At 70.6% G+C, this 55,474-nt stretch carries 52 protein-coding genes and 1 pseudogene; 26 read left to right on the forward strand and 27 right to left on the reverse strand.

Annotated features, from left to right (window positions below; genetic code table 11):
- Positions 1-313: 313 nt before the first annotated feature.
- Entirely contained in the window at positions 314-574 is a 261-nt protein-coding gene (locus tag ACSDR0_RS24610) for a hypothetical protein (RefSeq protein WP_435291231.1), read from the reverse strand.
- Positions 575-626: 52 nt separating this feature from the next.
- Here ACSDR0_RS24610 and ACSDR0_RS24615 point away from each other — a divergent pair, with 52 nt between their 5' ends.
- Positions 627-1,076, forward strand: coding sequence for a hypothetical protein (locus ACSDR0_RS24615; RefSeq protein WP_435291232.1), 450 nt, complete (start codon positions 627-629; stop codon positions 1,074-1,076).
- Positions 1,077-1,723: 647 nt separating this feature from the next.
- On the forward strand, positions 1,724-2,068 hold the full coding sequence (gene cutA / locus ACSDR0_RS24620; RefSeq protein WP_435291233.1) for a divalent-cation tolerance protein CutA: 345 nt from the start codon (positions 1,724-1,726) through the stop codon (positions 2,066-2,068).
- Here cutA and ACSDR0_RS24625 read toward each other — a convergent pair.
- Positions 2,034-2,513 carry a hypothetical protein gene (locus ACSDR0_RS24625; RefSeq protein WP_435291234.1) on the reverse strand — a complete coding sequence of 160 codons (480 nt, stop codon included), beginning with the start codon at positions 2,511-2,513 and terminating at the stop codon, positions 2,034-2,036. The genes cutA and ACSDR0_RS24625 overlap by 35 nt on opposite strands.
- 181 nt (positions 2,514-2,694) lie before the next feature.
- Positions 2,695-4,125 carry a hypothetical protein gene (locus ACSDR0_RS24630; RefSeq protein ID WP_435291235.1) on the reverse strand — a complete coding sequence of 477 codons (1,431 nt, stop codon included), beginning with the start codon at positions 4,123-4,125 and terminating at the stop codon, positions 2,695-2,697.
- Between the two features lie 573 nt (positions 4,126-4,698).
- Here ACSDR0_RS24630 and ACSDR0_RS24635 point away from each other — a divergent pair.
- The 6 genes from ACSDR0_RS24635 to ACSDR0_RS24660 all read left to right on the forward strand — a co-directional run bounded on the left by ACSDR0_RS24635 (position 4,699) and on the right by ACSDR0_RS24660 (position 8,244).
- Entirely contained in the window at positions 4,699-5,151 is a 453-nt protein-coding gene (locus ACSDR0_RS24635) for a hypothetical protein (protein WP_435291236.1), read from the forward strand.
- Positions 5,152-5,238: 87 nt separating this feature from the next.
- A complete protein-coding gene (locus tag ACSDR0_RS24640; RefSeq protein ID WP_435291237.1) occupies positions 5,239-6,063 on the forward strand; it encodes an aspartyl/asparaginyl beta-hydroxylase domain-containing protein in 825 nt (274 codons plus the stop codon).
- Between the two features lie 28 nt (positions 6,064-6,091).
- Positions 6,092-6,970 carry a hypothetical protein gene (locus tag ACSDR0_RS24645; RefSeq protein WP_435291238.1) on the forward strand — a complete coding sequence of 293 codons (879 nt, stop codon included), beginning with the start codon at positions 6,092-6,094 and terminating at the stop codon, positions 6,968-6,970.
- A gap of 153 nt (positions 6,971-7,123) precedes the next feature.
- The gene (locus ACSDR0_RS24650) at positions 7,124-7,414 is read left to right on the forward strand and encodes a hypothetical protein (RefSeq protein ID WP_435291239.1); all 291 of its coding nucleotides are present in this window, start codon (positions 7,124-7,126) and stop codon (positions 7,412-7,414) included.
- A 123-nt stretch (positions 7,415-7,537) separates the two neighbouring features.
- Positions 7,538-8,089: a phosphotransferase family protein gene (locus tag ACSDR0_RS24655; RefSeq protein ID WP_435291240.1), complete on the forward strand. Its 552-nt coding sequence runs from the start codon at positions 7,538-7,540 to the stop codon at positions 8,087-8,089.
- 20 nt (positions 8,090-8,109) lie between these two features.
- Complete coding sequence (locus ACSDR0_RS24660; RefSeq protein ID WP_435291241.1) at positions 8,110-8,244, forward strand: hypothetical protein; 135 nt, start codon at positions 8,110-8,112, stop codon at positions 8,242-8,244.
- 216 nt (positions 8,245-8,460) lie between these two features.
- Here the strand turns inward: ACSDR0_RS24660 and ACSDR0_RS24665 are convergent, their stop codons facing one another.
- From ACSDR0_RS24665 to ACSDR0_RS24675, 3 genes are read right to left on the reverse strand one after another with little or no spacing between them, the layout of a single operon-like run.
- Complete coding sequence (locus ACSDR0_RS24665; RefSeq protein ID WP_435291242.1) at positions 8,461-8,817, reverse strand: hypothetical protein; 357 nt, start codon at positions 8,815-8,817, stop codon at positions 8,461-8,463.
- 20 nt (positions 8,818-8,837) lie between these two features.
- Positions 8,838-8,969 carry an MFS transporter small subunit gene (locus ACSDR0_RS24670; RefSeq protein ID WP_435291243.1) on the reverse strand — a complete coding sequence of 44 codons (132 nt, stop codon included), beginning with the start codon at positions 8,967-8,969 and terminating at the stop codon, positions 8,838-8,840.
- Positions 8,966-10,369: an L-lactate MFS transporter gene (locus tag ACSDR0_RS24675; protein ID WP_435291244.1), complete on the reverse strand. Its 1,404-nt coding sequence runs from the start codon at positions 10,367-10,369 to the stop codon at positions 8,966-8,968. Before ACSDR0_RS24675 ends, ACSDR0_RS24670 begins: the two co-directional genes overlap by 4 nt.
- A 319-nt stretch (positions 10,370-10,688) precedes the next feature.
- Here ACSDR0_RS24675 and ACSDR0_RS24680 point away from each other — a divergent pair, with 319 nt between their 5' ends.
- Positions 10,689-11,084, forward strand: a complete 396-nt coding sequence (locus ACSDR0_RS24680) for a VOC family protein (protein ID WP_435291245.1) — start codon at positions 10,689-10,691, stop codon at positions 11,082-11,084.
- A 132-nt stretch (positions 11,085-11,216) separates the two neighbouring features.
- Here the strand turns inward: ACSDR0_RS24680 and ACSDR0_RS24685 are convergent, their stop codons facing one another.
- Positions 11,217-12,074: an alpha/beta fold hydrolase gene (locus ACSDR0_RS24685; protein WP_435291246.1), complete on the reverse strand. Its 858-nt coding sequence runs from the start codon at positions 12,072-12,074 to the stop codon at positions 11,217-11,219.
- 83 nt (positions 12,075-12,157) lie between these two features.
- On the opposite strand from ACSDR0_RS24685, the gene ACSDR0_RS24690 reads away from it, so the two are divergent.
- Complete coding sequence (locus ACSDR0_RS24690; protein WP_435291247.1) at positions 12,158-13,240, forward strand: sigma-70 family RNA polymerase sigma factor; 1,083 nt, start codon at positions 12,158-12,160, stop codon at positions 13,238-13,240.
- 162 nt (positions 13,241-13,402) lie between these two features.
- Here the strand turns inward: ACSDR0_RS24690 and ACSDR0_RS24695 are convergent, their stop codons facing one another.
- Both ACSDR0_RS24695 and ACSDR0_RS24700 read right to left on the reverse strand, forming a co-directional pair.
- On the reverse strand, positions 13,403-15,262 hold the full coding sequence (locus ACSDR0_RS24695) for an ABC transporter transmembrane domain-containing protein (RefSeq protein ID WP_435291248.1): 1,860 nt from the start codon (positions 15,260-15,262) through the stop codon (positions 13,403-13,405).
- On the reverse strand, positions 15,259-17,079 hold the full coding sequence (locus ACSDR0_RS24700; protein WP_435291249.1) for an ABC transporter ATP-binding protein: 1,821 nt from the start codon (positions 17,077-17,079) through the stop codon (positions 15,259-15,261). The genes ACSDR0_RS24695 and ACSDR0_RS24700 overlap by 4 nt, the downstream gene beginning before the upstream one ends.
- Positions 17,080-17,318: 239 nt before the next feature.
- On the opposite strand from ACSDR0_RS24700, the gene ACSDR0_RS24705 reads away from it, so the two are divergent.
- On the forward strand, positions 17,319-17,486 hold the full coding sequence (locus ACSDR0_RS24705; RefSeq protein ID WP_435291250.1) for a hypothetical protein: 168 nt from the start codon (positions 17,319-17,321) through the stop codon (positions 17,484-17,486).
- 130 nt (positions 17,487-17,616) lie between these two features.
- Here the strand turns inward: ACSDR0_RS24705 and ACSDR0_RS24710 are convergent, their stop codons facing one another.
- Together ACSDR0_RS24710 and ACSDR0_RS24715 are read right to left on the reverse strand one after the other, a co-directional pair.
- Positions 17,617-20,856 (reverse strand): S41 family peptidase, encoded by a 3,240-nt coding sequence (locus ACSDR0_RS24710; protein ID WP_435291251.1) that lies wholly within the window; start codon positions 20,854-20,856, stop codon positions 17,617-17,619.
- A 55-nt stretch (positions 20,857-20,911) separates the two neighbouring features.
- Complete coding sequence (locus ACSDR0_RS24715) at positions 20,912-21,124, reverse strand: hypothetical protein (protein WP_435291252.1); 213 nt, start codon at positions 21,122-21,124, stop codon at positions 20,912-20,914.
- 381 nt (positions 21,125-21,505) lie between these two features.
- Here ACSDR0_RS24715 and tuf point away from each other — a divergent pair, with 381 nt between their 5' ends.
- Complete coding sequence (tuf, locus tag ACSDR0_RS24720; RefSeq protein WP_435291253.1) at positions 21,506-22,678, forward strand: elongation factor Tu; 1,173 nt, start codon at positions 21,506-21,508, stop codon at positions 22,676-22,678.
- A 196-nt stretch (positions 22,679-22,874) separates the two neighbouring features.
- On the opposite strand, the gene ACSDR0_RS24725 is transcribed toward tuf, so the two are convergent.
- Positions 22,875-23,330: a hypothetical protein gene (locus tag ACSDR0_RS24725; RefSeq protein WP_435291254.1), complete on the reverse strand. Its 456-nt coding sequence runs from the start codon at positions 23,328-23,330 to the stop codon at positions 22,875-22,877.
- A 332-nt stretch (positions 23,331-23,662) separates the two neighbouring features.
- Here ACSDR0_RS24725 and ACSDR0_RS24730 point away from each other — a divergent pair, with 332 nt between their 5' ends.
- Positions 23,663-23,950: a DUF3040 domain-containing protein gene (locus tag ACSDR0_RS24730; RefSeq protein ID WP_435291255.1), complete on the forward strand. Its 288-nt coding sequence runs from the start codon at positions 23,663-23,665 to the stop codon at positions 23,948-23,950.
- 118 nt (positions 23,951-24,068) lie between these two features.
- On the opposite strand, the gene ACSDR0_RS24735 is transcribed toward ACSDR0_RS24730, so the two are convergent.
- From ACSDR0_RS24735 to ACSDR0_RS24745, 3 genes are all read right to left on the reverse strand, one after another.
- Positions 24,069-24,917 (reverse strand): F0F1 ATP synthase subunit A, encoded by an 849-nt coding sequence (locus tag ACSDR0_RS24735; protein ID WP_435291256.1) that lies wholly within the window; start codon positions 24,915-24,917, stop codon positions 24,069-24,071.
- A 132-nt stretch (positions 24,918-25,049) separates the two neighbouring features.
- Positions 25,050-26,684 carry a penicillin-binding transpeptidase domain-containing protein gene (locus tag ACSDR0_RS24740; RefSeq protein WP_435291257.1) on the reverse strand — a complete coding sequence of 545 codons (1,635 nt, stop codon included), beginning with the start codon at positions 26,682-26,684 and terminating at the stop codon, positions 25,050-25,052.
- Between the two features lie 71 nt (positions 26,685-26,755).
- Positions 26,756-27,406, reverse strand: a complete 651-nt coding sequence (locus ACSDR0_RS24745; RefSeq protein WP_435291258.1) for a lysophospholipid acyltransferase family protein — start codon at positions 27,404-27,406, stop codon at positions 26,756-26,758.
- Positions 27,407-28,221: 815 nt separating this feature from the next.
- Between ACSDR0_RS24745 and ACSDR0_RS24750 the strand changes: the two genes are divergently transcribed.
- The 3 genes from ACSDR0_RS24750 (at position 28,222) to ACSDR0_RS24760 (ending at position 31,946) form a co-directional block, all read left to right on the forward strand.
- Complete coding sequence (locus tag ACSDR0_RS24750) at positions 28,222-29,685, forward strand: sugar ABC transporter ATP-binding protein (protein ID WP_435291331.1); 1,464 nt, start codon at positions 28,222-28,224, stop codon at positions 29,683-29,685.
- A gap of 181 nt (positions 29,686-29,866) precedes the next feature.
- Positions 29,867-30,889, forward strand: a complete 1,023-nt coding sequence (locus ACSDR0_RS24755; RefSeq protein WP_435291259.1) for an ABC transporter permease — start codon at positions 29,867-29,869, stop codon at positions 30,887-30,889.
- Positions 30,879-31,946 (forward strand): ABC transporter permease, encoded by a 1,068-nt coding sequence (locus tag ACSDR0_RS24760; RefSeq protein WP_435291260.1) that lies wholly within the window; start codon positions 30,879-30,881, stop codon positions 31,944-31,946. Before ACSDR0_RS24755 ends, ACSDR0_RS24760 begins: the two co-directional genes overlap by 11 nt.
- Positions 31,947-31,969: 23 nt before the next feature.
- Here ACSDR0_RS24760 and ACSDR0_RS24765 read toward each other — a convergent pair whose 3' ends face one another.
- From ACSDR0_RS24765 to ACSDR0_RS24775, 3 genes are all read right to left on the reverse strand, one after another.
- A complete protein-coding gene (locus tag ACSDR0_RS24765; RefSeq protein WP_435291261.1) occupies positions 31,970-33,250 on the reverse strand; it encodes an Nramp family divalent metal transporter in 1,281 nt (426 codons plus the stop codon).
- Between the two features lie 624 nt (positions 33,251-33,874).
- Positions 33,875-34,351, reverse strand: a complete 477-nt coding sequence (locus ACSDR0_RS24770) for a hypothetical protein (RefSeq protein WP_435291262.1) — start codon at positions 34,349-34,351, stop codon at positions 33,875-33,877.
- A 224-nt stretch (positions 34,352-34,575) separates the two neighbouring features.
- Entirely contained in the window at positions 34,576-35,550 is a 975-nt protein-coding gene (locus ACSDR0_RS24775; RefSeq protein WP_435291263.1) for a tyrosine-type recombinase/integrase, read from the reverse strand.
- Between the two features lie 128 nt (positions 35,551-35,678).
- On the opposite strand from ACSDR0_RS24775, the gene ACSDR0_RS24780 reads away from it, so the two are divergent.
- Positions 35,679-36,476 carry a GNAT family N-acetyltransferase gene (locus ACSDR0_RS24780; protein ID WP_435291264.1) on the forward strand — a complete coding sequence of 266 codons (798 nt, stop codon included), beginning with the start codon at positions 35,679-35,681 and terminating at the stop codon, positions 36,474-36,476.
- Between the two features lie 220 nt (positions 36,477-36,696).
- A complete protein-coding gene (locus ACSDR0_RS24785; RefSeq protein WP_435291265.1) occupies positions 36,697-37,809 on the forward strand; it encodes a winged helix DNA-binding domain-containing protein in 1,113 nt (370 codons plus the stop codon).
- A 225-nt stretch (positions 37,810-38,034) separates the two neighbouring features.
- Here ACSDR0_RS24785 and ACSDR0_RS24790 read toward each other — a convergent pair whose 3' ends face one another.
- On the reverse strand, positions 38,035-38,601 hold the full coding sequence (locus ACSDR0_RS24790; protein ID WP_435291266.1) for a TetR/AcrR family transcriptional regulator: 567 nt from the start codon (positions 38,599-38,601) through the stop codon (positions 38,035-38,037).
- Positions 38,594-39,415: an alpha/beta fold hydrolase gene (locus ACSDR0_RS24795; protein WP_435291267.1), complete on the reverse strand. Its 822-nt coding sequence runs from the start codon at positions 39,413-39,415 to the stop codon at positions 38,594-38,596. The genes ACSDR0_RS24790 and ACSDR0_RS24795 overlap by 8 nt, the downstream gene beginning before the upstream one ends.
- A 322-nt stretch (positions 39,416-39,737) precedes the next feature.
- Between ACSDR0_RS24795 and ACSDR0_RS24800 the strand changes: the two genes are divergently transcribed.
- On the forward strand, positions 39,738-40,382 hold the full coding sequence (locus ACSDR0_RS24800) for a LysE family translocator (RefSeq protein ID WP_435291268.1): 645 nt from the start codon (positions 39,738-39,740) through the stop codon (positions 40,380-40,382).
- Positions 40,383-40,394: 12 nt separating this feature from the next.
- On the opposite strand, the gene ACSDR0_RS24805 is transcribed toward ACSDR0_RS24800, so the two are convergent.
- Genes ACSDR0_RS24805 through ACSDR0_RS24815 form a run of 3 tightly spaced genes read right to left on the reverse strand, consistent with a single transcriptional unit; the run spans position 40,395 to position 41,965 of the window.
- Positions 40,395-40,985 (reverse strand): DUF4865 family protein, encoded by a 591-nt coding sequence (locus ACSDR0_RS24805; RefSeq protein ID WP_435291269.1) that lies wholly within the window; start codon positions 40,983-40,985, stop codon positions 40,395-40,397.
- 60 nt (positions 40,986-41,045) lie between these two features.
- The gene (locus tag ACSDR0_RS24810) at positions 41,046-41,552 is read right to left on the reverse strand and encodes a GNAT family N-acetyltransferase (RefSeq protein WP_435291270.1); all 507 of its coding nucleotides are present in this window, start codon (positions 41,550-41,552) and stop codon (positions 41,046-41,048) included.
- The gene (locus tag ACSDR0_RS24815; protein ID WP_435291271.1) at positions 41,549-41,965 is read right to left on the reverse strand and encodes a VOC family protein; all 417 of its coding nucleotides are present in this window, start codon (positions 41,963-41,965) and stop codon (positions 41,549-41,551) included. Before ACSDR0_RS24815 ends, ACSDR0_RS24810 begins: the two co-directional genes overlap by 4 nt.
- Positions 41,966-42,337: 372 nt before the next feature.
- On the opposite strand from ACSDR0_RS24815, the gene ACSDR0_RS24820 reads away from it, so the two are divergent.
- From ACSDR0_RS24820 to ACSDR0_RS24830, 3 genes are all read left to right on the forward strand, one after another.
- Entirely contained in the window at positions 42,338-44,050 is a 1,713-nt protein-coding gene (locus tag ACSDR0_RS24820) for an FAD-dependent monooxygenase (protein ID WP_435291272.1), read from the forward strand.
- 51 nt (positions 44,051-44,101) lie between these two features.
- Entirely contained in the window at positions 44,102-44,992 is an 891-nt protein-coding gene (locus ACSDR0_RS24825) for a DUF2071 domain-containing protein (protein WP_435291273.1), read from the forward strand.
- Between the two features lie 182 nt (positions 44,993-45,174).
- On the forward strand, positions 45,175-46,308 hold the full coding sequence (locus ACSDR0_RS24830) for a hypothetical protein (protein ID WP_435291274.1): 1,134 nt from the start codon (positions 45,175-45,177) through the stop codon (positions 46,306-46,308).
- Between the two features lie 308 nt (positions 46,309-46,616).
- Here the strand turns inward: ACSDR0_RS24830 and ACSDR0_RS24835 are convergent, their stop codons facing one another.
- Both ACSDR0_RS24835 and ACSDR0_RS24840 read right to left on the reverse strand, forming a co-directional pair.
- Positions 46,617-47,819 (reverse strand): cellulase family glycosylhydrolase, encoded by a 1,203-nt coding sequence (locus tag ACSDR0_RS24835; RefSeq protein WP_435291332.1) that lies wholly within the window; start codon positions 47,817-47,819, stop codon positions 46,617-46,619.
- Positions 47,820-47,870: 51 nt separating this feature from the next.
- Positions 47,871-48,239, reverse strand: a pseudogene (locus tag ACSDR0_RS24840) (cellulose binding domain-containing protein); the annotation flags it as partial.
- 215 nt (positions 48,240-48,454) lie between these two features.
- On the opposite strand from ACSDR0_RS24840, the gene ACSDR0_RS24845 reads away from it, so the two are divergent.
- Entirely contained in the window at positions 48,455-49,465 is a 1,011-nt protein-coding gene (locus ACSDR0_RS24845) for a carbohydrate-binding protein (RefSeq protein WP_435291275.1), read from the forward strand.
- 75 nt (positions 49,466-49,540) lie between these two features.
- Here the strand turns inward: ACSDR0_RS24845 and ACSDR0_RS24850 are convergent, their stop codons facing one another.
- A complete protein-coding gene (locus ACSDR0_RS24850; RefSeq protein ID WP_435291276.1) occupies positions 49,541-50,767 on the reverse strand; it encodes a leucine-rich repeat domain-containing protein in 1,227 nt (408 codons plus the stop codon).
- A gap of 403 nt (positions 50,768-51,170) precedes the next feature.
- On the opposite strand from ACSDR0_RS24850, the gene ACSDR0_RS24855 reads away from it, so the two are divergent.
- On the forward strand, positions 51,171-52,355 hold the full coding sequence (locus ACSDR0_RS24855) for a UDP-N-acetylglucosamine--N-acetylmuramyl-(pentapeptide) pyrophosphoryl-undecaprenol N-acetylglucosamine transferase (RefSeq protein WP_435291277.1): 1,185 nt from the start codon (positions 51,171-51,173) through the stop codon (positions 52,353-52,355).
- Between the two features lie 176 nt (positions 52,356-52,531).
- On the opposite strand, the gene ACSDR0_RS24860 is transcribed toward ACSDR0_RS24855, so the two are convergent.
- Positions 52,532-52,990 carry a hypothetical protein gene (locus tag ACSDR0_RS24860; RefSeq protein ID WP_435291278.1) on the reverse strand — a complete coding sequence of 153 codons (459 nt, stop codon included), beginning with the start codon at positions 52,988-52,990 and terminating at the stop codon, positions 52,532-52,534.
- 69 nt (positions 52,991-53,059) lie between these two features.
- Here ACSDR0_RS24860 and ACSDR0_RS24865 point away from each other — a divergent pair, with 69 nt between their 5' ends.
- Both ACSDR0_RS24865 and ACSDR0_RS24870 read left to right on the forward strand, forming a co-directional pair.
- On the forward strand, positions 53,060-53,953 hold the full coding sequence (locus ACSDR0_RS24865; protein ID WP_435291279.1) for a hypothetical protein: 894 nt from the start codon (positions 53,060-53,062) through the stop codon (positions 53,951-53,953).
- A gap of 360 nt (positions 53,954-54,313) precedes the next feature.
- On the forward strand, positions 54,314-55,141 hold the full coding sequence (locus ACSDR0_RS24870) for a class I SAM-dependent methyltransferase (protein ID WP_435291280.1): 828 nt from the start codon (positions 54,314-54,316) through the stop codon (positions 55,139-55,141).
- The last annotated feature ends 333 nt before the right edge of the window (positions 55,142-55,474 follow it).

A 55,474-nucleotide genomic window follows, 5' to 3' on the forward strand; every position in this document is an offset into this window, starting at 1 on the left:
GAACGAGCACTCGGGCGTGGCAGGAGCCCCAGCCGGCGTGTCGCCGACCCGGCGAACGTATGTGGTTACCGCACTAGGCAGGCGGAGGAAATTACCGCCGAGGAGTTTCATGTACCGTCGCGATGATTTCCCCTCTGGAGTGACGCTTCCTTTTGTGGTGACGAAGCGGTGGATGAGGGGCGGCACCTCGGCGCTCCCGGCCTTGTAGCGCATAGGAGTATCTTCCCGTCTCCACACATCCCATGGTTCCCTTTGGGCGCCGACCTGTACCGGATGCGAGCGGTGTGGCCTGGGCCTTCTAATCCGTAGGCCCCTAAACGATCTTTATGGGCGTTCGTAGGCGTCCGCCACCTCGTCTGGCGACATCCTCATCGTACGTCGCCGTTCGCCGCAGTTCATGATCGTCCGTTCCGGTGGCTCCCAGGAAGCTCGGTGAATCACCTGCTCGCCAATCGGTCAGCCGCACCAAGCAGGCGTTGGTCTCGCGCTCCAGTGGCTTGTCCAGGTCGATGGCGCACGAGATGATCGTGCTCCCTTCTCCTGCAGCGCCGTCGGAAGCGAGCACGCCCGCCATGTCCTTATCTGAGCGCGTACGCCTCCATCGGAGACAGGTAGGCCATGTCCGGATGATGGCCATTACCCTCTTGATCGGTGGTGTGCTGGTTGCAAGCTGCGGGCTCACTCACACGACTCTTCGGGTAGACCCTGCAGTACTTAATGAGGCGCGCAGCATTGGAGGAGTCCTGGGCGAGTCGACCTCAAACGGTTACTACGAGGGCACCACTGATGTCATCACCACACTTGTAGTCGGTACCCGAGGCAAGAACAGCACGGACTCGGTCAAGAAAGCCATGAAACACTTGGGTGGCCGTGGGTGGAAAACGACCAATGAGAACCTCCCCGTGTCCGTGACCATGGAATCCCCCAATTGGGAAACTAACGAACTTGTTCTGCGCCCGTTCGACCCTATGTACCTGGAGAACGAGCCGGAGATTCTGGAAGCCATCAACAGGGCAGTGACCAATCCCGAAGCGCTGGTGATCGTTTGGGCGTGGGTGGACGGCTCAAGGGCCTAATAATGCCGATCCCGGCAGCACTCGCCTGCGTCCCTGCGCTACCTCGCCCGCCTGATCAGGCTTCCACCTCAGCCACCTACGACCCCCAGGCCCGCGCGGCGATCATCCCGGAGCCGGAGCGCCCCCGTCGGCGGCAATTGAGGTAACTTGAAAGTGATGACCGAAGTTCGTCCATCTTGGGCGACAGGACTATGCGTAACGGCTGGGTACCGTGTCCTGGGGTCGATCATGAAGCCGCAGGTAGCCATGGAATCCACCCGAAGGGCATTGGGCAAGGCGGGGATCGTGACCCACACGAGAGCCCGAAAGATCGTCATGGTCTTTCGGAGTGCTCTATGTCTGGACTTCTTGCATGGTTCGCTACTGCAAGTGTGGTTGTCGGGATCGGATTTTTGCTGGTGTGGTTGATCCTGGGGTTCTACGCGCTGAAGAGAGCTCGGTCGGAGGACATTCCAGCCGTGATCCGCGCTCTGTCTCGATGGTGTCGCAAGTAGTAATGAGGTCAAGATCCTGTCGCTGGTGCGGCCGGGCCGTCCGGCGGCCGGGACCGGCCCCCAGGCCGCATGCCTGGCCGCCGAGCGGAGGCGGCGAGGCGGCGCGCAGCGCCGCCCTTGATACCTATGAGAACAATTCGGCAGTGTGTTGGCATGATCCAAAACACTTCGGATTGCATCGAGGTTCGCGTCACTGCCGGCAGCCGTGATGAGGCCGATCGGATTTGTTCGGCAGTGGTGGAGCGTCGGCTGGCCGCGGGGGCGCAGATCGTCGCGCCGATCGAGTCGACCTACTGGTGGGCCGGGAAGATCCAACGCTCTGGCGAGTGGTTGTTGTTAATGACGACGACCATCGGGCGATTCGAGGACCTGGCTCGGTGTGTGCGGGAGTTGCACTCCTATGAGGTGCCGCAGATCATCGCCAGCGCAATCGTGGCCGGTACTACTGACTACCTGGAGTGGATCAAGCGGGAGACGGCCCCGCGTTCCGGCGGGTAGCGGCGATGTCACCGAGCAGCTCGCGGGCAGCCTGGTCGGTGTGGGGTGCCAGGGCCTTCTCCACGGTGGCGAGGTGTTCGATCCCCCAGGTGGATTCGCTGCGCTGGGCGGACTCCAGAGCGCGGCGGGCGTAGGTGATTCCTTCGGCAATGTCGCCGATCTGGAGTTGGGCCTGGGCGATGTCGGCGTAGACGATCGCGGCCTTCTTGTGGTCGCTCTCCTGAGCAACGGCCGACAGGGCGGTCTGGCCGGCTTCGATGACGTGGTGCTCGTCGCCGAGTCGCACGTAGGTGGAGAGCTGGAAGGCTGCCATGCGGCCGGGGTCCAGGAAGCGGGTCCAGGCGCGTTCGCGGTGGGGGCGGGCTCGGACGTATGACTCTTCGGCCTGGTGCATCACCTCGATGGTGCGCCGGTTACCGAGGGCGGCCACTTCGCGGGTGAGCAACCATGCACGGGTAGTCCGATAGCCCTCAGCAGTGATGCGTAAGGGGCATCAACCGGTGCACGAACTGCAGGGGCGAAGTTTTCACCCGCTCCCGAATCAACTTTATGTGGGCACGCGGCGCTTCGCTGATCAGGATCTTAATCGACATGGCGCCGACCTGACCGAAGCCCGCCGAAGGCACCTACCTAGTGACCTTGTCGGCCAACACCTCACGAAACTCGCCGATAGCCGGGCGGTTCTGCTGGTCAAAGGGAACAGCGCGGAGCAGCATCCGTCCGGTTTCGATGATGTGGTTACTCCGGTAGGCGGGAGGGAGAGGGGCTATCACCGCCGCCGCCTGTCGCATGCCTTCGTCGATGCCTCCTCTGACGACCGTGCAGTGTGCCTCATGAAGGAGCACATTAGCCCGATACTGATAATCCGTGCTGAGTCTCAGGACGTTCTCTCGGGCTTTGTCTGCCTTGTTCTCATCGCCCGCGCCGGCGTGAACCCAGCTCTCCGTGAAATGGATCTGGCTTTCCTTCCAGAAGCCCAAGGAATCTCCGGTGGAACCCTTTGTTGTCAGGTCGAGAAGAACGTTCAGCGCTTCGCGTGCCTCGTCGTGTCTGCCGAGGAGAGTAAGGGCCTTCGCCTGGGTGGACATCAGGTCGACAGAAGGTCCACCGCCGATCTGCTTCGCATTGCGGACGAGGCGCAGGACCGTCTCCGGGGCGCGCTGTCCGTAGAGGCCGTGGCCTGCCTCCTCGCACCGAACCAACAGGCGTAACTCCCGATCTCCCGAGGCGTCGGCCGCATGACGGGTCGTGTGCCACCAGCGGATGGCGGCTCCATGATCACCCAGGCGGGTCAAGGCGTTGGCGTGGATCGTGGAGAGCCCTGCCATGACCCGTTGTAGTTCGACTACTTCGACGGGAGAGGACATCTCCATCTGCCGTCGCACAGCGAGCAGATCGATGACAAGATCGGCTACGACCTGCGCGGGTGCACGGGTTCGAAGCGCGTACAAGTGATCGCTGGATGCCAGTTCCCATTCCTCGATGCTTCGGAAGTCGTGATTGAGAGACAGGTCGAGCAGGTGGCGAACCGGCTCGCCGAGCATTCCGATTCCGGCGCTCGCGACGGCAAGCTGAAGGAGCCTTCGGCGTTCCGTGTCCATGTCGTCTCCATGAGTTTCTTCCCGAACGAGACTACTCTGCGGCGATCTCTCCAGATTGGAGGCGTTCGGCACAAGGCCGATGTACGCCGAGACCAGCGCCTCGACCACGGCCGCGTCCATACGGGCACGCGGCACTCGCGCGAAGCCTTGAACTGGGAGACCTCCGTCATCGGAAACAGCCGGTAGGCGGACCTGAGCCGTTTCCCCGATGGCGAAGAGTTCCGCTTCGGTCATGTCGAACACCCGGCAGTAGAGCGTGAGGTAAGGATTCTTGGGCTTGTGCCTACCCGCTTCCCATCCCTTGATCGAACGCACCAGGGAATCTCTGACCGGTAGGCGTTCGCGTGTCCATTCGTCAGCCACCTCGGTCAGGCGCTTCGCCATTTCCTTTTGCGACCAAAGTTGGGCGCATCGCTCAACACGGAGTCGAACGGCCCATTCCGGAAGCTCCTTCATCGCGCACCTCGGACCAAAGGGGAAACGCCCGTCTCCCTCAGTTTCCCCTAACACCACCTGCCCATACACAGCTTTACACCATGTGATTAGAGGACGGTCTCTTGAACAGACGGGACCCGCAGGTGCTCGCAACGCCGTACGGGTCCCTTGACCAGGAAGCGAGTCCTGACCCATGACCAAGGCTAGAACCATTCGTGTCCGCTGGAGAGCGGACGCCCCGCCCTTGCCGCTCGGCTGTCGCTGGTGCGGACACGCCCCCTACGCCCACGAGGCGCACAGCCTTCCCCATCGCCGCGACCATCTGTGGGAGCAGCCCACTCCCCGGCAAGTGCAAGCGCGCATGACCGTACGGCGGCGCCTCGGCCTGTGCGGTCCACTGCCGGCGATGGTGTCACGGCCGTCGAAAGTCCAGCCGCCCGTCGTGTTCGCTCACGTACGTACGCCCCGGGCGTCACGCACGGCCGGTACCGGTCCCCGTCGTTCACGACCGGGGCCATTCGCCGGACACCTTCCTGCCGCGACAACACGACGGGAGGCCGTGGCGTGAGCGCATCCCCGCGAGGTGACGCCCTCATGAGCGGGTACGACGGCAGGCCCGTTTCCCAGACGCACGCCGTCGCGTCGTCGATCACCACCGATCCGCCGCCGACCGCGAACCAGACCGGCACCGCTCGACCTGGCGAGCGGTCTCCCGCCTTTCGTCTCGCCGAGGAGCTGGCCGCCCTGCTGGACAGTACTTACGGCATCTCGGCCGACGTCCACCAACTCCGTTGTGGGAAGGCCGTGCTGTCGGTCTATTACGGGCTGCTGGTCTACACCGACGGTGAGAAGTTCTGGTGGACCACTCCCAGGCTCAGCCATTCCGGCGGTTCCCTGCTCACGTCCGCGGCAGCGTCGACCGTGGCCGCCGAACGGCTCGCCGAGCACTACGCGATCCTGCGCGCCCGCCCTCTCGCCACGGTGCTGGGCGGCGAACTGCCGCTGCTGGCCGACGTGATCCTGGCCGACCATGTCGTCCCGTGCTGACGTGCCTGCGCCTCGGCTTTGTTCCGAGACGGAGAGACCAGAGCAATCCACATCGGAGAAACAGCCGTACGAGAAAGGACGCCCGTGATGACCTCCCTGGCACAGCAGGTCGCCTGCACCGGGACGATCGACGCCGACGTGTTGGAACGTGTCCGCCACGAGACACTGACCGTCCCAGAAGGGTGGGTCGCCCAATACGGCGAATACCAGTCGGGTGGCTGGGGGACGCTGTCGCTGCTGAACATGACCGGCGACGCCACCGACGTGACCATCACCGACTGCGATCCCGTGGAGACCGCCCTGCTGGCGTCGATGCCGGCCACCCGGCGGCTCCTGTCCACGCTCGGGTTGCGGTACATGTGGGCGCGGATCGCCCGCCTCGACGCAAGGGCTTTCCTATGGGAGCACCGCGACTACGGAGAGCTGCGATCCGTCGAACGGCACCGGCTGCACATCCCCCTCATCACCAGTTCCTCGGCCTATCTGGTCCTCGCGGGCTCAGCGGTCCACCTGACCACGGGCAATATATGGCGGCTCACTCCGACCTTCGCGCACGGGGCCTGCAACCTGTACGGGCCGACCCGCTTCCATCTGATCCTGGACTGCTATGCCAGCCCTGAGTTGGTTGAACTGACCAGAGGACAACAGCTTCCGGACGATTACGTACGCCACCTGCCGCACCTCGACGACGACGTGCTCCGGCGAAAGGTCGAGCAGGCACGCGCGCTGATCCGGTTCGGATACGGCCAGGCGGCCGAGCGGCACCTGCTGCGGCTGTTCTTCACCCACGCCCTTCCCGAAGGGCGCGCCTACGACCTGATCAGTGAGCTGTACGAGCACAGCGGCGCGACGCGAACCGCCGAGATGTGGCGTGATCGAAAATCCGTCCTGCTCGGTACGGACATCAGCTGAGAAGACCGACGACCGAGAAAGGAAACCCATGTTCGACACCTGTCATGAGGCCATCGACCGGCTTGCCGCGGTGAACCGGCCCGGCCAGTTCGCCGTCATGGAAAACGCGATCAATCACCTCGTCGCCTGCCCTGCCGTCACCCAACTGCTCATTCGGGGATCCTTCGCTCGTGGAACCTCCGACCGGCTCTCCGACGTGGATCTCGTCGTGGGAGTCGCACCATCGGCCTTCGCCGAGTTCGTCAACATGCTCGACGCGCTCGCCGTCACCGAGTTCGGCGCGATCATGCCTGGCTGGCCCGACAAGATCGTGCCCCGCATGGGTGGCCTCGGCTATGTGCACCTGATCGAGGCCGACGGCAAGCTCCACCAGCTCGACCTGTACGTGGCTCCTTCCGACAGGATCGACGACATCACCGCCTCGACCCACGGCCACATCATCTACACCACCCCCCACGCCAAGCACGAGACATCTGATCCGGCCGTGGCCCAGTTCGTCACCGACCATCTGGCCACCCCGCCCACGTGCGAGCAACTCATCGTCGAAGCGCTGGTGCTGGGCTGGATGATCCACAAACGGATCGCCCGGGGGCAGAAGTTCATGGCCTACGCCGAGACGCACATGCTTCACACCGCGGCCCGCTCCCTGATCCGGACCGCTCTGTCCCCACGGACGGTGTTTTACGGCTGGTATCACCTCGACACTGACATCGGTGCCACTCCCATCGGCCGCTCCTGCCTCCGGGAGCTGGAAGTACTGATCACCTCCCCGCCGACCCCCACCGTCGCGTCCTTGAAGAACTCCATCGAACGGATCCTGGCACTGGCCCAGCGCGCGGCCCCGGACGCGGTAAGTCCCCTGCGCCTGTCCATCGACGCCTACCTCCACCATCTCGACCTCGGCTGAACACCACCGGCCGGTACGGTGAACCCGTGCCCTTACCCGCCACCGAACAGCGAGCTATCGGCGCCGAGCGGGGATAGACGAGACAGCGTCCCGTCCCGCTCGGCGAGATCGCGTCCGCATCCGATCCATCCCAACACGTACAGGGCCTTTTCCATGTCATTCGATCGGTTCGGTGATCCACCGCTCGGCTTCACCGCCGTACGCCCCTCATGGGACGACCTTTCCCGCGAGCTGCGCGACTTCCTCGCCACCCACCTTGGTTCGCCCGTTGTCAGGGCGGACGTGCAGAGCGGCGGTTTCACACCGGGGGTCGCGGCGCGTCTCAGCCTCATCTCCGATCGAGTGTTCGTCAAGGCGGTCCCGGACGACCACGTCCTGGCCGCCAAATACCTGGTCGAAGCCGAAACCTCAGGACGTCTTCCCTCCGGTGTGCCGAGCCCGTGACTGCGATGGCACGGCGCGGCAGCCGGGTGGACGATTCTCATCTTCGATGACATCGAAGGGCGCCATCCCGACCTGACCCCGGGCTCGCCGGACGTCCTCACCGTCGCGTCGGCCCTTTCCAGCATGGCCGTCCTGCTGACACCGAACCCGATCCCCGGCCTTCCGCTCGCCTCCGCCACCCGGACGCACCAGCTACACGGCTGGCGTGACCTGTTCCTTTCTCCTCCCCAGGATCTGGGTGACTGGGAGGGACGCCATATTCAAGCGCTCGCCGACCTGGAGACCCGCTGGATGCGCGACGCGGACGGCGCGACGCTGATCCACGGGGACATCCGGCCCGACAACCTGATCATCACCGCGAGCGACACCACCGCGGTCGTCGTGGATTGGGCACAGCCCTGCCAAGGAGCCGCCTGGCAGGACATCACCGATCTCGTCCCTCACCTGATCATGACCGGCCACTCTCCCGAAGCGGCGGAGAAAGTCCTGGCTGAATTCCCGGCTTGGAACCTCGCCACGCCAGAGGTGATCACCAGCTACGCGGCGGCGTTCGCCGGATACTGGACCCGGATGAGCCGACAACCCGCACCGCCGGGCGTTCCACACCTACGCGGCTACCAGCGCAGAGCCGCCGCGGCGGCCATCACATGGACGATGCACCGCACCGGCTGGTAGCAGCCTGCGGTGGCACCTCAATGCCGGGCGACAGCGCCCGACGGGGCAGAGCGCGCAGGACACAGGTGGACGTGCTGCTCCGGGTCTACGCCAAGTGCATCAACGGCCAGCGCGAGGTGGCCAACCAAAGAATCTTGGCCGCGCTCGTCACGTGATGCGGATCATGCTCCATGGAAGGACCCCGGAACACCTCGGAGTCCTTCGCCGTTCCAGCCTCGGAATCGCTCCTCGGGGCTCCGGAAACCTCGGGCTCACCTGGGAAACGGGGCCGGATCCATTCCGCGTATGTTCCGCGACCGGTGGCATACGGCTGCTTTCGGCCACCTGCGGCTGCATGAGGGGTGCGTGCCCCTGGTAAGCGAAAGACCAGGTCAGCGCGTAGATGACCTGGTCTCGGTTGCGCACCCTGCGGGATTCGAACCTGCGACCGTCGGATTAGAAGTCCAATGCCCCACCCGCCGCAGTCGTAGCCTGTCCGATTCCTTCGTGGCCTGAAGGGCCAGATGGCGGGCGGCGTCCTGGCAGGTGTCCGCGTCGTATGACGTCCAGCCGGTCATGCCGCTCAGGTCGGCGACGGCTGAGAAGAGCGCACGACCGGCATGCTCGCTGTGGGTCCTGTTGGCCGGCAAGCCGTTGGCCCAGGAGATCCGCTCGATGACGGAGCCACGCGACATGCCTCCGCCGTGGGCGTCACCGGACAACAGGATCATCTTCTCCTCGAAAAACACGCGAGGGGTGTCGGCCGGCATCAGCCGCCGAAGAGCTGGGTGAGCTTCTGGAACAGCTCGTAGACGCCGTAGGCGAAGGGGAGACCGACCCAGGACCAGGCCAGGATCATCAAGGGGGTGTTCCCGGCCGGGGCGCGGTCGTCCGCTGTCACGCGTCGCCTCCTCTTTCGTGCCGAATTTCGTGGGGTACGGGTTTTTCGTGGTGAACGGGATGCACCGGGCGGATCAGCTCGTTGGCCAGGAAGCCGACCGCCAGCAGCCCGATCATGATGTAGAGGGATGTCGTGTAGAGCGCCGGTCCCGACCGGCCCGCCGCCTTCTGCGAGTCGGCGATGGCGTTGACGATCAGCGGCCCGAGGACGCCGGCGGTGGACCAGGCCGTCAGCAGCCGGCCGTGGATGGCTCCCACCTGGTACGTCCCGAACAGGTCCTTCAGGTAGGCCGGCACGGTGGCGAATCCTCCGCCGTAGAAGGACAGGATGCCCAGCGCGCAGAGGATGAACAGGAATTTGTGGGAGTCCCCGGCCAGGGCGATCGCGAGGTAGAAGAGGGCGCCGACGCCGAGGTAGACGCGGTACATGTTCCTACGGCCGATCAGGTCCGAGGTCGAGGACCACACGAAGCGCCCCGCCATGTTCGCCAGGGACAGCAGGGCCACGAAGCCCGCCGCCGCGGCGGTCGTGACCGGCACGGTGGTGTTCGCGAAGAAATCTTTGATCATCGGCGCGGCCTTCTCCAGGATGCCGATGCCCGCGGTGACGTTGAAGCACAGCACGACCCACAGGAGCCAGAACTGCGGCGTGCGGATCGCGTTGCGCGCGGAGACGTCGGCGGCGGTGACCAGCGGGCGGGTGGCGGCCTTCGCCGGTTCCCAGCCTCGTGGCCGCCAGCCCTCCGGCGGAACCCTGATCAGGAGCACGCCCATCGACATGAAGCCCGCGTAGACCAGGCCGTGCACCAGGAAGGTCGTGGCTATCCCGCCCGTGCCGGTGCCGAACGTGTCGAGCATCTGCGTGGACCACGGTGAGGCGATGAGGGCCCCTCCGCCGAATCCCATGATGGCGATGCCCGTGGCCATGCCCGGCCGGTCGGGGAACCACTTGATCAGGGTGGACACCGGTGAGATGTAGCCGATGCCGAGACCGATCCCGCCCACGAAGCCATACCCCAGGACGACCAGCCAGTACTGCCCGGTGGCCACGCCGAGCGCGGAGATCAGGAAGCCCAGGGAGAAGCAGACCATGGAGACGGACATCGCCCAGCGCGGGCCGTTGCGCTCGACCAGTGTTCCCCCGAACGCGGCCGACAGGCCGAGCATGACGATGCCCACCTGGAAGGGCAGGGCGCTGGCCGTGCCGGAAAGGTGAAGCGCCGACTCCAGAGGCGGCTTGAAGACGCTCCACGCGTAGGCCTGGCCGATGGCGAGGTGCACCGAGAGTGCCGCCGGGGGGATCAGCCAGCGGCTCCAGGTCGGTGGCGCCACCGTGCGCGCACGACTGAAGAAACCAGAAGAGACGGTAAATATGGGGGTTTTTACCTGTTCGCCCGGCATGCAGATAACCGTATTCCGCCTCCACCACTTCGTCGAGAGTGGCTGATGTGGCAATTGAAACGATTTGCTGAGGATGTGGCTCGGCGTTCCGGCTCGCTCGCGGCCCGGGGGGATGGCAGTGCCGGTGGCCGGGCGAAGGGGCATCGCGGATCCCGCCCATCGCTGTATCGTGTTTGACTTATATAAGTTGTTCTTGAAATAGTCATCGAGCACACGTTCGAAGCCCTCGGCGAATCCGGGCCGGAGCCGCCGACGAGAAGGCCGCCCCCGTGACCGGGGACGGCCTCGTCCTTCACACCCGCTGCCAGGAGTTCCCCCGATGTCGCAGAAGATCACTACTTTCCTGATGTTCCAGGGCACCGCCGAGGAGGCGATGACCTTCTACATGTCGCTGTTCGACGACGCCGAAATCCTCGCCATCGCCCGCTACGGCCCCGAGGGGCCCGGTACGGAGGGCAGCGTGCAGCACGCCACGTTCACGCTGGCGGGCGGGGAGTACATGGCCATCGACAGCAACGTGCAGCACGCCTTCGGCTTCACCCCGTCGATCTCGCTGTACGTGCAGTGCGAGTCGGAGGCGGAGATCGAGCGCCTGTACGCGGCCCTGTCGGAGAACGGCGAGCCGCTGATGCCGCTCGGCTCCTACGGCTTCAGCAAGCGCTTCGGCTGGACCAATGACCGCTTCGGCGTCTCCTGGCAGCTGAACCTCGCCTGACCGACGCCCCCCACCGCCGTGACGGACCCCCGTCCCCGCTGGCGGGGTCCGTCACATGCGAGCACGCGGCCGTGCGTCCTCGTACGCCTCGTACGCCTCGTACGTTCTCTTACGTGCTCACGGCGTCGTCGCTCAGTTCTCCCGCGGGACCCCGTTCTCCCGCAGGACCTCGCGCAGCCGGGAGGCGAATCCGTCGGGGTCGTCGGCGAAGGCGATGTGGCCGCCGGGGAAGTACGTCGGCTTCGTGCCGAGCGCCGCGGCGAGTGCGGTCGACGCGTGGTCGCAGAGCTGGCCCGCAGACTCCTCCCCGATACCGACCACGACGGAGCCCGTCCCGGCACGCAGGGCGGCGATGTCGGGCTCCCAGCGGGTGGTCGCGCGCATCTCGTGCAGGAACCAGAAGCGCTCGTCCGCGACCTGCTGCGGATCGGGCTCGGTCGGCGCCTCCGCGGGACCGCCCTCCGGCTCCTCGAAATCGGGCATCGGGATGTTGGCGTTGATCATGAACTTGGTCCAGGCCCCCGCAACGTCGCCGGAGACGTAGGTGGCGATGATGTCCTCGACCGCGGCGTCGCGCTCCTTGGGGTCGTCGAGCAGGCGGTTCAGCGGGGGCTCGTGCGCGATCACGGTGCGCACCTGCTCGGGGTGGGCGACGGCGAGCGCGAGCGCGGTGACGGCGCCGCCGCTGGAACCGAAGACGGCGGCCGGACCGGCGCCGAGGTGGGTCAGGAGCCGGGAGAGGTCGTCGGCGCGCATTTGCGGGGTCGAGTCCTGACCGGGTTCGTCGAGGGAACTGCGGTTGACGCCCCGGGGGTCGGTGGTGAGCACGGTGTGGTCGTCGGCGAGCAGGCCGGCCAGCGGCGCGAAGTGCGCGGCGTGCATCGGGGCGCCGACGAGCACCACGAGGGGCCCCTGGCCCCGCACCTCGTAGTAGAGCGTGGCGTCGGGGACCTTGAGGTAATCGGCGGTGACGATCGGCGTGGGGTTCATGGCGGCCTCCTGGAACGGTTCGGAACGGTGCCGTGGTGCTCGGTCGAAGGGAAGACTGCCGGCGTGAGGCAGAATCGTCGTTCGTGAGGGAGATTTCTTCGCGGACCGCGGGCAGGGCGACGGAAGACACCGGGGACGCCGGCCCGGTCCGGGCGCGTGGCGGTGATGACGATCTGATCCGGGCGCGTGGCGGAGACGACGCCGCGTTCACCCGTCTCGTGGAGCCGTTGCGTCGCGAGCTGCACGCCCACTGCTACTGCATGCTCGGCTCCACCCACGACGCCGACGACGCCCTGCAGGACGCCCTGCTGCGGGCCTGGCGGGGAATCGCGCGCTTCGAGGGCCGCAGCTCGTTGCGCTCGTGGCTCTACACCGTGGCCACCCGCACCTGCCTGGACATCGTCGCCACTCGGGGCAGGCGGGCGTTGCCCGTCGACCTCGGCCCCTCCAGCGACCACGCCGTGCTCGGAGACGCCCCGTTGACCGACGTCGCCTGGCTGGGCCCCTACCCCGACGCGGGCCTCACCGACGACCCGGCCGGTCCGGGCGCACGCTACGAGCAGCGCGAAGCCGTCGAGCTCGCCTTCGTCGCGGCCCTGCAGCACCTGCCGGGCAACCAGCGGGCCGCGCTGCTGCTGTTCGAGGTTCTCGGCTTCTCCGCCGCCGAGATCGCCACCACGATGGACACCACCACCACGTCGGTGAACAGCGCCCTGGCGCGAGCGCGCAAGGTCGTCGCGGACAAGGTCTTCCCCCGCACCCAGCAGCCGACGCTGCGGAAGATCGGCGACGCCCGTGTACGGGAGATCGTCGCCGGCTACTCCTCCGCGCTGGAACGCGGGGACGCCGACGCCCTGGTCGCGCTGCTGACCGAGGACGTCACCTGGTCGATGCCGCCGATGGCGCACTGGTACCGCGGCCTGGAGGCCGTCACCGACTTCGCCGTGCGGGTCCCGCTGACCACGTGCGGCAGCTGGCGTCACCTCCCGGTCACCGCGAACGGCCAGCCCGCAGTGGGCTCCTACCTCTGGAATGAGGACGCCGCCGCCCACCTCGCCTGGTCGATCGACGTGTTCACCCTGCGCGACGAACGGATCGCCGAGATCACCTCGTTCGTCGGCCCCGGCCACTTCGCCCCCCTCGGGCTGCCGGCCTCGCTGCCCTGAGCCGGGAGCGCGCTGAGAGACCTGAGCCGGGAGCGCCGAGGGACCTGAGCCGGGAGCGCGCCGAGGTCCTGGTACGGCCACGCGGCCGGGCCCGCCGGGCCGGGCGGCCGCCCGGTCGACGGCCGGCGCCGCGCGGCCCCGGCCGGGCCCGCCGCCGACACGTCACGGGAAACCGCCCGGTCCGCCGCGCCACCCCGCGCCCGGCGTGCCGGGGTCCGGCCGTTCCCCAGCCTCGGCGACACGTTCCTCGCTCCACAGCCGCCGCATCTCCGGGCAGTTCTCCAGCAGCTCGCCGAGCGGGCCGTGGCCGGCGACCCGGCCGCGGTCGAGGACCACGACCTGGTCGGCCCGCTCCAGCGCCGCCTGCCGGTGGGAGACCACCAGCAGCGTTTCCGGACCGCGCCCGTCGCGGGCGGCGTCGGCGATCCGGTCCCACAGCAGCTTCTCGGTCTCCACGTCCAGAGCCGACGACAGGTCGTCGACGACCAGCAGCTCCGGTGCCCTGACCAGCGCCCGCGCCGCGGTCGCCCGCTGCGCCTGACCCCCGGACAGCCGTACGCCACGGGGACCGACGAGCGTGTCCATGCCCTCCGGCATCCCGGCCAGGTCCTCCTCGAACGCGGCCAGTTCCAGCGCCAGGGCGAGCCGGTCGTCGTCCGCGGGCAGGCCCAGGAGCAGGTTCTCCCGCAGCGATTCCGAGAACAGCCGGGGGACCTGGCTCGCGTACGCCGCGCGGCCGGGGACCAGGAACGTCCCCGGATCGTCGACACGCCGGCCGTTCCAGGCGATCGTCCCGGCGTCCAGCGGCACCAGGCCGAGCAGGGCGCGGACCAGGGTGGTCTTGCCCGAGCCGACGGCGCCGGTGATCACCGTGAACGACCCCCGCGCCACCCGCAGGTCGACCGCCCGCACGCCCCGGCCGCTCCCGCCGTGGCGCACGGTCAGCCCGCGCGCCTCGAGGAACTGGAGCGCGTCGCCGCGATCCGGTGGCGCCGTCACGGCGGGAGGAGGTTCCCTGTTGAACCGGACGTCGTTGCCTCGCGACAGGTCGCCGGCGTCCTCGTACGGCGCCATCAGCCGGGTGAGCCGTTCGGTGGCGACCGCGCCCTGGGGCAGGCGGTAGAGGATCGCGCCGATGGTGCGAGGCAGCGCCGTCAGCCAGCCGACATAAGTGGTGAACAGCGCGAGATCGCCCACGGTGAAGTCGCCGCGGCGCATCGCCGACGCGCACAGGAGCAGCACGAGACCGATGCTGATCTCGACGGTCGCGCCCGTCGCGGTGTCGAGCATGTCGGTCGCCAGCCGGTCCTTGACGGCGGCGTCGCGCCGCCCGAGGTTGTGCTCGCGCAGGCGTTCCAGCACCGCGTCCTCGGCCCCGGCGGTCTTGATCGCCAGTACGCCGCCGAAGGTCTCGCCGATGTGGGCCGTGACGGCCGCGCCGAGCACCCGGGCCCGCCGGTGCAGCCGCCGGATCACCTTGTTCAGCGACCGGCTCAGCACGCCGACCGCGATCATCGGCACCACCAGCACCAGGGTGATGACGGGGTCGATCGAGGCCATGATCACCAGGGCGGCGCCGCCGAAGAGAGCCGAACCGGCCAGCGGGACGCTCTCGTCGGTGAGGTTGACCAGGTCACTCACGTCGTCGCGGAAGCGGGCGACCGCCTCGCCCGGCGAGTGCGGCAGCCGGGTCGCGGCGGGCCCGCGCGCGGTGAGGATCGAGCGCAACGCGTTGGCCCGCAGGAGGGTCGCGGCGGCGCACCACCAGTAGACCCCGTAGGACCAGGCGACGACGATCACCAGGCCGCGGACCACCTCCACGCCCACGAACGCCGCGCACAGCCACAGCGACTGCTCCAGGCTCGCGGCGCGCTGCCCGCTGATCTGGTCGAAGAGCCGCTGCAGCACCAGCCCGCCGGCGAGCGGGATGACGCTGACCGGCATCCACAGCAGGGCGCCGATCAGGTAACGGCGCAGGTCGAAGCGGGCGAGCCGGGTGGCCACCAGCGTCACGGGCCTCATCGGACCACCCCCGCGACGTCCAGCATCCGGGCGAACCGGCTGCGCGGATCCGCGACGAGATCCTCGCGGTGGCCGTACTCGACGACCCTGCCCCGGTCGATGACGGCGATCTTGTCCACCCTGGACAGGGAGGAGAGCCGGTGCGCGATGAGCACGCCGGTCCGGCCGGCGAGCAGCCGGTCGACGCTCTCCTCGACATGCCGCTCGGTGGCCGGATCGAGCCGGCTGGACGCCTCGTCCAACACCACGAGCCCGGGGTCGGTGAGGAACACCCGCGCGAACGCGAGCAGCTGCGCCTCCCCGGCCGAGACCCCGCTTGCCGAGGCGCCGCCCAGCTGGGTGTCGAGCCCGTCGGGCAGGGCGGCCAGCCAGTCGCCGAGGCCGACACCGGCCAGGACGGCGCGTAGCCGGTCGTCGTCGGCCGGCGGCCTGAAGAGGGTGAGATTGTCCCTGACGCTGGCGGCGAAGAGCCGCACGTCCTGGGTGACCACGCACATCCGCTCGCGCAGCGACGCGGGATCGACGTCCCGCAGATCCAGCCCACCGACCCGTACGGTGCCCTCGGTCGGGTCGTACAGGCGCAGCACCATCCGGGCGACGGTCGTCTTGCCGCTGCCCGTACGGCCCACCAGACCGAGTGTCTCGCCCGGGGCCAGCGTGATCGTGATGTCCGACAGCACCTGTTCGTCGTCGTCGGCGTACGCGAAGCCCACGCCCTCGAGGCGCAGGCCGAGCGGTCCTGAGGCGGGCAGCGGCAGCGGGTCGGCGGGCTCGGGGAGCGTGCGCCGCTCGGCCAGCAGGTCGCCGATGCGCGCGATGCTGGCCAGCGCCGTCTGGTACTGCCTCAGCTGGTCGATCAGCCGCTCGAACGGCGCGCGCACCATCTGCGTGTACTGGAAGAGCAGCACGGCGGTGCCGACCGTGAGCGTCCCGGACTCCCGGGTCCACGCGGCGAGGCCGAGCACGATCGCCGTGCCGGCCGCGAACGCCACCGTCGTGCCCGCGAGGATACCGGTCCCGATCCGCGCGTCCCGGAACTCCGCGCGGTACAAGGTCGCGGAGGCCCGGTGGAAGCGGTTCACGGCGTGCTCCCCGGCGCCGTTGGCCCGGATGTCCTCCACACCGGCCAGCCGTTCCTCGAGGCCGCCGAAGAGCGCCGCCATCTCCGCCCGCGAGCGGGTGGCCGACGGTACGGCCAGCCTCTGCGCGCGGGCCATGCCGAACCCGATCAGCACGCAGTACGCCAGCAGCACGCCGCCGAGACGCGCGTCGACGGTGAACACGACGACGAGCACCCCGGCGAGGAGCAGGAGACCGGCCACGATGTCCAGCAGGAAGGCGACGACGAACTCGGCCACCGCGACCACGTCGCCGTCCACCCGCTCGATCATCTCGCCGGGCGTTCGCCGGCCGTGGTAGTCCATGTCGAGGCCGAGCGCGTGCTCGGCGAGTCTCTCCCGCAGCCGGTTCGTGCCGTCCCAGGCGAGACGGCTCGCGAGCCAGGCGGTGACCATGCGGGCGACCTGCCCGGCGACGGCGAGCGTGAGGTAGCCGAGGGCGATCAGCGTGAGGTGACGGGTGCCTGCCCCGCCGATCGCGTCGTCGACGAAGCGACGGGTGATCTGGGGTGCCGCCAGCGGCAGCGCCGTCGCGGCGGCGATGGCGGCGGCGATGGCCACGGCGGAGCGGCGTCCCGGGCGAAGGTGACGTAGAACGGCGCGCCGGGCGAAGGCGCCGGAGGCGGGGTGCGGGCCGGGGGTGCCGGCGGCGCGGCGCCGGGTGGAGGCGCCGGGTGTGACGGAGGTCGGAGTGGCCATCGGTCAGACCCGCCCCCGCGCCGCGGGCTCGCGCCGGAGCCGGCCGCAGGAAGGCGCGGTCTCGTCGCCGACGCGCGCGGCCGAAGGCGAATCGTCGCCGGAGTCGTGGACACCGCCGATCTCGTCGACGGCCCCGGCGGCGTGGAGCGGCCGCTCGGTCAGGCCTGTCCTATCGGCGCCCGCATGCGCCGGAATCTCTGGGGTGAGCGTTATCACTAAGCGTCATGTCCTTGAAATAGATGGAATTTCCTTTCTGGGGGGACATGAACGCTTTGCGCATTTTCTTCTCCTTGATCGATTCGACGTCGTCAGCAGTCCAGCAGACGGCCGTCCGCGAGGGCAACCGGTTTGTCGGCCACCCGGCGTCGCCCGGGACCTATATCGCCCCCGGCGGCCGGGCCGCGTGATCGCCGGACAGGTCGAGGCCCTCGCCGCGCGGGACCGCTTTTCCGGCGCGGTTCAAAAGAGCGGCGCCCGCTTTGCGGCGGAACGCGACCGGGGCGGAGGGCGCCGGCCCGGTGGTACGTACATGCCTCGTCAGAGGGGACGCTGGCGGGGCGGCAGGCGCGGTACCACCAGCCGGGGCCTGGCCGCCGGATTGGGGGTGTGGGGCGGATGGAGGACCAGGCGTTCCTTGGCGGCCTCGATGGCCCGGTCCAGCTGGGTGTCCACCCCCGCCGCGTAGTCCTGCGGGGTGATGTCGACCTCGATGTCGGGGTCGGTGCCGTAGTTCTCCACCCGCCAGCCCACGTCGTCGAAGGCGAAGGAGAACTCCGGCTGCGTGGTGACCGTGCCGTCGGCCAGGTGGTGCCGGGGCCAGATGCCGATCACCCCGCCCCAGGTGCGCTTGCCGATCAGGGGGCCCAGGCCCAGCAGCTTGAAGGTGTGGCTGAAGATGTCGCCGTCGGAGCCCGCCCACTCGTTGGTGATAGCCACCATCGGGCCGCGCGGCGACTCGTCGGGGTAGGGCTCGGGCACGCCCCAGCGCGGGAAGTTGTAGCCCAGGCGGCGCCGGGCCAGCTTCTCCAGCAGCAGCGCCGACACGTGGCCGCCGCCGTTGAAGCGGACGTCGACCACGAGGGCCTCGCGGTCGTACTCGGCGAGGAAGCCCCGGTGGAACTCGGCGTAGCCCTCCGGGCCCATGTCGGGGATGTGCAGGTAGCCGATCCGGCCGCCGCCGAGCTCGTGGCAGCGGGCCCGGTTGGCCTCCACCCAGTCGCGGTAGCGGCCCGGCTGCTCGTCGCCGATGGCCCGCACGGTGACGGTCCGCGTGTCCTCCCCGCGCCGGATCGTCAGCTGGACCTCCTGGTCGGCCTGGTTGACCAGCAGCTCGTCCGGGCTCGCGTCCGCGCCGACGGGCTGGCCGTTGACGGCCAGCACCGCGTCACCCGGCCGTACGTCCACCCCGAGGCGGTTGAGCGGCGAGGTCGCCTCGGGATTCCACCGGTCGCCGCCGACGATCCTCGCGATCCGGTGAACGCCGTCCGCGAAGGCCCAGTCGACGCCCAGCTTGCCCTGCCGGTAGTGCGGCCGGGACCGGTAGGCGCCGCCGCTCTCGTAGGCGTGGGAGGTGCCCAGCTCGCCGAGCAGCTCCCACAGCAGGTCGGAGAACTCGCCCCGGGTGGTCACCCTGTCGACCAGCGGCAGGTAGCGCCGGTAGACGCCGTCCCAGTCGAGCCCGGCCATGTCCTCGGTCCAGAAGTTCTCCCGCTGCAGCCGCCAGGCCTCCCTGAACATCTGCCGCCACTCCGCCTCGGGCCGGATGGACACCTTGACCCTGGACAGGTCCACCCACCCGCTCGTACGGCCCGGAGCGTCGTCCTCCTCGGGCTCCTCGCCCGCCTTGACCATCCGCAGCCGCTTGCCCGACTGGTAGAGCAGCGTGCTCCCGTCGCGGCCGAGCTCGAACTCCGACACGTCCCCGACCAGGGTCTCCTGCTTCTGCTTGGCGAAGTCGTAGACGTGCAGGGTGCCGTCGGAGGAGTCGGCGTAGTCGTCGCCGAGGCTGCCCTCGACGGGGAAGGTCAGGTAGACGGCCTTGCCCTTGATCCCCGCGATGGCGTCGTAACGCCCCTCGGGGACCGGGAAGACGACGACCCGGTTCTCGATGCCCTCCAGGTCGATGACCACCTCGGGCGGCCCCTCGTCCTCGTCGTTCCCGCCGTCGTCATCGTCGTCGTCCCCGAGCGGCCGGGGCTCGGGGACGAAGGGCGAGGCGACGTCGGCGCGCAGCGCGACCGCGTAGGGGCGGGAGCCCAGGGGGAAGCCCAGGTCGAAGTGGAGCTCGTCGTAGACCGGATTGAAGACGCGCTGGCCGATGAAGTAGAGGTAGTCGCCGCCGGGGTCGAAGGCGGGGCGGGCATCCCACAGCACCGGCCGGGTCGCGAAGAACGTCTCGCCCGTCTCGACCCTGCACAGCTTCACCGCCGTCGTCTGCGCGGTGTCGCGGCAGGCGTACGCCAGCCAGCGGCCGTCGGGGGACCAGGCCAGGTCCTCGATCGCGTCGAACCCGCTGGAGTCGATCACCCTGCCCCGCGCCAGGCCTTCCCCGCCCGTACGGCCGGAGACCTCGCCGGACGCCTGATCGGCCGCGGGGCCGGGCGCGAGGTCGACCAGGATCAGCTCGTTGCGGTGGTTGGCCACCGCGATCAGGTCGGCCGTGGGGGAGACCTCCAGCTCGATGGCGCGGCCGGTGTCGAGGTGGTCGAGCCTGACGGGCTCGGTGACGCCGTCGGCGGTGAGCACCGTCAGCACCTCGCGGTCACCCTCGTCGCTGGCCGCCGCCACCAGCCGCTCGCCGTCGTTGAGCCAGTTCAGCAGCCGGTACCGCACCCCGTACAGCGCCCCGTGCTGGCGCACCGGACCCTCCCAGGCGGCGAAGGAGAACGCCTTGCCCCGGGTGGTGACGGCCAGGCCGACGCCGTCGGGGCTGAGGGTCGCGCTGTCCAGGAAGTCCTCGGCCGAGGCGAAACGGCGGTTGCGCTGGGTGCGCGAGCTGCGCAGCCGCACCTCGATCGGGCGCGACTCCCCGTCCTCCACCAGGTAGAGCTCGCCCCCGGCGTGGTAGACCAGCCTGCGGTCGTCGCCCGACAGGTTGCGGGCGTAGTAGTCGGTGTGGTCGGAGTGCCTGCGCAGGCCGCCGCCGTCCGCGTCGCAGGAGTAGACGTTGCCGACGCCCTCGTGGTCGGAGATGAAGTAGACCCGGTCCCCGGCCCAGCGGGGCGAGGCGAGGTTGCCGGGCAGTGCGATGAGCCGCCGGAACCGCCCGTCCCCGCCGGACTCGATCCACAGGTCGCCCATGGTGCCGCCCCGGTAGCGCTTCCACCGGGCGGGATCGGCGGTGTTGCGGCCGAGCACGATCCGGGGGCCGTACGAGATGGTGTTGGCCGGGCCGTACGGCAGGCGCTCCGGCACCCCGCCCGGCTCCACCCGGTGCAGCCAGGTACGGCCGTCGAAGGGCTGGCCCTGGTCGCTGGCGTAGACGATGCCGCCGGTGGGATCCCAGCCGGTGACGCTGGAACGTGCCCCGTGGTAGGTCACCCGCTGGGCCGCGCCGCCGTCGGCGGGCATCACGTAGACCTCCTCCGGCCCCTCCTCGCGGCCGACGAAGGCGAGCCGGTCGCCGCCGGGGGAGAAGCGCGGATACCCCGCCTCGGCGACCCCGGCGGTCAGCCGGAAGGCCCGCCCGCCGTTGGCGGTGACCATCCACAGGTCGTCCTCGGCCGCGAAGACGACCATGTCACCGAAGATCGTCGGAAATCGAAGGTAGGCGGGCATCGTGTCACTCCATGATCGGGTGACCGGGTTTCACCCCGGTCACCCGATCATGATTTCACGCCCTCGGCGGCTGGGCGGCCCGCCCACCCGGGTAGGCGGCCCCCGTCTCCGGCACCCTGGCCTCGGGCTGTCCGGCCTGTCCGGCCTGTCCGGCCTGTTTCTTCGCCTCCTTCGCCGAACGTGTCGCCTTGATCGCGGCCTTCTTGCTCTTCCCCGAGCCCTTCACGGCCTTGTTCTTGGAATCCTTGTCATCCTTGGAGTCCGTCATCGTTTCCCCCTGTTGTGCCTGATGGACGATGCCGTTGATTAGGCATTCAGGGATGTTTAATACCCTTTACGCGCATCAATCATCCACGATCTGTGGCCAATCAGACACGGAGTGTGATCGGGCGAGGCTCGGGCGGGGCGGGCCGGAAATCCGGTTGCGGCTCCATCCGGCCGTACCCGACCATGAACGCATGTTCCGGCACGCCATCCTCGCGACGCCCGCCACCGCGGGCGCGCCGGAGCGTGCCCTGATGTTCGCCGCACCGCGGCTCGACGGCGCGGAGCGCTGACCCCTTCCCGTGAGTCCCGGGTGACCCGGCGGGGAGGGGTCGGCCGAGCACGGGTCGCCGCCACAGGCGAGCATCGAGGAAAAGAAACAGCCATGGCCAAGCAGGCTTACGTGCGGAGCAAGCCGCACCTCAACATCGGCACGATGGGACACGTCGACCACGGCAAGACCACGCTCACCGCGGCGATCACCAAGGTGCTCAGCGAGCGGGGCGGCGCGAGGTACGTGCCGTTCGACCGGATCGACCGGGCTCCCGAGGAGGCGACGCGGGGCATCACCATCAACATCTCCCACGTCGAGTACGAGACGGCCACGCGGCACTACGCGCACGTGGACATGCCGGGCCACGCCGACTACGTGAAGAACATGATCACGGGGGCGGCACAGCTCGACGGGGCGATCCTGGTGGTGTCCGCGCTGGACGGGATCATGCCGCAGACCCGCGAGCACGTGCTGCTCGCGCGGCGGGTGGGTGTCGAGCACGTCGTGGTCGCGCTCAACAAGTCCGACGGGGCCGACCCGGAGCTGGCCGACCTCGTCGAGCTGGAGCTGCGGGAACTGCTCGCCGGGCACGGCTACCTGGACGTGCCCGTCGTCAGGGTCTCCGGGCTGCGGGCGCTGGAGGGCGACCCGGAGTGGGTGGCGTCGATCGAGGCGCTGCTCCAGGCGGTCGACGACCACGTCCCGGTGCCGGTCCGCTACACCGGTGCCCCGTTCCTGCTCCCGGTGGAGAACGTGCTCACCGTCACCGGGCGGGGCACGGTCGTCACCGGGGCGATCGAGCGCGGCACGGTCAAGGTCGGCGACACCGTCCAGGCCGTCGGGCTCGGCGAGGGCTTCACCGCCGTCGTCACCGGGGTCGAGACCTTCGGCAAGACCATGGAGCGGGGCGAGGCCGGTGACAACGCGGCGCTGCTGCTGCGCGGGATCCGGCGCGAGCAGGTACGGCGCGGCCAGGTGCTGGCCGCCCCCGGCACCCAGACCGCCCACCGCGCGTTCACCGCCCGCGTCTATCTCCTGACCGGGCGGGAGGGCGGGCGGAGCGGTGCCGTCCAGACGGGGTATCGCCCGCAGTTCTACCTGCGGACGACCGACGTGCCGGGCCGGATGGACCTGGGCGGCACCGGCCTCGCGCTGCCCGGCGAGACGATCGAGGTGACCGTCGAGCTCGGCAGGCCGGTGGCACTGGAGGCCGGTCTCGGCTTCGCGATCCGCGAGGGCGGAAAGACGGTCGGCGCGGGCACGGTGACGGCCCCGCTCGGCTGAGCCGGGCCTCGCGTGGTCCGGTGCGGGCCGTGCCGGTGGCGTGGGGCGGTCGGTGCGGGCGGGGTGACGGTTTTGCTCGGCTGAGCGGGGCCTCGCGTGGTCCGGTGCGGGCCGTGCCGGTGCCGTCGTGAGTCCTCCCGGACCCGCCGCCCCGCCGGTGAACGGCCGGGTGGCGGGTCCGGGAGGGCTCTCCCGCTCATGCCCCGCTCTCGCCGTCGGGGTCTCCGGCGAGGGCCCGCGCGGCCGCCGCGTCGCGCTCGCTCATGCCCTCGTAGCCGCTGCGCCGGTGCTGCTCGGCCTGGTCGTCGATCCACCGGCCGTGCGCCTCCCACGCGGCCTGCTTGCTCGTGCCCAGGGCCGCGCCGATCTGCGACCACGACGCGCCCGCGGCCCGCGCGGACCGTACGGCGAGCTGGCGCCCGTAGCCCGCCTTGCGCGCGACCACCTCCCCGAGCGAGAGGAGCTCCAGCACCTCGTCGCGGCTGAGGGGCGGCGTCTCGGGATCGGCGGGGTCGTTGGGGTCGTCGGGGTGCTCTCCGCCGGTGGCATCGCCCGCCGCCGGAGCCAGGGCGTCGCGCACGCGAAGCTCGTCGTAGCGGGCGGCGGCGGTCAGGAGCGTGAAGTCACCCTCAAGGCTGTCTGGTGTGAACATGTCCCAAGCATCGCGTCAAGCTACCCTGACGTCAAGAAGGCTTGACGTTACGCTGCCGCCAGGCGTGGGGGCGGCATCACGGAAAGTGGCCGCGACCTGCCCGGCGGCGCGCCGGAGGAGGTCCGGAGGCGGTGGAATGTCGAGATCGCGGAGAAGGCTGGGAATCGCCCGACACTCTCGCCGGGACCGTATCGGCCCCGCGCGAGGGCATGATCGCGTGCTCGGATTGCGCCCGTGAAAAGAAGAGGTAAATCAAAGCCCTCGGAAAGGATAATGATCTTCACGATTGGGCAGAACGTCCGCACACGGCTTGCGTTCCGGGGAGGTGAGGCATGGCCTGGTCGCAAGACGAGGAGCGCATGCTGCTGCAGATCGAGCGCCACCTCATCGACGAGGATCCACGGCTCGCCGCCCGGCTGGAGTCGTTCAACGAGCGTGTCCAGCGCAAAGAGGGCGCCGGCCGCAGGCGTGGCACCAAGAAGGGGCGAGACCGGTCCTCCAGGCGTCTCCGCCGCTCGACGGTCATCATCATGTTCAGCTGGTTGCTGATCGCGACACTGATCGCCACGCTTCTCGTCATGGTCCTGCGTCATGAGGCGGCCGCGGCGCTCCCGCTGTGATCGTGGCCGTCACGTCACCCCGTTGACCGCCGCCGCGATCACCGGAGTGAGGGTGACGGCGGCTGACGGCGCGGTGCTGATCGTACGGAGTCCCGGTCACCCCGGGTGCCCGGGGCGATCAGTGGTCGGGGTTGAGCGCGGTGCCGATGAACATCGCGGTCAGCAGCGTGAACAGGAACGCCTGCAGGAACTGGACGAACATCTCCAGGGCCGTGATGACGATCGCCATCAGCACGCCGGCCACGCCGACCGGCACGCCCAGCGGGGTGGGATCCTCGAACAGGAACCAGAAGCCGGCCATGCTGAAGAACGCCAGGATGAGATGGCCGGCGAACATGTTGGCGGCCAGCCGCAACATGTGCGCGAACAGCGAGCTCACGAAGGTGTAGAGCAGCTCCAGCGGGATGACCAGCACGTACGCCAGGACGGGCAGCCCGCGCGGGAACAGCCCGCGAATGTAGCCGGCGGCGCCGTGCCGCTTGACGCCGAGATAGATCTTCAGGACGTAGACGCTCACCGCGATCACCGCGGGGAAGGCCAGGAACGAGGAGACGGGGATCTGGACGAGCGGGACCACGCCCATCAGGTTCCAGATCCAGACCAGGAAGAAGACGCTGAGCAGCAGCCCCATCCACCGGTCGGCGTCCTTGCCGAGGAACGGGCGGGCCACCTGGTCGCGGACGAACACGTAGCCCAGCTCGACCACGTTCTGCAGGCCGCGCGGCACCACCTTGGGGTTGGCGAAGGCCGCCCAGCAGACGCCGCAGACCAGGGTCACGGCCAGGACGGCCATCAGGGTCGGTTTGGTCAGCCAGTACGGCGCGCCCGTCCACAGCGGGGGGAAGTCGAACAGTTCCAGACCGGGTGCCCGGAACCCGGGCGGCGCGGGTGGCGCAGGTGACGCGAGCGATGTCGGCGATTCGAGGGACGTCGGCGATTCGAGGGATGAGGTGATCAGGATCGTCACAAGGCGGTCCCAACGGCAGGGGGATACTTTGTGAAGGCTTTCACATGAGTCCGCGAGCGCGGAAATACCTCGGAGGTAAAAACCGAGGCCGAGGTGAGGGGGCATGCCCCGGCCCGTCCGGGGAGGTCGCTGTCAGCCGAGGGCCCGCAGGAAGTCGGCGGCCACCGGGGCGGCGACCGAGCCGCCGCCCGAGCCCTCCTCGACGATCACCGCGAAGGCCACCTCGCCGCGGAAGCCGATGAACCAGGCGTGGGTCTTCAGGTTTCCCTGCTCGCCGTACTCGGCGGTCCCGGTCTTGCCCCGGGTGCCCCGGGGAAGGCCCGCGTCCTTGGCGGTGCCCTTGGTGACGACCGCGGACATCATCTGGTGCATGTTCGAGACGACGTCCTCGGGGAGGGCCTGCGGCTGCGCCTCCTGCTTGATCGAGGGGGCCAGGGTCGGCGGGCGCCAGGTGCCGTCGGCCAGCGCGGCGGCGACCGAGGCCATCATCAGCGGGCTGGCGGTGATCCGGCCCTGGCCGAACGACTCCGCGGCCAGTTCCGCGTCGCTCTCGGCCTTGGGGAAGCTGCCCTTGGCGGCCACGACGCCGATGTTGAGCGGCTTGTTGAAACCGAACAGCTCCGCGGTGCTCAGCAGCTTGTCGGCGCTCAGCCGTTCCTTGGCCAGCGGGGCGAAGGTGGTGTTGCAGGAGTAGGCGAAGGAGTCGGACAGCGACACCGCGCCGTAGGCGTCGTGGTTGGAGTTGCGGATCGGCAGGCCGCCGACCGTGACGTTCTTGGGGCAGGTGACCCGGTCGCCGGGGCTCATCCCCTCGGCCAGCAGCCCCACGGCGGTGACCGCCTTGAAGGTCGAGCCGGGGGGATAGTTGCCGTCGAGAGCCCGGTTGAAGCCGCCCTGGTTGTTCACCACCGCGAGGATCTCGCCGGACGAGGGCCTGATCGCGACCAGGGAGGTGGTCTTCTTCACGCCGCGGACGGCCTCGACCGCGGCCCGCTGGACCCGCATGTCCAGGCTGGTCTCCAGGGCCTCGCCGGCCTTGCCCTCGATCGTGCCGAGCGTCTTGACCGTCTTCTTGTCGGCGCCGACGAGCTCGACCTCGGTGTCCGGGGTGCCGGCCAGGCGCTCCTGGAAGGTGTGCTGCAATCCGCTCGCGCCGACCGCGTCACCGACCTTGTAGGGGACGCCCAGCTTCGCGGCGCTCTTCGCCGTGGCCTTCTCCAGGTAGCCGACGAGCTGCTGCACCGATCCGCCCACGTCGGCGCCGTCGATGCGGTCGCCGTTCGCCGAGGTGACCGCGGCGCGTTCCGGCCACTTCGTCTTCAGCGCGAAGGCGGTGGTCGCGGTCAGGTCGGGGTGGACGGCCTTGGGGGACCACTTGACCCGCCAGTGCCGGTCGACGACCGCCAGGTCGACGCTGCCGGAGTAACTCCACTCGCCGACGTCCTTGAGCTTCAGCGTGGCGGTGTAGGAGGCCTGTCCCGTGCCGTCCCCGGTCTCGCGCACCCCGTCGAGCCGCACCGCCGTGCTCTCCACGGCCAGCGCCTTGCGCATGTTGTTGTACGCCGTGGCGAACGCCGGGTCGGGCGGCGCTCCCAGCTCGGCGCGCATGCCCGCCAGGTCGCCGCTCTGCCAGGCGCCGACGAACCGCTCCGCGGTCTCCTGGGGTGTCCCCCTGGTGTGCAGGTACCACCAGGCGCCGCCCCCGGCGGCCCCCGCCACCAGCACGACGGCTGCCGATGTGATCGCAATCGTCTTGCCCCGTGCCACCTGATCCCCCAGTTTTCTCGCCCCAGGGCCGCAGCCTAGCGTGCACTAACGCGACATATACCTACAAATGGTCATTTGCCCTGAGTGCGGCTGGGTGCGTAGCTCGTCACGTATTCCTGGCCGGAAAGCTCCTGGATCGCGAACATGATCTCGTCGGTCACCCTGCGCCGGTCACGCGCGCTCGTCTCCGAGCCGGTGAAGGTCATCGGCTTGCCGATGCGTACGTTCACCCGGCCCAGCCTGGGTCTCGCGGCCCCGATCGGCAGCACCTCGCCGGTGCCCTCCATCGCCACCGGGACCACCGGCGCGCCGGTGGCCAGGGCCAGCCAGGCGACGCCGACCTTGCCCCGGTAGAGGCGTCCGTCGGGGGAGCGGGTGCCCTCCGGGTAGATGCCGAACAGCTCGCCGTTCTTGAGCACCTCCGCCGCCGCGTCGAGCATGTCCTGGGCCGAGGTGGGGCTCTGCCGGTCGATGCTGATCTGGCCGGTGGCGCGCATCCACATCGCGGTGACGGGGTTGCCGGTGAAGTACTCGGACTTGGCGACGAAGCGCACCTGGCGCTTGAGCACCAGCGGCAGGAAGGTCGAGTCGAGGATCGACAGGTGGTTGGAGGCCATGATGGCCGGACCCGTGACGGGGACATGCTCGTGCCCGGTGACCGTGGTCGGCCAGAGCAGGTGCAGGACCGGGCCGCCGACGATCTTGGTCAGGCGATAGAGCACGGGCTCTCCTCATGAGACGGGTTACACAACACTAGGTGGTGGCCCGACGGCCGACGGCTGTACGCACCCGCACAAGCGGAGCCCCCAGGTTTGTAGCCCTCCTCCAACACCGTCACGCTTTTCCGGGGCGAATCCGGCGAAAACCCCCGGTGGGCACGGGGGAAAAGAAACGCCCCGCGGTCCGGTGAGGGCCCGCGGGGCGTGACGTTTGGTGCCGATGTGGCGGTCGCCTCCTCGGCGAGAGGCACAACACGGCTCCAGCCGAACGGTATTCCGTGAAGGCGGTAATTTGCGGCCCGGGGGACACAAACCACATCGGCACGATCACTCTAACCGACGTCCGCCGCTGGTTATTCCGCTTTGAGATCATCGGCGTGTCCGGCGGGGCCCCGCGACCCGGTGATCCGCAGGTCAACGGCCCTGCGGGGCTTCTTCGGAGAACCGCCGGGCCGACGTCACGGCCGGTACGGACGGGTCCGGGGTCGTGCCCGGCGACCCTCGCGACCCCCGGCACCACCGTCGTCGCCCCGGTTCCGGTGCCGATTAAAACGTGTTATTCGATCTTGGTGAGACCTCGCTCCGGGGGTGGCGCCCGGCTCGGCCCCGCCCCACCTGCGAGGCGGCGTAACGCATTGGAAACGAGGGTTTCATTCCCCATTGACAAGGGAGACGGCCGGGATTAGCGTCCCGCTCATTCTACTAAAACGTTTTTAGAGCCATGGAAGGGGTGTGGCGCGGTGACCGTACCGGACGAGGGAGAGGCGCCGCTCGGGCCGCCCTCAGGCGAGCCTCCGCCGGTCCTGGCGCTGGCCGGGGTGAGTAAGGCGTTCGGCGCCGTGCGGGCGTTGCGCGACGTCTCCCTCGACCTGTACGCGGGAGAGGCGCACGCGCTCGCCGGGGAGAACGGCGCGGGGAAGTCCACCCTGGTGAAGATCCTGGCCGGAGTGCACCGCCCGGACACCGGGCAGGTCCTGCTGGACGGCGAGCCGGTGGAGTTCGGCAACCCCGCCGACGCCCAGCGGGCGGGCGTGGCGGTGATCTACCAGGAGCCCACGATGTTCCCCGACCTGTCGGTCGCCGAGAACATCTTCATCGGCCGCCAGCCCAAGGGCGCGCTCGGCCGGATCGACCGCGGGGCCATGCACGCCCGCGCCGCGGAACTGTTCACCGGGCTCGGCGTGACCCTCGACCCCGAGCAGCCGGCCCGCGGCCTGTCCATCGCCGACCAGCAACTCGTGGAGATCGCCAAGGCGCTGTCGCGGGACGCGCGGGTGCTGATCATGGACGAGCCCACCGCGGCGCTGTCGGGCAACGAGGTGGCCCGGCTGTTCAACGTGGTCAAGACACTGCGCGCGCAGGGGTGCGCGGTCCTGTTCATCTCGCACCGCCTGGACGAGATCTTCGAGCTCTGCCAGCGGGTCACCACGCTGCGCGACGGCGCCTGGATCGCCGGCGAGCCGGTCGCGGGTCTGACGCACGAGCACCTCGTCCGCCGGATGGTCGGCCGCGACCTCGACACCCTCTACCCCAAGCAGGAGACCGAGGTCGGCGAGGTGGCGCTCAGGGTCGGCCGGCTCACCCGCGAGGGCGTGTTCACCGACATCTCCTTCGAGGTGCGCCGGGGCGAGATCGTGGCCCTCGCCGGACTGGTCGGGGCGGGACGCAGCGAGGTCGCCCGCGCGATCTTCGGCGTGGACCGCTGGGACGCCGGGACCGTCGAGGTGAACGGGAAGCGGCTGCCCGCCGCGTCCCCGACCGCCGCGATGTCCGCGGGCCTGGCCCTGGTCCCCGAGGACCGGCGCCAGCAGGGCCTGGTCATGGACCACTCCATCGAGCGCAACATCGGGATCACCGGCCTGAGGGCGCTGCGCCGCGGTCCGGTGATCTCCCGCGCCGCCGAGCGAGACCGCGCCCGCGACTGGGCGATCCGGCTCCAGCTCAAGTTCAACCGGCTGTCGGACACGGTCAACGTGCTCTCCGGCGGCAACCAGCAGAAGGTCGTGCTGGGCAAGTGGCTCTCCACCGACCCCGACGTGCTCATCATCGACGAGCCCACCCGGGGCATCGACGTGGGGACCAAGGCCGAGGTGCACCGGCTCCTGTCCCAGCTGGCCGCCGACGGCCTCGCCGTACTGATGATCTCCTCCGACCTGCCCGAGGTGCTGGGCATGGCCGACCGGGTCCTGGTCATGCAGGAGGGGCGGCTCGTCGCCGAGATCCCGCGCGAGCGGGCCACAGAGGAGAGTGTCATGTCAGCGGCGACCGGGAGGGCCTCGTGATCGGGCGGAACGAGGGCGCCCGAGGGCGTCCGGGCGAGGGGGCCGGGGGCGCCGCCGGACGCGGCGCTCCGGGCGCGCGACCGGTGGGTGAGGTCGCCGGGGGCCACGTTCCGGGCACGCGCCTCACGAGGGACGGCGCCGGCGGCCACGTCCCGGGCACGCGACCGGCGGGGGAGGGCGCATGAGCGCCGTCACCGCGGGGCGGAGCGCCCGTGGTCTGGTGGACCTGGTCTTCCGGGCCCGCGAGCTGAGCATCGTGGCGGCGCTGGCCGTCCTGGTCGCGGTGACCGCGAGCACCAACGGCAACTTCCTGTCCGGGCAGGGCCTGACCGACATCTTCCTCAACGCCTCCATCCTGGTGCTGCTCGCCGTCGGCCAGTCCGTCGTCGTCATCACCCGCAACATCGACCTGTCCGCCGGCTCGGTCGTCGGCCTGGTGGCCTTCACCGTCGGTGACCTCCTCTCCGCCGACCACGGCAGGGGCATCGTCTTCGCGGTCGTACTGGGCGTCGCCATCGGCGCGCTCTGCGGCCTGGTCAACGGCCTGCTGGTCAGCTTCGGCCGGGTGCCGGCCCTGGTGGTGACCCTCGGCACGCTGTACGTGATCCAGGGCGTCGACCACTACATCGCCCACGGGCGGCAGATCAACGCCGTCGACCTGCCCCCGGCGCTGCTGTCCCTGGGCAACGGCGCGGTGCTCGGGGTGCCGTACCTGCCGATCATCGCCGTCGTGGTGATGCTGGCCGTCGGCTACTACCTGCGCTCCTACGCCTCGGGCCGCGACTTCTACGCCATCGGCTCCAGCCCGGAGGCCGCGAGCCTGGCGGGCGTGCCGGTGCGGCGTCGCGTGATGGGGGCCTACCTCTTCAGCGGCGCGCTCGCGGGCCTGGCCGGGGTGCTCTGGCTGTCGCGGTTCGGCACCGTGGTCGCCGACGCCGCCAACGGCTGGGAACTCCAGGTGGTCAGCGCCGTCGTGGTCGGCGGAGTGGCGATCACCGGCGGCGTCGGCACCGTGTACGGCGCGGCGCTCGGCGCGCTGCTGCTCACCACCATCACCAGCGCGCTGGTCGTGCTCAAGGTCAACCCGTTCTGGCAGCAGGCCATCACCGGAGCGCTGCTGCTCCTGGCGATCAGCGTCGACCGGCTGCTCGCGCTGCGGGTGGCGCGGGTACTGCGGAGGAGGAACTCCCGACATGGCTCCTGACGTGACGACCGCGAAGCCCGAGGTGCGGGCCGCGCCGCCCGCCGGCCGGCCGGAGCGCGGCTCGCTCGGCCGCCTTCTCCGCTGGGACGTGTTCGTCGGCCTGCTGCTGGTCCTCGTCTTCATGGGCGGCTCGGCCGGATCGCCCGGTTTCGCCAGCGTCGGCAACCTGTCGTTCGCGCTCGGCGACCTGGGCGAGATCGCGCTGATCGCGCTCGCCATGACCATGCTGGTGGTGGCCGCGGAGGTGGACCTGTCGGTGGCCTCGGTGCTCGGCCTGTCCAGCGCGCTGGTCGGCTCGCTCTGGGACGCGGGCTGGGCGATCGAGACGATCATCCCGCTGGTGGTCGTGGTGGGAGCGGTGTGCGGGCTGGTCAACGGCCTCCTGGTGACCCGGCTCGGGCTGCCCTCGCTCGCCGTCACCATCGGCACGCTGGCGCTCTACCGGGGCCTCGCCTACGTGGTGCTGGGCGACAGGGCGATCGCGGAGTTCCCGGCGCAGTACACGGAGCTGGCGGTGGGCGACGTGCCGGGCACGCCGATCCCGTACCCGGTGGCGCTGTTCGTCCTGCTGGCCGTGGTCACCGCCGTGGTGCTGCACGCCACCGGCTTCGGCCGCTCGCTGTTCGCGATCGGCGCGCAGGAGGAGGCGGCGCGGTTCGCCGGCATCCGGGTCAAGCGGATCAAGCTGATCCTGTTCGCCCTCTCGGGCACCGTCGCCGCATTCGCCGGGGTGATCTTCACCCTGCGGTACGGCAGCGCCCGCGCCGACAACGGCATCGGGCTGGAGCTGGCCGTCATCGCCGCGGTGCTCCTCGGCGGCGTCGACTTCGACGGGGGCAGGGGCACCCTCGGGGGCGTGATCGCCGGGGTGCTGCTCATCGGCCTGCTGCGCAACCTGCTCATGCTCAACGACGTGGCGACGGAGATCCAGTCGATCGTCACCGGCCTGCTTCTGATCATCTCGGTGATCACTCCGCGTCTCGTCACCGCGGTGGCGTCGCGCAGGCACGCCCGCACCGTCCGGGACGCGTCACCTCAGCGGGCCGACACCTCGTGAGCGGAAGCCTGCCGTGAGGGCCCTCAGAACAGGAGGGTCAGCGGGAGGCAGCACCCGAGGAGGGCGACCGCGGCGCCCGCGCAGGCCGCGATCCGCGTGGTCAGCGGATCGTTGACCAGCGGACCCATGACCGACCGGTCGCGGCAGAAGTGGACGAGCAGGAACAGCGCGACGGGCACGCCGAGCGAGATGACCACCTGGCTCACGATCAGCAGGCTGGTCAGCGGCACGCCGAGCACCAGGGCGAGGACGGCCGGCGTCATCGTCACGACGCGCCGCAGCTGGATCGGTACCCGGAGGTTCAGGAAACCCCGCATCACCACGTCTCCCGCCAGGGTGCCCACCCCGCAGGACGAGACTCCCGACGACAGGAGCATGACGGCGAAGGCGAGGGCGGCGGCGCCGCCGACCCGGTTCAGCAACTCCGCGTGGGCGGCGAACAGGTCGCCGCTCCAGGCTCCGCCCGTCGCCGCTCCGAGCCCGGCGCCGAGGGCGATCATCGACACGTTCACGACCGTGGCGGTGCCGAGGCCGAGCAGGCAGTCGATCCGCAGTGCCCGCCGGACGAGCGCGGGCCGCCGCCACGCCGCGCCGACCGGCCATCCCCTTCCCTGCACCAGCGCGGAGTGCAGGTAGATGGCGTGCGGCATGACGGTGGCGCCGACGATCCCCATGGCGAGGATCAGCGAGCCGCCGCCGTCCAGGCGGGGTATCAGCCCGCCGGCCAGCCCGGTGACGGACTGCCGGCCCACCTCGGCGACGTCGTAGAGGACGCCCGCCCCCACGAGCAGGAGGCTCGTGGCGCTGACGAGCTCGAACCGCCGCGTCCGGCCGTGCCGCCGCAGCTGCAGCATGAGCAGCGCCACCACGGCGGTGACCACCGCCGACGTCGCGGGCGGCATCCCGAAGAGCAGCTGCATCCCGATGGCCGCGCCGACGAACTCGGCCAGATCCGTGGCCAGTACGACCACCTCGGCCTGGAGCCACAGCAGGAGACTGCCGCGGCGGGAGAAACGCTCGCGGCACAGCCGGGGCAGGCTCTTGCCGGTCGCCATGCCGAGCTTCGCGGCCTGGAACTGCACGAGGAGAGCCACGAGGCTGGCCAGCACGACCACCCACACGAGCAGGTAGCCCGACGTCGCCCCGGCCGTCAGGTTGGTGGCCACGTTGCCGGGGTCCACGTAGGCGATCGCCGCGACGAACGCCGGTCCCAGGATCGGAGCCGCCCGCGAACCGCCCGGCCGAGAGGGGGGCCGGGGCGCCGAGGTGGGCGGGGGCAGGGTCAGCGTGCCGTCGTCGTTCATTCGTGCCTCCCGGCGTGTCGTGCCCGCCGTCACCTGCGTTCGGCGGGCGTTCACCGGCGAGCGGGCATCGAGCTCCGCGAGCTCCGCGTCGGCGGCGCGAAACCGCGCGACGTTCCGCGCTCACGGGTATTAATCACCGGAAAGCGTGAATTAGTGGCATATCACAGCCTCAGTGCCGCGAATCAAGGATTACTCAGTCAAGGAATGGAGACAAGCAGGTGAGGCCTGGCCGGAGCAAACAAATAGCATGCCTTGGGAATTCGCCTCCTGTCTTTTTAAAGGCGGCAAATCACATAAATCGCGATACGAGCCGTATGGCGCTGCCAGGGGATCGGCGCCCTGGGGTTCGTGACATGGCACGGCCCCGGTGCAAAGCCGGGCACCGGGCTCCTCGCCCGCGCGGGGCCGTCGCCGCGGTCCTGGGCGGACCTGGACCACGGAGTGCGTGATCGTGCCGGCGTGTGTGCCGGCGACGGCATCCTCGATCCGCCCGTATCGGATGGTCGCGTCCGTGAACGGGAAAGCAACCAGCCCGCCGGACGGGACCGGAAAGGCCCCACGGACCGGAAAGTCCCCACAGGGCAGGAAAGGCCCCACGGGGCAGGAAGGCTCCTCGACGGGGGCTCAGGCGGGGGCGCTCAGCGACGGCACCGCCTCGGGCAGGGGCTCCGCGGCCGTCTCCGATCCCACGAGGATGGCCGACCGTGGGGTGCGCTCGCGCACGTCCTCGCCGCGGATCGCCATCACGGCGGGCGGGCTGCCCAGGTCGCCGTACCGGGCGGCGACGGCGGCGGTGATCGCCCGGCCCGCGTCGGCGACCGTCTCCTTCGCCGAACCCGGCGGGTGGGCGGCCGACAGGTGGCCCAGCAGCGCCGCGAACCGCAGCTCCTCGGCCGCCGCGCGGGGGAGCCCGTCGTCGTCGGACGGCGGCAGCGGCCGGTCCAGCCAGAACACCCCGCCACGCAGCAGCGCGGGGTATGTCACCTCGCCCCGCTGGAGTGTGAGCACCGAATCGACCAGCAACCGCCCGAACTCCTTCAGGTCGGTATCGGGCGGCAGATCGGTCGTGACCAGCAGCGAAACCCTCAGCGCGTCCACCATGAGCGGCTATCCCTCCTTGAGGTGGCTCATAGTAGGGGTCGCCACCGACAGTTACGGCGCGCCCGGTGAAACGTGTCGGGATCAGATCCCGATCACGGTGCCGGGAAGGCGCCGGGGCCGGTGGCCGTACCGGCCCAGGAAAGGTGCCGGGGCCGGTGGCCGTACCGGCCCAGGACCGGGCTCCGGACGGCGGGCCCCCGCTTCGGAGGCGGCCCCGCCGGAGGTCAGAGCGGCTTGGAGGCGGGGAGGGTGATCCTGTCGACGGCCTCGCGGCGGCGCCGTTCCGGGCGGCGGTCGTAGCGAGCCGTGGTGGCGGGGGAGGAGTGGCCGACGAGGGCCTGCGCGGTGGCCAGGTCCACCCCGGCGTCGAGCAACTCGCCGATGAAGGTGCGCCGGAAGTCGTGCGGGGTGCGCGCCGCGGCGCCCGCCTCGGTCAGGCGCCTGGCCAGGATGTCGGCGACGGCCTGTCCCGTCATGGGGGCGGGCCCGCCGTTCCTGGTCCGTAGCCGCCCGAGCCTGCTGATGGGACAGAACAGGGCGCCGGCGGGGCGGCCCCGCACGGCCAGCCAGCGTTCCATCCTGGAGATGGCCTCGGTGGTCAGGTAGACCATCCGCTCCTTGTCGCGCTTGCCGCGTACCCGCAGCGAGCGCGACCCGGGGTCGTAGTCACCGAGCGAGAGCCCGGCGATCTCGGCGCGGCGGCAGCCGGTGGAGTAGAGCGCCGCCAGCAGGGCGGCGTCGCGGACCCCCGCCGGCGAGTCGTCGCGGTCGCACGCGGCGAGCGCGGCGCCCACCACCTCGGGCGGCACGTGCTGGCCCGTGGGCAGGCGGGTGTGCTCGACCGTCGGCAGGTCGGCGGCGCGCTGGTACTCCTCGGCGGTCATCAGGCCGAGCCGCCACGCCTCGCGCAGCACCCTGCGCAGCGCGACCAGGTGCTTGTTGACGTACGAGGGAGACCAGCCGCGTTCGGTCATCAGGGCGCGGATGCGCACGGTGTGCTCGTAGCGCAGCAGGTGCCAGGGCTGGCCCGCGCCGGAGGAGACCGTGTCGCCCGAGACGAGCGCGGCGAGCCTGTCGAGGCAGCCGCGCATGGTACGGCGGGACTCCGCGCTGGCCAGGGAGTCGAGGTACACCCGGTAGGGATCTCGCGCGGGCTCGATGGCGGGGCCGGGCGGGGCGGGGACGGCTGGCACGCTCACCGTGCAGACCCTACCGCCGCCTGTGAATCTACGTTGTAAAGGCGCCGGGGCGGGACGACGGTCCCGGGACCGTGTCTAGGTCCATAACGCCATGTCGGAGGCGATGAGTGTGTGGTTGGCTGTTCGCAATGGACATCTCATCGCGGGCTTCCGCCTACCTCAAGGCATACGACGAGCAGCTCCGGGCCAGGCCGATGCCGGGCCGCACGGCCGAGCGGATCGGGCCGCTGCTGAGGACCGTGTCGAACGGTCACGGCCAAGGTTTCCTGACATATCGGGACCTGGGTGGTCTAGAGGGGGCCGAGCTGGATGCCTTCATCGAGCGCCAGCGAGACTTCTTCACCCGGGTCGGGCGCGAGGTCGAGTGGAAGTACCACGGCTACGACCTGCCCGCCGACCTGCCCGAGCGGCTCGCGGCGGCCGGGTTCGAGCCGCGCGAGCGCGAGACGGTGTTCGTCGGCGAGTCCGGTGAGCTGGCCGGTGCCAAGGCGGCGCCCGACGGGGTGCGACTGCGCGAGGCGGCCGGGCGGGACGATCTGGAGCGCATCCGCGAGCTGGAGGAGACGGTCTGGGACGCGGACCACGGCTGGCTGCCCGGCATGCTGGAGCGCGACCTCGCCGGACCCGGGGACCCGTGCGCGGTGGTGATCGCCGAGGCGGACGGGCAGGTGGTGTGCGCGGCGTGGGCACGTTTCCACGAGGGCACCGACTTCGCCTCGCTGTGGGGCGGCTCGACCCTGAAGGAGTGGCGGGGCAGGGGTATTTACCGGGCGATGGTGTCGTACCGGGCGGAGCTGGCGGTGGCGCGGGGTTTCCACCTGGTGCAGGTGGACGCCTCCGACGCCAGCCGCCCGATCCTCGCCAGGCTGGGCCTGGAGGCGATCACGACGACGACGCCGTACGTGTGGGTGCCGCCGACCCTCTGATCGCGCGAAGGCGCCGCCGGAGGGACGGGGAGGCGGCAGGACGGCACGGGAAGGCCGGTCCGGGCCATGAGCGTGCGGATGACGGCGTGGGTGGCGGTGCGGGTGACGGCGCGCGCGTGATGGCGCGTATGATCTCCGCCTCGCGATGTCGCGGGACCGCGGCGTCGCGGCACCGCGATTCGCCCGCGATACGCTCACGCTTCGCCACGAGAGGACACGCATGCCCGAGGTGCTCAGCCGACGCGTGCTCAACCGGGCCACCCTGGAGCGGCAGCTGCTGCTGAACCGTGCGGAGCTGCCCGCGCTGGAGGCGGTCCGGCACCTGTACGGCATGCAGGCCCAGGCGCCGAATCCCCCCTACATCGGGCTGTGGACCCGCCTGTCCGGATTCGCCCACGACGATCTCGCCCGGCTGATCAACGAGCGCCTGGTGGTACGGCTGTCACTGATGCGCTCCACCATTCACCTGGTCACCGCCGACGACTGCCTGGCGCTGCGCCCGCTGCTGGGGCCGATGCTGGCGAGGGGCCTGCGGGGGACGGCGCACGGCAAGGGCCTGGCGGGGGTGGACCTGGACGAGCTCGCCGCCGCGGGGCGGAAGCTGGTGGAGGAGCGTCCCCTGACCTTCCGCGAGCTCGGCGCGCTGCTGCGGGAACGGTGGCCGGACGCTCCCGCCGCCGACCTGGTCGCCGGGGTGCGCAACACGCTGGCGCTGGTCCAGGTCCCGCCGAGGGGGATCTGGGGGGTGGGCGGGCAGGCCGCCCACACCACCGCGGAGGCATGGCTGGGCCGTTCCCAGGACGAGCGGCCCAGCCGTGTCGCGGCCGAGGAGGCGATCCGCCGCTACCTCGCCGCCTACGGTCCCGCCACGGTGATGGACGTCCAGCAGTGGTCGGGCATGACCCGCCTGGGGGAGATCGTCCGCGAGATGGGCCTGCGGGCCTTCGTGACCGAGGACGGCGCGGAGTTGTTCGACCTGCCGGAGGCGTCGCGCCCCGACCCCGAGACTCCCGCCCCGGTGCGCTACCTGTCGGAGTTCGACAACATGCTGCTGTCGTTCGCCCAGCGGACCAGGACCCGGATCACGGAGGAGGACTACCGGGGGCGGGTCTTCACCGTCAACGGCATCATCAAGGCGACGGTGCTGGTCGACGGCTTCGTACGGGGCATGTGGAAGGTGACGCGGAACCGGGGCGAGGCGGTCCTGGAGGTCGAGCTCTTCGCGCCGGTGAGCGAGGGGGAGCGGGCGGATCTGGAGGTCGAGGGGGCGCGCATGCTCGACTTCGTCGCCCCGGCGGCGACGTCCCGCGAGATCCGCTTCCTCGAAACCTGAACGCGCCGTTCCCCCGCGAAGCCGAAGCCGAAGCCGAAGCAGGGCCGCGTCGCTTTCACGAGGTCGAGGTCGAGGCCGAGGTTGAGGTGAGGCCGAGGTCAAGGCCGGTCGGCCGTTTTGGTTTTCGCCGGGTCACGCCACCCGCCGCGCCCGCGCGGCCCGGCGTGCCCACCACCCGCGGGCCGGTTCCGTGCCGCGTGGCGTGTGCCGCCTCCCTCGCCGCGCTCAGGGCGCGGGTGTCCGGGGCAGGCTCGAGACGACCATGGCGATCAGCATCTCGTAGCTGGTGTTCAGGTCCTCTTCCAGGCCGAACCCGCCGGCCGCCTCCAGGGAGGCGAAGCCGTGCACGGCCGCGCGGACGCAGCGGGTGGCGTGGATCGCCTTCGCCCCCTCCAGGCCGTAGCCGCGCAGCACGGCGAGGATCACCTCCAGCAGGCGGGTCGCCGTGTCGACCAGGTCGGGATCGATCAGCGGGTTGTCGGGGAAGACCGCGTAGCGGTGCGGGAAGTCGACGACGTAACTCCGCCAGGCGCGCATCAGGGCCGCCATCGCCTCGTCGCGGCTCTGTCCCATGGCCGCCGTGCCGAGCCTCGCCGCCATGTCGTCCATCACGCGCAGGCCGACGAGCTTGCGCAGCTCGGGCAGGCCGCGGACGTGCTTGTAGAGCGAGGGGGCGGCCACCCCCGTACGGGCGGCCACCGCGGCCAGTGTCAGCGCGGCGGGCCCCTCCTCGTCGATCAGGGCCAGTGCCGCGTCCACCACCGCGCCTGAGGTCAGGCCGACTCTAGGCACGGACCGCTCCGGCCAGGAAACCCGCCAGGGCGGCGAAGGTGGCCTCGGGCGTCTCGGCGTGCGGGTAGTGGCCGGCGCCCTCGATCATCCCGACCTCGGTCGTGGCGGCGTACGGCCTCAGCAACTCCTCGGCCAGACGTGCCTCCGCGGCGGGGTCGGGGAAGTCGGGATCCTTCGACCCCATGACGATCAGCACGGGACAGGTGATGCGGGGCGCGCAGTCGGTCCAGTGGCCCTCGGAGGGGGCGACCACTCCCGAGACGGCGGCCATCCTGCCGGGCTCGCGCAGCGTGGCCTTCAGCGCGCGCAGGTAGCCGGGGAAGTCGGCGGGCTTGGCCGTGGGGTAGAGCGAGCGGTAGTACATCCCCCACAGGAGCGGGCTGGCCATGACGAGGTCCTGTAGCAGCCGCAGTATCAGGCCGAGCCGCGGCTGCCCGACGAAGGGGGCCAGCATGACCACGGCGCTCACCTCGCCCTCGGCGGCGGTCGCCGTGGTCCACGCCACCGCTCCCGCGCTGGAGGAGCTGCCGACCAGGACGGCGGGGCCGCCCAGGTGGCGGAGCAGGGCCCGCAGGTCGGCGCCGACCGACTGAGGGCTGTAGTCGGGCCATCCCGTGCTGGACCCGCCGTGACCGCGCACGTCGACCGCGGCGACCCGGTAGCCCGCCTTCGCCAGTCGCGGTGCCAGGAACCGGAACACCCTGCGGGTGTCGCCCATGCCGTGCGCGCACACCACGAGCGGTCCGTCCTGTGGCCCGCTGACCTCGTACGCCAGCCGTCCGCCGGTCACGTCAAGGAACTTCGTACTCGTCATGCGCTCTCCTTGGCTATTGCTCATAGCTTTAAAGCTACGGGCAATAGCCTTTTGTGTCAAGGCTCGTCTCGGGGCGGCCGGAGGGCCTTGGTGGCGGTTGGGGCGGCAGGTTTTCGCCGGCTCGGCCGGGCTGTCTCGACACCGGCCGCCGCCTTCGAGTCGCAGGGGAGTCAGATGTCTCGTGGTGCCGGGCCTGCCGGTTTTGCTCGGTCCGTTCGGTCCGTTCGGTCCGCTCGGTTTGCTCGGTTTGCTCGGCCCGGCGTCATGCCAATTCCGGAAATTGGCCATTCTTTCGGCGAGGAAGATGCTCGATGATGTGCCCATGATCTCTGTCAGTGCTCTCGCGGGCATCGCCGCGGTCGCCCTCGGGCTGGTGCTCACCCCCGGACCCAACATGATCTACCTGGTGTCGCGGTCGGTGACGCAGGGACGCCTGGCCGGCATGATCTCGCTGGCGGGCGTCGCGGCGGGCTTCCTGATCTATCTGCTGGCGGCGGTGGCCGGGATCGCCGCGATCTTCGCGATGGTGCCCGCCGTCTACGTCGCGATCAAGCTGGCGGGCGCCGCGTACCTGCTGTGGCTGGCCTGGAAGACGATCCGGCCCGGCGCCGAGCCGATCTTCGCGCCCGGCGCCCTCCCCGCGGACCCGCCGCGGCGGCTGTTCTCCATGGGACTGGTCACCAACCTGCTCAACCCCAAGATCGCCATCCTGTACGTGTCGCTGCTGCCGCAGTTCGTCGACCCCGCCCTCGGTGACGTCGGCACGCAGAGCCTCCTGCTGGGAGCCACCCAGATCGTCATCGCCCTGTCGGTCAACGCGATGATCGTGCTGACCGCGGGCTCGGTCGCGACCTTCCTCGGCGGGCGGCCCACCTGGATGCGCGCGCAGCGCTATCTGATGGGCGCCGTGCTCGGGGGGCTCGCCCTCCGCATCGCCGCCGACCGCTCACCCGCCGTGGCTACGTAGGGAAGTCTCGGGTCACCAGTGACGGCCCGTCGCGATGTCGTCCAGGTGCGGTGTCGACAGGTGCAGCACCCGATAGGCGGTCCCGTCCCCCTCGCCGGGAACCTCGTGCTCCCACAGCGTGAAGCGCACCATCTCCCAGTGCCGGGGGTCGACGGCGAGGGCCGAGGAGTGCACGCCCGCCGTGCCGGCGTGCCGCCGCAGCTCGGCCAGGGCCCGCTCGACCATGGCCGCGGGGTCGGTGTCGGCGGGGATCGGGTCGGTACGGCGCGAGGCCGCGCGGGGGACCGCGGCCGACGACGGCCCCCGCTCGTGGCCGACGCCGGTCCAGTGCCGGACCACGGGCCTGCCGAAGTCGCGCACGATGTTCTGGAAGCCGCCCCCGCCCCACAGGAAGTCGTTCATGCCGGTCAGGGAGCTCCACAGGTAGAACGGGGCGTACTGGTTGACCGGGGAACCGTCGACGCCCCGCTCCCTGATCAGGTACGCCTTGAGCCCCAGCCCGGCGTAGCCGTCGAGCGCGTGCCCCCTGGTCGCCACCCGCTCACGGATGACGCCCATGTCGTAGTCGGCGGGCAGCCCGATCTCGTACTGCATGGCGTGCATGGAAGGAGACCTCCTGGTGGCGCGGGACGGGCGTGGATACCGGGCGATCCGCGGGTGACCTCACCTCTCCGGCTTCGCCGGGGCGCTGAGGCCGAACCGGTGGACCGGCTTCGAAGGACTCCGCGACGCCGGCTCCCGCGCCATCCCCAGCCGCAGGGCCGTCCGCACGGAGGCGGTGTTGCCCTCGTCGACCTCGGCGACCACGCGGGGCAGGGACAGCGTTCCGAAGGCGTACTCCAGGATCGCGGTGGCCGCCTCGGTGATCAGGCCCTCACGCCATCGGGCGGGGGAGAGGCTGTAGAGCAGCTCGACCTCGCCGTCGTCGGTTCGGCGCAGACCGCACACCCCGGCCAGGGCGGAGTCCGGGACGAGCGCCCACAGGCCGTAGCCCCGCTCGGCGAAGTCGCGGTGACTGTCTTCGACCAGCCGGGCCACGAGATCGGGAAGGACGGGCTCGTCGTCGAACAGGTGGCGCCGGACGAGAGGGTGATCCCAGTGCTCGCGCAGCGCTTCGACGTCGCCGTCCTCGACCGGGCGCAGTGTCAGGCGGCCGGTGGCGAGAATCATGGCGGGAACCCTTCGTCTCGCGTGTCCTCCGCTTCGCGGGCCGAGTCATGGCCGAGGTCGATGACGCAGAAGCGGTTGCCCTCGGGGTCGGCGAGGACCACGAAGTCGGGGTCGGCCGGGTAGAGGTCCCAGTCGACACGTTCGGCGCCCAGTGACACCAGTCGCTCCACCTCGGCCGCCTGCTCGGCGGAGTCGGAGACGAACAGGTCGAGGTGCGTCCGGGGGTGCTCCCGAACCGGCGTCAGGCTCACGTCGAGCGCCAGCGGGACGCCGTCTCCGTCCACAGGCTCGATCACGGTCCAGTCGTCCCGGGCCTGGCCCTCGCGGGGCGTGTAGTCCAGCGCGCGCGTCCAGAACCCGACGGCGCGCCTCATGTCGGTGACGCCCAGAACCACCTGCCCGATCCTCACCATGCGCCAATCCTGGCAGGAAGCCCCCGGCCGGGGAAAACCGATATCCCGTGGCCCGGGGTCAGGTGTTCTCCGGCGCCGGTGGCCACGACCGGGCGCCGGATACGTCCGCCGCGAGCCGCGCACACGGTCGCGAGGTGTGCGCCTCCGGCGCCGGGCATGGCCGGGTTCACGGGGGTCCTCCCCGCTTTCGTCAACCATGGTTGACGCGGGCGTCGCGTCAACTTATATTGACACCTGCGGGGGAGTGCAGGCCCGGATCGGGCCTCACCATCTGGTCGCGTACGGGCTCCGCGCTCGTTTCCGGCCGCCCCCGGTTCCCGGCGGGTGACGTGTCACCGCGCCCGTCCCCTCATTCGTTCAAGGAGGTGTCCGATGTCCGTTGACGTCGTGATCGCCGGCGGCGGCCCGAACGGGTTGATGCTGGCCTGTGAGCTGAGCCTGGCCGGCGTCCGCCCGGTGGTGCTGGAGCGGCTGCCGGAGCCGGGTGAAGAGCCCAGGGCCAACGGCCTGGTCGGGCAGGTGGTCAGGGTTCTCGACGGCCGGGGTCTGTACCGGCGCTTCACCGGCGCCCCGGAACCCCCGGCGCCCGTGCCGTTCTTCATGTTCGGCGGCATGCTCCTGGATCTGAGCACGCTGGATCCCGGCCCGCTGCACACCCTCCCGATCCCGCAGCGCCGCCTGGAGCGGTTGCTGCAGGAGCGGGCGCTCGAACTCGGGGTGGAGATCCGGCGCGGCCACGAGCTGGTCGACATGTCGCAGGACGAGGAGGGCGTCACCGTCACCGTCCACGCCCCCGACGGCGACCACGAGTTGCGTACCCGCTACCTGGTCGGCTGCGACGGCGCGCACAGCCTCGTACGCAAGCGCGCGGGCATCGGCTTCCCCGGCGTCACCACCGAGGACGTCGTGTCGCGCAGCGCCCATGCCGTCCTGCCCGCCTCCGTGCTCGATCCCGAGACCGGCGAGCTGCTGCTGGCCGGGGCGCGCTGGAGGCCGTTCATGATCCACCGCACCGCGCACGGCGTGTTCGCCCTCGCGTCGTTCGAGCCGGGCGTACACCTTTTGACCACCATGGAGTGGGGGCAGGGGGAGCAGATCGACGAGCGGGTGCCGATGACCCTGGAGGAGTTGCGTGACAGCGTGCGCAGGGTACTCGGGGCCGACCTGCCGATGACCCCGCCCCAGGGGCAGGGCCCCCACGTGCTCCGCCGTCTCACCGGCGGCAACACCCGCCTGGCCGACCGCTACCGCGCCGGTCGCGTGCTGGTGGCCGGGGACGCCGCGCACGTCCACTCGGCGGCCGGTGGTCCCGGCCTCAACCTCGGCCTGCAGGACGTCGTGAACCTCGGCTGGAAACTCGCCGCCGAGGTTCACGGCTGGGCGCCGCCGGGACTGCTCGACACCTACCACCGCGAGCGGCACCCCGTCGGCGAGCGGGTCGTCATGCACACCCAGGCGCAGTCCGCCCTGCTCGCGCCCGGAGGGGAGGTCACCGCGCTGCGTACGCTCTTCACCGAACTGCTCGAACACGAGGAGAACCGGCGGCGCGTCGCCGAGCTCATGGCCGGCTCGGACATCCGCTACGACATGACCGGCACCGGGACGCGCGCCGCCGCGAACGGCGGGGACGGCGGCGATGGCGGGGACGTTCGCCCTGACGTGGACGACCCCGGCATCCCCCCCGGCGCGGACCCTTCCGGCACGGACCACTCCGGCATGAACGACGGCGACGCTCACCCTGACGCGGCCGGTGCCGGCCCGGTGCCGCATCCCCTTCTCGGACGCCTGGCGCCGGAGCTGTCCCTCACCACGGACGCGGGCACCGTGCGGCTCGCCGACCTGACGCACGGCGCCCGTCCGCTCCTCCTCGACCTCGGGGGAGGGAACGTGCTGGCCGAGACGGCGGCGGGCTGGAAGGACCGGGTGGACGTCGTCACCGCCACTCCCGACCGGGCGGTCCCCGCCGGGCTCCTGATCCGCCCCGACGGCTACGTCGCCTGGACGGCCCCGGACGAGGGGCCGGGCGCACCGGCGAACCTCGGCCTCCGTGAGGCACTGTCCACCTGGTTCGGCGCCCCCGTGTGACCTTGTACGACCCCTCGCACGCCCCTTGCCCTCCCCGTACCCTGTGCTCTCATGGCCTTCAACGGGACCCCGAGACCGCCGGTGCGCCGGTACCACGCGCAGACGGAGCTGGACGACTTCGCGATCGTCAGCTACCGGGTGCCCACCGGCGCGCTCGCCCGCCTCCTGCCCGGAGGCTTCGCCCCCGTCGAGTTCACCTTCGGCGACGGGGGCACCGGCGGGCTCGTCTCCGCGGTCGCCTTCCGCGACCGTGACTTCCACTTCCGTTTCCTCCCGCCCGCGGCCATCAACTGCGGCCAGATCAACTACCGGGCGTACGTCACGGCGGCCGGCCGGCCCGGGGTCTGGTTCTTCTGCACGAGCCTCGACCATCCGCTGGTCGCCGTACCGAAGTGGATGTGGGGCATGCCGTGGGACCGCACGCGCATCGACATCGCCGCGAGCTGGGACGCCACCCCCGCGCGCTGGCGGCTCACCGCCGACAACGCCGCCTGCGAGGCCGTCGAGACCGGAGCGCCGCCCTCCCGGCTCGACGGCTTCGACGGTCCTGACGGCCCCGGCGATCCCGGCCGGGGGGAGGGCCTGGACGGCCTCGGAGGCTCGGGCGGCCTCGGAGGCTCGGATGGCTTCGGGGGCTCGGGCGGCCTCGCCGGGGAGCGGTCATGGATGCCGGTGCTCACCCATCCCACCGTCGGCTGGTACCGCCGCCGTGACGGGCACGTCGGCACCTACAGCATCTGGCACCCGCCGATGCGCCCCAGGCACCTCACCGCCGTCTCGGCACGGTTCCGCGTCTTCGAGCAGCTCGGCCTGACCACCCCGGACTCGGTACCCCACTCGATCCTGGCCCAGCGGCGATTGCACTTCGACATCCACACCCCGCCCCTGCGCCTTCGAAACGGGGCCGGCACGGCGAACAAAACCCGCCCGCGTCCCGACTAACCGTGTGAGACCGAACGAGACGGGGTGGGGACATGGCGGGCAGCGGCGAGCCGTCACCGGGGGATGTGGCCGGGCTGGGAGACCACCGGCCGGCGGGCCGTCCGGGGCGGGCGGGACCGTGCCTTCGCGGACTGCGGTCGTTCACCAGTGGCCTCCAAGTGGGACCTCATAGCGTCGCGCCCATGCGAAAAGCCGGTGCGGGGCTCGTCGCGGTCCTGATCCTGGCGGGCTGCGCCGAGGCGCCCGCCACAGCTCGTGAGCCCGCCAAGACCCGAAAGCCCGCCGCCCAGAGATCCACCAAGACCCAGAAGCCCGGCGCGAGCGGGGAGCCCGTCACCCGTTTGCTGGACGCGATGGCCGCGGTCTCCGGTGACGGTCCCGCCGCCGCGTATTTCGAGTACGGAGAGCCCGCGCGGTGGAGCGAGCTCGGCGTGACCGCCGGTTCCGGCGGGGCGGCGGGACGGCGCTGGCTTCCCGCGACCGCCTGGGGGTTCGGCGAGCTGGCCCCCGCCGCGGCGGGACTGCCCGGAGTGACAGGGGTGGCGCCCCTCGCGGCGGACCGGGCGATCGCGATCGGTGTCGCCCCGGGGCAGGCCTTCCGTTTCGACGGCGGTGCCAAGGAGAGCGTCGTCCGCTCCAGGCTGGAGGGCCTGGGAGCCGCGCCGCGCCGCATCGGCGGTCACGACGGTCTCTCGTTCGCCCCCGGCGCCGACGTGAACCCGCTGCGGCCTCCCGTACCGGTGAGCGGGGTGACCAACCAGTTCAACCAGGTCGTCGTCACCGGTTCGACAGTCGCCGTCGCCCCGGGCACCGGGCCCCTGGCGGCCGTGCTCGGCGGTGAGCGGTCACTGGCCGGGAGCGAGGACCACGCCGCGGTGGGCGCCTGCCTCGGCGACGTCGCCGCCGCGACCGTCACGGCCTCCCAGGGCTCCGGGGCGGTGACGCTGTACGGGGTGGGCCTGCGCCGCCCCGCGAACCTCGGGGACCGGCCGGTCAACGTGATCTGCGTGCTACCCCGCCAGGCCTCCGTCGCCGCCGTCAAGGAGTCCTTCGGCACACGCCTCACCACGGCCGCCACGTCGCGCGGCGGCAGGGCGTTCGGGGAGTTCGCCGGGGAGATCACGCACGACGAGGTCCGGCGCGGTGACCGCACGGTCCTGCGGGCCACCCTCACGCTGACCGCCACCCCTTCCGTGCTGTTCGCCGCCCAGCTGCTCCAGCGCGGGGAGCTGCCGTTCCTGGCCGATCCGGCCGCGCCGGGGGACCCGGCGGGCCTTCTCACGGCCACGCCCGCACCGGGATCGCCGGCGCGGTGATTTCGGCGATGTTCGACGGGTGACACCCACGAGGCTCCGCGCGCCGTCGCCCCGGGCCTGGCCACAGGGGGACGCGACCCCGCCTCGTCGAGTCGTTCGCCGCCGAGGACTCCGGCCCCGCCGCTCCGCCGGAAGAGCGGAGGAGGGGAGGAGGGGAGGGCGGGGGAGCGGGAGAGGGAGACCGGCTACCGCGCCGGCCTCCCTCCCCGATCCTCCGGGTCCTTCGGATTCCTTCCGGGCCCTTCAGGTCCCTCCAGCTTCCTTCAGGTCCCTTCCGGGTCCTTCGGGTCTCTCCAGGTTCCTTCGGGTCAGAAGTCGTCGGCGGTGCGGATCCGGTCACGGATCCAGACGCCGGCCTCCTTCAGCGGTGCGGTACCGGTCCAGGGGCCGCCGGCGGTGCACGTGCCGGTCTTGAAGACCGCGCCGGAGCGGTTGTCGTCGGAGAAGTTCCAGTTCACCCAGCTGATCTTCTTGCTCGCCATCAGGTCGAGATAGCGCTGGGACATGGCGAAGTCGTTGGCGTCCTCCCCGGCGTAGTTCTGCGTGCCGAACTCGGTGACGAACATCGGGATGCGGTCGGCCGCGCGGGACAGCGTGTTGAGGTACTCGGTGCCGTGCGAGGCCGCGTAGAAGTGGAAGGTGTACATGATGTTGGAGGCGTTGACCGGGTTGCCCGTCACCTCGGTCTCCGAGGCGCCCTCCGACACCCCGAGCGAGGACCAGGCGCGGGTGCCGACCAGGACGATCCCGTCGGGGTCCTGTGCCCGGATCACCGGGATGATCTGCTCGGCGTAGCCCTTGATGGTGCTCCAGCTCACGCCGCTCGGCTCGTTGGCGATCTCGTAGAGGATGTTCGGCCTGGCGGCGTGCCGCTGGGCGATCTCGGTGAAGAAGGTCCTGGCCCGGGCGAGGTTGTAGTTGGGGTCGCCGGGGGTGAGCATGTGCCAGTCCACGATGACGTACATGCCCTGCGCGCTGACCTGCTCGATGAGCGTGTGCGCGAGGTCGGTGAACGCCCGCGGGTTCGTCTCGTAGCCGCCCTCCTGGACGTACGTGGACAGGCGCACCACGTCGGCCTTCCAGTCGGTCGCCAGCGCGGTCAGCGAGCCGGTCGTGACGCACTGCCGGTACCACTGCAGGCCGTGGGTGCTCATGCCGCGCAGCTGGATCTGCTTGCCGTTCGTGTTGCACAGCTTGGTGCCACAGACCCGCAGCTGCCCGTTGGCCGCGACCGGCGTGCCGCCGCCGCCGCCCGCCTGGGTCGTCGCGGTGACGGACGCGCTTTTCGCCGACTCGTTGTTCGCGGCGTCGCGGGCGGTGACGGTGTAGGTGTGGGTCGTCGAGGCGGCCAGGCCCGAGATCGTGGCGGCCGTGCCGGTCACGGTGGCGACCACGGCGGAGCCCTCGTAGACCCGGTAGTCCTTGACCGTGCCGCTGTTGTCGGTCGAGGCGTTCCAGGCCAGGCTGATGGAGGCGGACGTCGTGCCGGTGCTGCGCGGCGAGGACGGCACGCTCGGCGCCGTGGTGTCGCCGGGGTTCTGCCCGCCGCCGCAGGGGGCGCCGTTGAGCGTGCAGTTGACCGGCGAGCCCGAGCCGGAGGCGGTGAAGCCGAAGGTGGTGCTCGCCCCGGGGGCCAGGGTGCCGTTGTACTCCCGGTTCTTGAAGGTGTACCGGCTGCCGCTGCTGGTCATCAGGGAGTCCCAGTACGTGCCGAGGCTCGTGCCCGACGGGAGGTCGAAGGAGACCGTCCAGCCGTTCAGCGTGGCGGTCCCGGTGTTCTTGACCGTGTACTGGCCGCTGTAGCCGCTGCCCCAGTCTTGTGCCTTGGTGAACGTCGCGGTGTCCGCGTGGGCGGCGGACGGGATGAGCAGGGTGAACATTAACGTCAGCAGCCCGGTCAGCACCAGGGCTGGGGTGGTGCGCCGCATCATCTCTCCTCGCGTGGGGGGTGGGGGACACTTCGTGGCGCTTTATTAGGAAAGTTTCCTAACCTGAGACGTGACGTTAGGTGGCGCGGGCCTGTCGTGCAAGACCTGTGTCCCCTTGCCGGGTTAAGAAAATTTAATCGTTAGGAAGCTTTCCTAACGGTTTCCGCCGGGGCAGGATGGCGTCACCCCCGACATGCCGCGACTCAGAGGTGGCCGCCATGAAACGTTCGCGCACGGCTCTGCTGGTCCTCGCGACCCTGCTGCTCTCGACCTCCGCCCTGCCCGTCTCGGCGGCGGGAGCCGCTCCCACCTGGCGGCTCCGCTGGGCGCCGGAGGCCTCGCAGGCGGGCCTGTCCGCCTTCGAGACCATCGAGGACGACAGGGCGGGCTCCCATCCGGCCGCCGCCCCGCACATCAAGGTGGCGGGCGGCGACTTCCGCTTCGACATGCACACGGTCGACCGCGACACCGCCGTCGACCGGCAGCGCCACGAGGTCACCGGCATGCGAGACGGCGGCTCGTACCTGCAGTGGCGGTTCGGCGAGACCTGGCGGGTCACCTACTCGATGTACATCCCGAGCACGCTGAAGGCCACCACCACCTTCACCCACATCATGCAGACCAAGCAGCCCGGCAACGGCACCTCCCCCATCACGGTGACGTCGCTGCGCAGGGTCGGCGGCAAGCAGACCATCGAGCACAAGATCTTCGCCGAGGACATCCTGGTGGGACGGGCCGACCTCGAACCGCTGCAGAACAAGTGGATCGACGTCGAGTACGAGATCAAGATCGGCAACGGCACCGCCGGGTCGGTGCGCTGGGTCCTCCGCAACGGCGGAACCACGGTGATCGACGCCACGAAGACCGGTGTCGACACCTTCCTGGCCGACCGCGTCCGCCCCAAGTGGGGCATCTACCGCTCCCTCGGCGACACCTCGGGATCGCTGCAGAACACCTACCTGCTTCTTCGTGGCATGCGCGGCTACCAGCTGGAGGGCGGGACCACCCCGCCCACCCCCACTCCGACGCCCACGCCGACCCCCACCCGGACGCCGACGCCGACCCCCACGCCCACCCAGACGGGCGCCACGTCCTGGAGGGCCGGAACCGCCTACGCCGTCGGCGCCCAGGTCACCTACTCCGGCCTGAGCTACCGGTGCCTGCAGGCGCACACCGCCCAGGCCGGATGGGAACCGTCCACCACCCCCGCGCTCTGGCAGCGCCTCTGAGCCGTACGCGCGTGCGCGCCGCGGGGCGCCTGAGCCGTACGTCCCCGCGGCCGCCGGACGATCCGGCCCGGCCGATCAGCCGACCGGGCCGGGACCCCGCCCGATGATCCGGTCTCCGAGCCTGGTGACGAGCTGGGCGCGTACGTGGCTGGGAAGGGCGCAGCCGTGCGCGACGAGCGTGTCGAGCGCGGGCAGATCCAGGAGCACGGCCCAGTCCTGGACGTCGTCGCAGTAGGAGACGTCCAGGTGGCGGAGGTCCTTCAGCGCCTGGAGCGGGGCCAGCGACCGCACGGGCGTGTTCCTGATGGACAGGTGCTCCAGGGTACGGAGGCCCTCGATGCCGTCCAGGCCGGTCAGCGGCGTGTGCTCCAGATCCAGCCGGGTCAGCGAGGTGAGGGCCGAGATGTCCTCGGGGACGCGGTGCAGGCGGCTGCCGGACAGGTCGAGCTCCTCCACCCCGGAGGGCGCGGCCAGGGCCGAGAGCAGGAGCGCCGGGGGCGGAAGTATCACCGGCCGGGGCTGGGCGAGCACCGGTGACCGTCCCGCGGCGGCCTCCTGCAGGACACGCCACCTGTCCACCGGCGAGCCCTGCCCGCCGAGACGGACGTATCCCGAGGGCAGCCACGGCGCCAGCCGCTCGGCCACGATGTCGGCGCGGTCACCGGCACCGATGACCCCGGCCCGCAGCTGGCCGTAGTGCTCGTACGCGTGCTCGGCGGGCACGAACAGGTCCGCCATGATGTCCCCGCCCGCGATGAGGACCCCGTCGTTGCCCGAACAGAAGATCACCCCGGCGGCGACGGTACCGAGCACCAGATGGTCCGCCGCGCTGTGGAGCGCGCGGGCCCGCAGGTCACCGGCCACCGCGAGGTAGCTCTCCGAGACGTCGCCGTCGTCGAGAAGCCCCTCCACCACCAGCCCGCCGATCACGATCAACGGTGCCTTCACGTCCAGCCCGCCGGGAACGTACGTGTCGCCGAACCAGATCGTGGCCCGGTGCACGATCCACCCCGACTCCGTCCGCTCCGCACCGTCGGGGAAGACCGAGGGTGCCTCGCCGGGAAACGCCAGTGACCACGCCTGCGCGAACAACAATCCGTAGACGGGAGGCATGATGTGGTGCGGCCACTCTCCGGCCTGGGCCGGTCGCCGTAGCCAGGATCCGATCGGGTGCAACTCCTCCGCGATGTCACCAAAATAGTTCAACGCCTCCGCGCCGGCCCCGGCCCGCTGCCGGAGCACCGTCAACGCGTCATCGAGACGCTCCGACGCCCCGGAAAAATGCTCATCCGTCAGATCCATGTCACATACCGTACTCATCGCCACCAATTCCGAAAGCCGTTCGGATGACGCTCCCGGATGGCGGGCGTGTCGGAAAACCACCGAGTGCGACCGCGCGGCGACGAAGGGCAAAGTGGATCTCCCCCTGGACCTCGGGTACCGTGCCCGATGCCCTTGAGCACTCCGGCGCGGCCCGCGAACGCGGACCGGGCAGGACCGAGTAAGAACCGAGTACGACCCCGAGCGCGACCGGGCGCGGCCCGCGAACGCGGACCGGGCACGAACCGAGTATGAACCGAGCGCGGACCTTAGAGCGGACCTGAGTGCGGACCGAGCGGTGACCGGGCACGACCCCGGGCACGGCCCCGACCGGCCACCGGACACCGGGCAGGGGCCGGGCACGGACCATGGTGACATCGGAAGGATGGACAGACATATGGAGGCCGGAAATCGCCGGACCCTGCGGTTGCTCGTCACCGGAGGCGGGACCGGTGGTCACACCTACCCCGCGCTGACCACGGTCGCGGCCCTGCGCGACCACGCCGCCGCGCGAGGGCTCGACCTGGACGTGCTCTGGGTCGGTACGGCGGCCGGCCTGGAGGCCCGCGTCGCGGCGGAGCACGGCATCCCGTTCCGCGCCATCACGGCGGGCAAGCTCAGGCGCTCACCCAACCCGCGAGAGCTGGCCACCAACCTCGCGGACATGTTCCGGATCCCGGTCGGCGTCTTCCAGGCCTTCGGCATCGCCGCCCGCTACCGCCCCGACGTGGTGCTGTCGACAGGCGGGTACGTGTGCGTGCCGCTGGGCGTCGCCTCGCGGGTGCTGGGCCGGCCGCTGGTCATGCACGAGCAGATCACCTCGCTCGGCCTGGCCAACCGCATCCTGTCGCGCTTCGCCCGGCGGATCGCGCTGACCCACCCCTCCTCGATCCAGCACCTGCCCGCGAGGGTGCGTGACCGGGCCGTCGTCACCGGCAACCCGGTCCGCCCCCACCTGTTGCGCGGCAACGTCGACGCGGGACGGCGCCACTTCGGGCTCTCGCCCGACCTGCCCCTGGTCTACGTGACCGGCGGCGCCCAGGGGAGCCGCCAGATCAACACCATGGTCGAGACGATCCTGCCCGGCCTGCTCACCCGCGCCCAGGTGATCCACCAGTGCGGCCCCGGCTGGATCGCCCAGCTCACCCGTACCGCCGCGGAGCTCCCCGTGGGGTTGCGCGACCGCTACCACCCGGTGCCGTACGTCGGCGCCGAGCTGGCCGACGTGTTCGCCGCCGCCGACGTCGTCGTCTCCCGCAGCGGGGCGGGCACGGTCGCCGAGCTGACCGCCGTGGGCAAACCGTCCGTCCTCATCCCCCTGGTGCCCTCCGCCGCCGACGAGCAGCGCCAGAACGCCCGCTACCTCGCCGAGGCGGGCGCCGCCCGCGCCCTCCTGGAGAACGGCCCCACCGCCGCCCACCTCCTGGTTGAGCTCGACGCCCTCCTGGGAGACCCGCGGGCCCGCGCCGCCATGGCCGCCGCCGCCGGTGCCCTCGGCCGCGTCGACGCCGCCGACAGCCTGGCCCTGGTGCTCCTGGAGGAGGCGAGGACGGACGGCAAGATCGGCTGAGCGGTGGCCGGGTATCCGGTGTCAGGTGAAGCCGATCGGACGGGACCGTGGCCCTCCCCGCGGATCCGTGGACGTCCTTGTCGGCAGGGTCGGCCGGAAGGTCACCTCCGGCCGCTCACCGCCTGACCGCGGGACACGCTTTTCCGGACGTCCCTTTGCGGGGAAGGGCCGGGCACCTAAAGGCCGGGCGGGTAACGGTCGGCCTCCGCGGGGGGATGCACCTGAGGAAGCCGCGTCACCTCCGTCCCAGGGAGTCCGCCGACCATGACCGAGCAGTACGGGAGCAGGGTGGCGGCCCTCGTGCGCCGACCGGCTTTGACGGTCGCCGGCCTGCTCATGCTGACCGGCTGCGGCGGCGGTGCCGAACCGCCGGTGAACACGGTGACGGTGATCTCGGATGCCCCGGCCTCCCCGGAGCCGACAGAGACGCCGGAGACTCTCGCGCCGACGGGTCCCCAGGACACGCCGAGACCGCAGCCGTCGCGGAAGCGGCCCACCGCCGGCCCGATCACCTCCCCGGCGAAACCGTGCCCGCCCGGTGGCGGGGACCCCGTCGAGGGCCCCTGCCCGAGCATCGACGGCAGGGTGCCGACGGCCAGTCTCACCGCTCCGCAGCCGACGGAGGAGCCGCCCACGCTCTCTCCCGGCCCGACCGTCCCCTCGGAGAATCCGCAGCCTCCCCCGCCGTCCCCCCTCCAGTCGGGATGAGCGTGCGGCAGGAGGACCGGGAGCGGCCCGAACAGTCCAGGCCGCTCGACGTGATAGGGCTGATCACCCTTTTGCTGACCATCAGCGGCGCGGTGCTCATCTACATGGGCTGGGCCTACCTGGACGGCTATCTGGGGTCGTTCCAGCTGAAGGCGACGGACATGGGCTTCGGGGTGGACGAGTACGCCCTGCGGGGCCTGAACATCTTCTCCCCGGCCTTCCTGCCCTTCATGGTCGGGGGCACGGCCGTTCTTCTGGCGGGCACGACGTACCGCTCGTCGCTGACCGCCGCGCTTCCGCAACGGGTCCGCGCGGCGGGCGCGGCGCTGGCCGCGAGGAGGTCGGTCCGGATCGCGGCGGACCCGAGGGCCGGCGGAACCGTCGTGACGGTCTGCGGGGCGGCCCTGGCGTTCGCGGCGCTGGCCGGATGGCAGGTCGACACCTTCCTCGTGCTGGCACTGAGCATCGCCGGCCCGCTGCTGCTCACCTGGCCGACGCGCAGGCTGGCGGCCGGCCGCACGGCGTTCGCCGCCGCCGTGGTGATCTCGGTCTTCTGCCTGCTGTGGGCGGCGTCCCTGCACGCGTACCGCAAGGGGGAGGCGATGGCGGAGCAGCTCGTGGCCTCCCTGCCGCACCACACCTCGGTCGCGATCTACAGCGCGAAGACGCTCGCGCTCAACGCTCCGGGAGTCACCCGCGTGTCGCTGGCGGACACGACCTACCCGTTCCGCTACGAGGGGCTGCGCCTGCTGATGACGCGCGGGGATCGGTACTACCTGATCCCGGTGATCACGGTGGCGGACTGGAAAAAGGGGAACGGGCGCACGTTCGTGGTCGTCGAGCGCGAGGACCGGCGGGTGGAGCTGCTGCCGGGCACGCGGACCGGGTGAAGGCCCCCGGAGGGGGCGGTGAGACGGGCACCGGCGTCCGCGAGGCCGTGTCTCAGGGGTCTCGGGGCCTTGGGGATTTCAGGGTTCTCATGGCCGAAGGTTTACCGAAAAGGCGGCACCGGCCCAACACCTGCCGGGGGGCGGCCTGAGTAATCTGGCGACCGCACGAAATGAAGTGCGGCGACGCCGAGAACGCCGAGAACACTGCACGGCGAGCATTCGTCCTGGATTTCCAGGAAATGTCGCGAGTGGGTGACCGCGCGGTCTCACACGGCCGCATGCTCCCAGGCAGGCGCGTCCTTCGTGGGGCTTTCCCGCCATGGAGTTCCACGCAGACCGCCCCTGAGAGACAGGTTGGTTATGGCCCGTCAGGAAAAGCCCTCGCCCGAGGTGATCGGCGAGATGTACGACCGGCTCACCGATTCCCGCGCCGACGCGTTCGGCGGCAACCTGCACGTCGGTTACTGGACGGACGACCACGACGAGTCGCCCGTCGCCCAGGCGACGGATCACCTCACCGACCTGGTGGCCGAGCGTCTGGAGGTCGTCCCCGGGGAGCGCGTCCTGGACGTGGGCTCGGGCACCGGCAGGCCCGCCGTACGCATCGCCGTGGCGCGTGACGTGCACGTCACCGGGGTCACCCTGAGCGAGAACCAGGTACGGCTGGCCGAGGGCCGTCCCGAGACCGGCCAGGGGCCGGGACACGCCGACTTCCAGCTCGCCGACGCGATGTGGCTCCCCTTCGACGACGCCTCCTTCGACGCCGCGTACGCCATCGAGTCGCTCGTCCACATGGAGAACCCGGCGGCGGCCCTCGGCGAGATCGCCCGGGTGCTGCGCCCCGGGGGGCGTTTCGTGGTGGGGGAGTGGTATCTGCTCGGCCCCCTCACCGGCGACGACGCCGCGGACCTGGAGGATCTCTCCCGCGATTTCCACGTCCACTTCCTTCCCACCGTCGATGAGTTCTACGAGGAAATGAACCGCGCCGGATTGAAGATCGAGATATTTCACGACATTTGGGCAAATATCAGTCGATCTTTCCAGCTCGTGGAGGAGATCCTCCCGGCCTCGGCCATGCGGCTCGGAGGCGAGATCGCCGAGCAGCTCACCGTCTGCGGGGAGATATACCGGCGTTTCGAGGAGATCCCGCAGATCAGCTACGCCCTGTTCACCGCGGTCCGCCACTGAGAGCCCGCGACTTCTCCGGGGCCGAAAGGGCAACGCGATCCCGCAGCCGGGCGGGATCGTTCTGCTTTGTGTCTGGGAACAGCCTGGCTCTCGTAAGGGCGATGAGGACCATGGCCGGGCCCTGTATCACCGCAGGGGGCTTCGGGTTACGAACCCCCGCGGGGGCGATGAGGATACACGCACTCGCCCGTCAGTTTCAACCTGGCGCGGTTGCGACCCCTGGTAGGGGCGATGAGGACTCGCCCATGCGAGCGCGCACGGTCACGACTACTCGTTGCGACCCCTCGTAGGAGCGATGAGGACTGGACGACCTGCTCACGCACCGGGCGGGGC

The organism is Streptosporangium sp. G11, assembly GCF_051192615.1.
Lineage (GTDB): Bacteria > Actinomycetota > Actinomycetes > Streptosporangiales > Streptosporangiaceae > Streptosporangium.

Bases quoted from the DNA above. Each gene is read 5' to 3' on its own strand.
- ACSDR0_RS24610 (WP_435291231.1), bottom strand. From the start codon at position 574: ATGGCGGGCGTGCTCGCTTCCGACGGCGCTGCAGGAGAAGGGAGCACG.
- ACSDR0_RS24615 (WP_435291232.1), top strand. From the start codon at position 627: ATGATGGCCATTACCCTCTTGATCGGTGGTGTGCTGGTTGCAAGCTGC.
- cutA (WP_435291233.1), top strand. From the start codon at position 1,724: ATGATCCAAAACACTTCGGATTGCATCGAGGTTCGCGTCACTGCCGGC.
- ACSDR0_RS24630 (WP_435291235.1), bottom strand. From the start codon at position 4,125: ATGAAGGAGCTTCCGGAATGGGCCGTTCGACTCCGTGTTGAGCGATGC.
- ACSDR0_RS24635 (WP_435291236.1), top strand. From the start codon at position 4,699: ATGAGCGGGTACGACGGCAGGCCCGTTTCCCAGACGCACGCCGTCGCG.
- ACSDR0_RS24640 (WP_435291237.1), top strand. From the start codon at position 5,239: ATGACCTCCCTGGCACAGCAGGTCGCCTGCACCGGGACGATCGACGCC.
- ACSDR0_RS24645 (WP_435291238.1), top strand. From the start codon at position 6,092: ATGTTCGACACCTGTCATGAGGCCATCGACCGGCTTGCCGCGGTGAAC.
- ACSDR0_RS24650 (WP_435291239.1), top strand. From the start codon at position 7,124: ATGTCATTCGATCGGTTCGGTGATCCACCGCTCGGCTTCACCGCCGTA.
- ACSDR0_RS24655 (WP_435291240.1), top strand. From the start codon at position 7,538: ATGGCCGTCCTGCTGACACCGAACCCGATCCCCGGCCTTCCGCTCGCC.
- ACSDR0_RS24660 (WP_435291241.1), top strand. From the start codon at position 8,110: ATGCCGGGCGACAGCGCCCGACGGGGCAGAGCGCGCAGGACACAGGTG.
- ACSDR0_RS24675 (WP_435291244.1), bottom strand. From the start codon at position 10,369: ATGCCGGGCGAACAGGTAAAAACCCCCATATTTACCGTCTCTTCTGGT.
- ACSDR0_RS24680 (WP_435291245.1), top strand. From the start codon at position 10,689: ATGTCGCAGAAGATCACTACTTTCCTGATGTTCCAGGGCACCGCCGAG.
- ACSDR0_RS24685 (WP_435291246.1), bottom strand. From the start codon at position 12,074: ATGAACCCCACGCCGATCGTCACCGCCGATTACCTCAAGGTCCCCGAC.
- ACSDR0_RS24695 (WP_435291248.1), bottom strand. From the start codon at position 15,262: ATGAGGCCCGTGACGCTGGTGGCCACCCGGCTCGCCCGCTTCGACCTG.
- ACSDR0_RS24700 (WP_435291249.1), bottom strand. From the start codon at position 17,079: ATGGCCACTCCGACCTCCGTCACACCCGGCGCCTCCACCCGGCGCCGC.
- ACSDR0_RS24705 (WP_435291250.1), top strand. From the start codon at position 17,319: ATGGAATTTCCTTTCTGGGGGGACATGAACGCTTTGCGCATTTTCTTC.
- ACSDR0_RS24710 (WP_435291251.1), bottom strand. From the start codon at position 20,856: ATGCCCGCCTACCTTCGATTTCCGACGATCTTCGGTGACATGGTCGTC.
- ACSDR0_RS24715 (WP_435291252.1), bottom strand. From the start codon at position 21,124: ATGACGGACTCCAAGGATGACAAGGATTCCAAGAACAAGGCCGTGAAG.
- tuf (WP_435291253.1), top strand. From the start codon at position 21,506: ATGGCCAAGCAGGCTTACGTGCGGAGCAAGCCGCACCTCAACATCGGC.
- ACSDR0_RS24725 (WP_435291254.1), bottom strand. From the start codon at position 23,330: ATGTTCACACCAGACAGCCTTGAGGGTGACTTCACGCTCCTGACCGCC.
- ACSDR0_RS24730 (WP_435291255.1), top strand. From the start codon at position 23,663: ATGGCCTGGTCGCAAGACGAGGAGCGCATGCTGCTGCAGATCGAGCGC.
- ACSDR0_RS24755 (WP_435291259.1), top strand. From the start codon at position 29,867: ATGAGCGCCGTCACCGCGGGGCGGAGCGCCCGTGGTCTGGTGGACCTG.
- ACSDR0_RS24760 (WP_435291260.1), top strand. From the start codon at position 30,879: ATGGCTCCTGACGTGACGACCGCGAAGCCCGAGGTGCGGGCCGCGCCG.
- ACSDR0_RS24765 (WP_435291261.1), bottom strand. From the start codon at position 33,250: ATGAACGACGACGGCACGCTGACCCTGCCCCCGCCCACCTCGGCGCCC.
- ACSDR0_RS24770 (WP_435291262.1), bottom strand. From the start codon at position 34,351: ATGGTGGACGCGCTGAGGGTTTCGCTGCTGGTCACGACCGATCTGCCG.
- ACSDR0_RS24780 (WP_435291264.1), top strand. From the start codon at position 35,679: ATGGACATCTCATCGCGGGCTTCCGCCTACCTCAAGGCATACGACGAG.
- ACSDR0_RS24785 (WP_435291265.1), top strand. From the start codon at position 36,697: ATGCCCGAGGTGCTCAGCCGACGCGTGCTCAACCGGGCCACCCTGGAG.
- ACSDR0_RS24795 (WP_435291267.1), bottom strand. From the start codon at position 39,415: ATGACGAGTACGAAGTTCCTTGACGTGACCGGCGGACGGCTGGCGTAC.
- ACSDR0_RS24800 (WP_435291268.1), top strand. From the start codon at position 39,738: ATGATCTCTGTCAGTGCTCTCGCGGGCATCGCCGCGGTCGCCCTCGGG.
- ACSDR0_RS24805 (WP_435291269.1), bottom strand. From the start codon at position 40,985: ATGCACGCCATGCAGTACGAGATCGGGCTGCCCGCCGACTACGACATG.
- ACSDR0_RS24810 (WP_435291270.1), bottom strand. From the start codon at position 41,552: ATGATTCTCGCCACCGGCCGCCTGACACTGCGCCCGGTCGAGGACGGC.
- ACSDR0_RS24815 (WP_435291271.1), bottom strand. From the start codon at position 41,965: ATGGTGAGGATCGGGCAGGTGGTTCTGGGCGTCACCGACATGAGGCGC.
- ACSDR0_RS24820 (WP_435291272.1), top strand. From the start codon at position 42,338: ATGTCCGTTGACGTCGTGATCGCCGGCGGCGGCCCGAACGGGTTGATG.
- ACSDR0_RS24825 (WP_435291273.1), top strand. From the start codon at position 44,102: ATGGCCTTCAACGGGACCCCGAGACCGCCGGTGCGCCGGTACCACGCG.
- ACSDR0_RS24830 (WP_435291274.1), top strand. From the start codon at position 45,175: ATGCGAAAAGCCGGTGCGGGGCTCGTCGCGGTCCTGATCCTGGCGGGC.
- ACSDR0_RS24845 (WP_435291275.1), top strand. From the start codon at position 48,455: ATGAAACGTTCGCGCACGGCTCTGCTGGTCCTCGCGACCCTGCTGCTC.
- ACSDR0_RS24850 (WP_435291276.1), bottom strand. From the start codon at position 50,767: ATGGATCTGACGGATGAGCATTTTTCCGGGGCGTCGGAGCGTCTCGAT.
- ACSDR0_RS24855 (WP_435291277.1), top strand. From the start codon at position 51,171: ATGGACAGACATATGGAGGCCGGAAATCGCCGGACCCTGCGGTTGCTC.
- ACSDR0_RS24865 (WP_435291279.1), top strand. From the start codon at position 53,060: ATGAGCGTGCGGCAGGAGGACCGGGAGCGGCCCGAACAGTCCAGGCCG.
- ACSDR0_RS24870 (WP_435291280.1), top strand. From the start codon at position 54,314: ATGGCCCGTCAGGAAAAGCCCTCGCCCGAGGTGATCGGCGAGATGTAC.